At 69.9% G+C, this 54848-nt stretch carries 59 protein-coding genes and 1 riboswitch (2 of these 60 cut by a window edge); of the genes, 27 read left to right on the top strand and 32 right to left on the bottom strand.

Features of this window, described 5'->3' with window-relative positions:
- A protein-coding gene (locus ABZ880_RS20325) for a CGNR zinc finger domain-containing protein (RefSeq protein ID WP_361264568.1) crosses the window boundary here: on the top strand, positions 1-577 show its 3' portion. 53 nt of this gene lie to the left of the window's left edge; only the last 577 of its 630 coding nucleotides appear in the window; its start codon lies off the left edge, out of view; its stop codon occupies positions 575-577.
- Here the strand turns inward: ABZ880_RS20325 and sodX are convergent.
- Positions 481-915 (bottom strand): nickel-type superoxide dismutase maturation protease, encoded by a 435-nt coding sequence (gene sodX, locus ABZ880_RS20320; protein ID WP_361264986.1) that lies wholly within the window; start codon positions 913-915, stop codon positions 481-483. The genes ABZ880_RS20325 and sodX overlap by 97 nt on opposite strands.
- A gap of 145 nt (positions 916-1060) precedes the next feature.
- Between sodX and sodN the strand changes: the two genes are divergently transcribed.
- A complete protein-coding gene (gene sodN / locus ABZ880_RS20315; RefSeq protein ID WP_023546844.1) occupies positions 1061-1456 on the top strand; it encodes a superoxide dismutase, Ni in 396 nt (131 codons plus the stop codon).
- Positions 1457-1718: 262 nt separating this feature from the next.
- A complete protein-coding gene (locus ABZ880_RS20310; RefSeq protein ID WP_361264565.1) occupies positions 1719-2456 on the top strand; it encodes a patatin-like phospholipase family protein in 738 nt (245 codons plus the stop codon).
- Here ABZ880_RS20310 and ppk2 read toward each other — a convergent pair.
- The 3 genes from ppk2 to ABZ880_RS20295 are packed head-to-tail and all read right to left on the bottom strand — an operon-like array spanning position 2453 to position 4782.
- Entirely contained in the window at positions 2453-3355 is a 903-nt protein-coding gene (gene ppk2, locus ABZ880_RS20305; RefSeq protein ID WP_361264562.1) for a polyphosphate kinase 2, read from the bottom strand. The two genes, ABZ880_RS20310 and ppk2, sit on opposite strands and share 4 nt — an antisense overlap.
- A gap of 19 nt (positions 3356-3374) precedes the next feature.
- A complete protein-coding gene (locus tag ABZ880_RS20300) occupies positions 3375-3608 on the bottom strand; it encodes a hypothetical protein (RefSeq protein ID WP_361264559.1) in 234 nt (77 codons plus the stop codon).
- A gap of 19 nt (positions 3609-3627) precedes the next feature.
- Positions 3628-4782: an inorganic phosphate transporter gene (locus ABZ880_RS20295; protein WP_361264557.1), complete on the bottom strand. Its 1155-nt coding sequence runs from the start codon at positions 4780-4782 to the stop codon at positions 3628-3630.
- 102 nt (positions 4783-4884) lie between these two features.
- Between ABZ880_RS20295 and ABZ880_RS20290 the strand changes: the two genes are divergently transcribed.
- Genes ABZ880_RS20290 through ABZ880_RS20280 form a run of 3 tightly spaced genes read left to right on the top strand, consistent with a single transcriptional unit; the run spans position 4885 to position 6461 of the window.
- Positions 4885-5277, top strand: a complete 393-nt coding sequence (locus ABZ880_RS20290; RefSeq protein WP_361264983.1) for a helix-turn-helix transcriptional regulator — start codon at positions 4885-4887, stop codon at positions 5275-5277.
- Positions 5278-5304: 27 nt separating this feature from the next.
- Positions 5305-5718, top strand: a complete 414-nt coding sequence (locus ABZ880_RS20285) for a VOC family protein (protein ID WP_361264554.1) — start codon at positions 5305-5307, stop codon at positions 5716-5718.
- Entirely contained in the window at positions 5715-6461 is a 747-nt protein-coding gene (locus ABZ880_RS20280; protein WP_361264553.1) for a VOC family protein, read from the top strand. Before ABZ880_RS20285 ends, ABZ880_RS20280 begins: the two co-directional genes overlap by 4 nt.
- Here ABZ880_RS20280 and ABZ880_RS20275 read toward each other — a convergent pair.
- The 8 genes from ABZ880_RS20275 to ABZ880_RS20240 form a co-directional block, all read right to left on the bottom strand.
- Positions 6448-6699: a hypothetical protein gene (locus ABZ880_RS20275; protein ID WP_361264550.1), complete on the bottom strand. Its 252-nt coding sequence runs from the start codon at positions 6697-6699 to the stop codon at positions 6448-6450. The two genes, ABZ880_RS20280 and ABZ880_RS20275, sit on opposite strands and share 14 nt — an antisense overlap.
- On the bottom strand, positions 6696-7016 hold the full coding sequence (locus ABZ880_RS20270; protein WP_361264547.1) for a DUF952 domain-containing protein: 321 nt from the start codon (positions 7014-7016) through the stop codon (positions 6696-6698). Before ABZ880_RS20270 ends, ABZ880_RS20275 begins: the two co-directional genes overlap by 4 nt.
- Before the next feature lie 9 nt (positions 7017-7025).
- Positions 7026-8231: a sigma-70 family RNA polymerase sigma factor gene (locus ABZ880_RS20265; RefSeq protein ID WP_361264545.1), complete on the bottom strand. Its 1206-nt coding sequence runs from the start codon at positions 8229-8231 to the stop codon at positions 7026-7028.
- A gap of 7 nt (positions 8232-8238) precedes the next feature.
- On the bottom strand, positions 8239-8652 hold the full coding sequence (locus ABZ880_RS20260) for a YciI family protein (RefSeq protein WP_361264541.1): 414 nt from the start codon (positions 8650-8652) through the stop codon (positions 8239-8241).
- Between the two features lie 132 nt (positions 8653-8784).
- On the bottom strand, positions 8785-8994 hold the full coding sequence (locus tag ABZ880_RS20255) for a hypothetical protein (protein ID WP_361264538.1): 210 nt from the start codon (positions 8992-8994) through the stop codon (positions 8785-8787).
- A gap of 308 nt (positions 8995-9302) precedes the next feature.
- On the bottom strand, positions 9303-9899 hold the full coding sequence (locus tag ABZ880_RS20250; protein ID WP_361264535.1) for a GNAT family N-acetyltransferase: 597 nt from the start codon (positions 9897-9899) through the stop codon (positions 9303-9305).
- A gap of 202 nt (positions 9900-10101) precedes the next feature.
- Entirely contained in the window at positions 10102-11187 is a 1086-nt protein-coding gene (locus ABZ880_RS20245; protein ID WP_361264533.1) for a family 2 encapsulin nanocompartment cargo protein polyprenyl transferase, read from the bottom strand.
- Between the two features lie 110 nt (positions 11188-11297).
- Positions 11298-12704, bottom strand: coding sequence for a family 2B encapsulin nanocompartment shell protein (locus ABZ880_RS20240; RefSeq protein ID WP_361264530.1), 1407 nt, complete (start codon positions 12702-12704; stop codon positions 11298-11300).
- 285 nt (positions 12705-12989) lie between these two features.
- Between ABZ880_RS20240 and ABZ880_RS20235 the strand changes: the two genes are divergently transcribed.
- Positions 12990-13580, top strand: a complete 591-nt coding sequence (locus ABZ880_RS20235; protein ID WP_361264527.1) for an N-acetylmuramoyl-L-alanine amidase — start codon at positions 12990-12992, stop codon at positions 13578-13580.
- A gap of 22 nt (positions 13581-13602) precedes the next feature.
- Positions 13603-14520 carry a pyridoxal-phosphate dependent enzyme gene (locus ABZ880_RS20230; protein WP_361264524.1) on the top strand — a complete coding sequence of 306 codons (918 nt, stop codon included), beginning with the start codon at positions 13603-13605 and terminating at the stop codon, positions 14518-14520.
- Here the strand turns inward: ABZ880_RS20230 and ABZ880_RS20225 are convergent.
- Positions 14493-16097: a Na+/H+ antiporter gene (locus tag ABZ880_RS20225; protein WP_361264521.1), complete on the bottom strand. Its 1605-nt coding sequence runs from the start codon at positions 16095-16097 to the stop codon at positions 14493-14495. The two genes, ABZ880_RS20230 and ABZ880_RS20225, sit on opposite strands and share 28 nt — an antisense overlap.
- Before the next feature lie 62 nt (positions 16098-16159).
- Here ABZ880_RS20225 and ABZ880_RS20220 point away from each other — a divergent pair, with 62 nt between their 5' ends.
- The 3 genes from ABZ880_RS20220 (at position 16160) to ABZ880_RS20210 (ending at position 18228) form a co-directional block, all read left to right on the top strand.
- On the top strand, positions 16160-16420 hold the full coding sequence (locus ABZ880_RS20220) for a UBP-type zinc finger domain-containing protein (RefSeq protein ID WP_361264518.1): 261 nt from the start codon (positions 16160-16162) through the stop codon (positions 16418-16420).
- Positions 16421-16690: 270 nt separating this feature from the next.
- Positions 16691-17104, top strand: coding sequence for a hypothetical protein (locus ABZ880_RS20215; protein ID WP_003992877.1), 414 nt, complete (start codon positions 16691-16693; stop codon positions 17102-17104).
- Positions 17101-18228 (top strand): RNA polymerase sigma factor SigF, encoded by a 1128-nt coding sequence (locus tag ABZ880_RS20210; RefSeq protein WP_361264515.1) that lies wholly within the window; start codon positions 17101-17103, stop codon positions 18226-18228. Before ABZ880_RS20215 ends, ABZ880_RS20210 begins: the two co-directional genes overlap by 4 nt.
- A 35-nt stretch (positions 18229-18263) precedes the next feature.
- Here ABZ880_RS20210 and ABZ880_RS20205 read toward each other — a convergent pair whose 3' ends face one another.
- Positions 18264-18713: a hypothetical protein gene (locus ABZ880_RS20205; RefSeq protein ID WP_361264512.1), complete on the bottom strand. Its 450-nt coding sequence runs from the start codon at positions 18711-18713 to the stop codon at positions 18264-18266.
- A gap of 158 nt (positions 18714-18871) precedes the next feature.
- Here ABZ880_RS20205 and ABZ880_RS20200 point away from each other — a divergent pair, with 158 nt between their 5' ends.
- Positions 18872-19840 carry a diacylglycerol kinase family protein gene (locus ABZ880_RS20200; RefSeq protein WP_361264510.1) on the top strand — a complete coding sequence of 323 codons (969 nt, stop codon included), beginning with the start codon at positions 18872-18874 and terminating at the stop codon, positions 19838-19840.
- 320 nt (positions 19841-20160) lie between these two features.
- Positions 20161-20418 carry a WhiB family transcriptional regulator gene (locus ABZ880_RS20195; RefSeq protein ID WP_006142322.1) on the top strand — a complete coding sequence of 86 codons (258 nt, stop codon included), beginning with the start codon at positions 20161-20163 and terminating at the stop codon, positions 20416-20418.
- 209 nt (positions 20419-20627) lie between these two features.
- Here ABZ880_RS20195 and ABZ880_RS20190 read toward each other — a convergent pair whose 3' ends face one another.
- On the bottom strand, positions 20628-22094 hold the full coding sequence (locus ABZ880_RS20190; RefSeq protein ID WP_361264980.1) for a PAS domain-containing sensor histidine kinase: 1467 nt from the start codon (positions 22092-22094) through the stop codon (positions 20628-20630).
- 397 nt (positions 22095-22491) lie between these two features.
- Positions 22492-23124: a TetR/AcrR family transcriptional regulator gene (locus tag ABZ880_RS20185; RefSeq protein ID WP_361264507.1), complete on the bottom strand. Its 633-nt coding sequence runs from the start codon at positions 23122-23124 to the stop codon at positions 22492-22494.
- 96 nt (positions 23125-23220) lie between these two features.
- On the opposite strand from ABZ880_RS20185, the gene ABZ880_RS20180 reads away from it, so the two are divergent.
- Positions 23221-23973: an SDR family oxidoreductase gene (locus ABZ880_RS20180; RefSeq protein ID WP_361264504.1), complete on the top strand. Its 753-nt coding sequence runs from the start codon at positions 23221-23223 to the stop codon at positions 23971-23973.
- 39 nt (positions 23974-24012) lie between these two features.
- Here the strand turns inward: ABZ880_RS20180 and ABZ880_RS20175 are convergent, their stop codons facing one another.
- On the bottom strand, positions 24013-25083 hold the full coding sequence (locus tag ABZ880_RS20175; RefSeq protein WP_361264502.1) for an SIS domain-containing protein: 1071 nt from the start codon (positions 25081-25083) through the stop codon (positions 24013-24015).
- 226 nt (positions 25084-25309) lie between these two features.
- On the opposite strand from ABZ880_RS20175, the gene nagB reads away from it, so the two are divergent.
- Positions 25310-26095, top strand: coding sequence for a glucosamine-6-phosphate deaminase (nagB, locus tag ABZ880_RS20170; RefSeq protein WP_361264977.1), 786 nt, complete (start codon positions 25310-25312; stop codon positions 26093-26095).
- A gap of 135 nt (positions 26096-26230) precedes the next feature.
- Here the strand turns inward: nagB and ABZ880_RS20165 are convergent, their stop codons facing one another.
- The 4 genes from ABZ880_RS20165 to ABZ880_RS20150 all read right to left on the bottom strand — a co-directional run bounded on the left by ABZ880_RS20165 (position 26231) and on the right by ABZ880_RS20150 (position 30985).
- Entirely contained in the window at positions 26231-27718 is a 1488-nt protein-coding gene (locus tag ABZ880_RS20165; RefSeq protein ID WP_361264500.1) for a glycoside hydrolase family 3 protein, read from the bottom strand.
- A 9-nt stretch (positions 27719-27727) separates the two neighbouring features.
- A complete protein-coding gene (locus ABZ880_RS20160) occupies positions 27728-28591 on the bottom strand; it encodes a carbohydrate ABC transporter permease (protein WP_361264497.1) in 864 nt (287 codons plus the stop codon).
- Positions 28588-29577, bottom strand: coding sequence for a sugar ABC transporter permease (locus ABZ880_RS20155; RefSeq protein ID WP_361264495.1), 990 nt, complete (start codon positions 29575-29577; stop codon positions 28588-28590). Before ABZ880_RS20155 ends, ABZ880_RS20160 begins: the two co-directional genes overlap by 4 nt.
- Positions 29578-29701: 124 nt before the next feature.
- Positions 29702-30985, bottom strand: a complete 1284-nt coding sequence (locus ABZ880_RS20150) for an extracellular solute-binding protein (RefSeq protein WP_361264492.1) — start codon at positions 30983-30985, stop codon at positions 29702-29704.
- A 309-nt stretch (positions 30986-31294) separates the two neighbouring features.
- Between ABZ880_RS20150 and ABZ880_RS20145 the strand changes: the two genes are divergently transcribed.
- From ABZ880_RS20145 to ABZ880_RS20095, 11 genes are all read left to right on the top strand, one after another.
- Positions 31295-32059 carry a GntR family transcriptional regulator gene (locus ABZ880_RS20145; RefSeq protein WP_361264490.1) on the top strand — a complete coding sequence of 255 codons (765 nt, stop codon included), beginning with the start codon at positions 31295-31297 and terminating at the stop codon, positions 32057-32059.
- 101 nt (positions 32060-32160) lie between these two features.
- Positions 32161-34299, top strand: coding sequence for a carbon starvation CstA family protein (locus tag ABZ880_RS20140; RefSeq protein ID WP_361264487.1), 2139 nt, complete (start codon positions 32161-32163; stop codon positions 34297-34299).
- Entirely contained in the window at positions 34271-34471 is a 201-nt protein-coding gene (locus ABZ880_RS20135; protein WP_361264484.1) for a YbdD/YjiX family protein, read from the top strand. The genes ABZ880_RS20140 and ABZ880_RS20135 overlap by 29 nt, the downstream gene beginning before the upstream one ends.
- A gap of 148 nt (positions 34472-34619) precedes the next feature.
- Positions 34620-34871: a DUF3311 domain-containing protein gene (locus tag ABZ880_RS20130; protein ID WP_361264481.1), complete on the top strand. Its 252-nt coding sequence runs from the start codon at positions 34620-34622 to the stop codon at positions 34869-34871.
- Positions 34868-36505 (top strand): monocarboxylate uptake permease MctP, encoded by a 1638-nt coding sequence (mctP, locus tag ABZ880_RS20125; RefSeq protein ID WP_361264478.1) that lies wholly within the window; start codon positions 34868-34870, stop codon positions 36503-36505. The genes ABZ880_RS20130 and mctP overlap by 4 nt, the downstream gene beginning before the upstream one ends.
- A gap of 74 nt (positions 36506-36579) precedes the next feature.
- The gene (locus ABZ880_RS20120; RefSeq protein WP_361264476.1) at positions 36580-37083 is read left to right on the top strand and encodes a GNAT family N-acetyltransferase; all 504 of its coding nucleotides are present in this window, start codon (positions 36580-36582) and stop codon (positions 37081-37083) included.
- A 56-nt stretch (positions 37084-37139) separates the two neighbouring features.
- Positions 37140-37276, top strand: a riboswitch (cobalamin riboswitch).
- Positions 37277-37399: 123 nt separating this feature from the next.
- On the top strand, positions 37400-39778 hold the full coding sequence (locus ABZ880_RS20115) for a ribonucleoside-diphosphate reductase subunit alpha (RefSeq protein WP_361264473.1): 2379 nt from the start codon (positions 37400-37402) through the stop codon (positions 39776-39778).
- Entirely contained in the window at positions 39778-40791 is a 1014-nt protein-coding gene (locus tag ABZ880_RS20110) for a ribonucleotide-diphosphate reductase subunit beta (protein ID WP_361264470.1), read from the top strand. The genes ABZ880_RS20115 and ABZ880_RS20110 overlap by 1 nt, the downstream gene beginning before the upstream one ends.
- A 27-nt stretch (positions 40792-40818) precedes the next feature.
- Positions 40819-41436, top strand: a complete 618-nt coding sequence (locus ABZ880_RS20105; protein ID WP_361264467.1) for a nucleotidyltransferase family protein — start codon at positions 40819-40821, stop codon at positions 41434-41436.
- 237 nt (positions 41437-41673) lie between these two features.
- Complete coding sequence (locus ABZ880_RS20100; protein ID WP_361264465.1) at positions 41674-43722, top strand: putative Ig domain-containing protein; 2049 nt, start codon at positions 41674-41676, stop codon at positions 43720-43722.
- A gap of 149 nt (positions 43723-43871) precedes the next feature.
- Positions 43872-44342 (top strand): hypothetical protein, encoded by a 471-nt coding sequence (locus tag ABZ880_RS20095; protein WP_361264463.1) that lies wholly within the window; start codon positions 43872-43874, stop codon positions 44340-44342.
- Here the strand turns inward: ABZ880_RS20095 and ABZ880_RS20090 are convergent.
- Positions 44309-44500 carry a hypothetical protein gene (locus tag ABZ880_RS20090; protein WP_361264460.1) on the bottom strand — a complete coding sequence of 64 codons (192 nt, stop codon included), beginning with the start codon at positions 44498-44500 and terminating at the stop codon, positions 44309-44311. The two genes, ABZ880_RS20095 and ABZ880_RS20090, sit on opposite strands and share 34 nt — an antisense overlap.
- Positions 44501-44626: 126 nt before the next feature.
- Between ABZ880_RS20090 and ABZ880_RS20085 the strand changes: the two genes are divergently transcribed.
- A complete protein-coding gene (locus ABZ880_RS20085) occupies positions 44627-45592 on the top strand; it encodes a helix-turn-helix domain-containing protein (protein WP_361264457.1) in 966 nt (321 codons plus the stop codon).
- Positions 45593-45595: 3 nt separating this feature from the next.
- On the opposite strand, the gene ABZ880_RS20080 is transcribed toward ABZ880_RS20085, so the two are convergent.
- The 10 genes from ABZ880_RS20080 to ABZ880_RS20035 all read right to left on the bottom strand — a co-directional run.
- Positions 45596-46975, bottom strand: coding sequence for a cytochrome P450 (locus ABZ880_RS20080; protein WP_361264454.1), 1380 nt, complete (start codon positions 46973-46975; stop codon positions 45596-45598).
- A complete protein-coding gene (cyc1, locus tag ABZ880_RS20075; protein ID WP_361264452.1) occupies positions 46972-48051 on the bottom strand; it encodes an epi-isozizaene synthase in 1080 nt (359 codons plus the stop codon). Before cyc1 ends, ABZ880_RS20080 begins: the two co-directional genes overlap by 4 nt.
- Positions 48052-48350: 299 nt before the next feature.
- Entirely contained in the window at positions 48351-49001 is a 651-nt protein-coding gene (gene def / locus ABZ880_RS20070; protein ID WP_361264449.1) for a peptide deformylase, read from the bottom strand.
- Between the two features lie 59 nt (positions 49002-49060).
- Entirely contained in the window at positions 49061-50041 is a 981-nt protein-coding gene (locus ABZ880_RS20065) for a hypothetical protein (RefSeq protein WP_361264446.1), read from the bottom strand.
- Between the two features lie 107 nt (positions 50042-50148).
- Positions 50149-51390 carry an HD domain-containing protein gene (locus ABZ880_RS20060; RefSeq protein WP_361264443.1) on the bottom strand — a complete coding sequence of 414 codons (1242 nt, stop codon included), beginning with the start codon at positions 51388-51390 and terminating at the stop codon, positions 50149-50151.
- The gene (locus ABZ880_RS20055) at positions 51387-52733 is read right to left on the bottom strand and encodes an HD-GYP domain-containing protein (RefSeq protein ID WP_361264440.1); all 1347 of its coding nucleotides are present in this window, start codon (positions 52731-52733) and stop codon (positions 51387-51389) included. Before ABZ880_RS20055 ends, ABZ880_RS20060 begins: the two co-directional genes overlap by 4 nt.
- Before the next feature lie 132 nt (positions 52734-52865).
- Positions 52866-53177 (bottom strand): mycothiol system anti-sigma-R factor, encoded by a 312-nt coding sequence (gene rsrA / locus ABZ880_RS20050; protein ID WP_361264437.1) that lies wholly within the window; start codon positions 53175-53177, stop codon positions 52866-52868.
- Positions 53174-53857, bottom strand: a complete 684-nt coding sequence (gene sigR, locus ABZ880_RS20045) for an RNA polymerase sigma factor SigR (RefSeq protein WP_344405380.1) — start codon at positions 53855-53857, stop codon at positions 53174-53176. Before sigR ends, rsrA begins: the two co-directional genes overlap by 4 nt.
- Positions 53858-54115: 258 nt before the next feature.
- On the bottom strand, positions 54116-54745 hold the full coding sequence (locus ABZ880_RS20040; protein WP_361264974.1) for an alpha/beta family hydrolase: 630 nt from the start codon (positions 54743-54745) through the stop codon (positions 54116-54118).
- A 19-nt stretch (positions 54746-54764) separates the two neighbouring features.
- Positions 54765-54848: the 3' portion of an SOS response-associated peptidase gene (locus ABZ880_RS20035; RefSeq protein WP_361264435.1), read on the bottom strand. 732 nt of this gene lie beyond the right edge of the window; only the last 84 of its 816 coding nucleotides appear in the window; the start codon falls outside the window, past its right edge — the gene reads right to left on this strand; the stop codon is at positions 54765-54767.

Raw genomic sequence — 54848 nt, 5'->3', positions numbered from 1 at the left:
ACCGGCCCGGGGCAAGGACTCCCTGACCTCGGTCGAGGCCGTCCGCGACCTGTTCGGCGGCAACCAGTCGGCGGCCCGGCGTGCGACCGACGCCGATGTCACGCGGTTCCGCTCGGTCCGGGCCCGGCTGCGGGCCGTCTTCGAGGCGGCGGACAAGGGCGACGAGACGCTCGCGGTGGACCTGCTGAACTCGCTGCTGCTGGAGTTCCCGGTGAGCCCGCAGATCTCCGGGCACGACTTCCGGGACGACGACGGCCGCCCGCTGTGGCACATGCACCTGGCGGACCACCCGTCGAACGCGACCGCCGGCTACGCGGCCATCGCGGCGATGGGCCTGGCCTTCCACCTGACGGAGTACGGCGTCGACCGGCTGGGCCTGTGCGAGGCGCCCCCGTGCCGCAACGCCTACCTGGACACCTCGACCAACCGCTCCCGGCGCTACTGCTCCGACCGCTGCGCGACCCGCGCCAACGTGGCCGCCTACCGTGCCCGCAAGCGCCTGGAGGCCGACCGGGCGGACAGAACGGGCCTGGCGGCCGACAGCGCCCAGCGCGCGACCGCGAACGGCGAGCGCTGATCGGTCCTCAGCGGCCGGTAGCGGAAGCGCACCTTGCCGAGGACCAGGTCCTCCGGGACGGTCCCGTAGTCGGTGCTGTCGCCGCCCGCGTAGGCGTTGTCACCGAGCACCCACCAGCCGCCCTCGCGGCGCTCCGTCGCGCGCTTGACGACCAGCAGGTCCTGCTGGAAGGGATGCCGCAGGACGACGACGTCACCCGGGCGGATCCGGGCGCCGTACTGGACCACGAGACGGTCCCCGTGGTTGAGCGTGGGCACCATGGACGGCCCGGTCACCTCGGCCACCCCGAAGGGCAGCAGAGCCCTCCCGCGCTCGATGTCCTGCGACAGCTCCGGCATCCCCGGCACCTCCCCGGTCCGTTCCTCCACCAGTCTCAGTCTGACCCTGGACTTTTGTCCTAAGCCCATGGGGGCACTCGCGAAATCGCCTCTCCCAGGGAGTAATGTCGCACCTGAGAAGACGATCACGAGGAAGGAATGCTCCATGCTTTCCCGCCTGTTTGCCCCCAAGGTCAAGGTCAGCGCACACTGCGACCTGCCCTGCGGTGTGTACGACCCGGCCCAGGCCCGCATCGAGGCGGAGTCGGTGAAGGCCGTCCAGGAAAAGATGGCCGGCAACGACGACCCGCACTTCCAGGCTCGCGCCACCGTCATCAAGGAGCAGCGCGCCGAGCTCGCGAAGCACCACGTCTCCGTGCTCTGGAGCGACTACTTCAAGCCCCCGCACTTCGAGAAGTACCCGGAGCTGCACCAGCTGGTCAACGACGCCCTGAAGGCCCTCTCGGCCGCCAAGGCGTCCACCGACCCGGCCACGGGCCAGAAGGCTCTGGACTACATCGCCCAGATCGACAAGATCTTCTGGGAGACCAAGAAGGCCTGACGAACGCCCCGTTCGCGAGAAGGTTCGCGGGGACCGGCGATCGGTGCACCATCGCGGGTCCGAGGGTTCCCTGAAGGGGTCCGACCGGGTTGCCGGGCGGGCCCCTTCGGCGTTCCCGCAGCGGGGACGGGCGGGCCCTCGTCATCGACGGGGGCGGGGTGGCGGGTATCGCCTGGGCGACGGGCGTGCCGGCCGGGCTCGCCGACCGCGGGGTCGACGTCAGCGACGCGGACTTCCTTTCGGCACCTCGGCCGGGTCCGTCGTGGCCGCGCAGATCGGCAGCGGTACGGCGCTGTCCGCGCTGCTGCGGGCCCAGGTGGACCCCGCGCTGCAGAAGGAGGAGCTGAAGCCGCGGGAGGGTGCGCTCACCGCCGTCTTCGAGTTCGCCGAGAAGCTGGACGCCGAGGTCACCGACCCGGTGGAACGGCTGCGCCGGACGGGCGAGATGGCGCTCGCCGCCGAGACCGTGACAGGGGCCGAGCGGCGTTCCGTCATCGAGGGGCGGCTGCCGTCCCACAGCCGGCCGGAGCGCGCGCTGGCCGTGGTCGCGGTGAACGCCGCCACCGGGAAGACCCGGCTCTTCGACCGCGTGGCGGGCGCAGGCCTGGTGGACGCCGTGTCCGCGAGCTGCGCCATCCCGGGCGTCCGGCCCGCCACGACGATCGGCGCCGGCCGTTGCATCGACGGCGGCATCCGTTCCTTCACCAACCTCGATCTCGCGGCGGACCATGCCCGTACGCTCGTGGTCGCCCCGATGCCCGACCCGGTGCTGGAGGCCGACGCGGCCGCGATCGCCGGGCGCGGGGGGGGGCTCGTCGAGGTCGTCGTCCGCGACGAGGACTCCCTCGCCGCCGTCGGGCCGGACCCGCTCCCCGGCGAGCAGGACACCGGCCGGCAACGCCGGTTTCGCCCAGGGGCGGGCGGCGGCACAGACGGTGGCCGCCCTGTGGAACAAGCCCTGGTCCTCCACAGAGCGGCCCACCTCGCACGACGTGCCTAGTGGCCGCCGTGATCGTCCTCCCCGGCCTCCAGCAGCCCCGCCGCCGCACCCACGATCCGTGGGTCCGGGCTGCCGACGACCTCCTCGTCCTTGTCGGCGTAGTCGAAGCGGGCCAGCACACTGCGCATGGCCTCGACGCGGGCCCGCTTCTTGTCGTTGCTCTTCACCACCGTCCACGGCGCGTGCTCGGTGTCCGTCTCGCGGAACATGGCGACCTTGGCCCTGGTGTAGTCGTCCCAGCGGTCGAGGGAGGCCAGGTCCATCGGGCTGAGCTTCCACTGCCGTACGGGATCGACCTGACGGATGGTGAAGCGGGTGCGCTGCTCGCCCTGGGAGACCGAGAACCAGAACTTGATCAGGTCGACGCCGTCGTCCGCGAGCATCCGCTCGAACAGCGGGGCCTGGCGCATGAAGCGCCGGTACTCGTCGTCCGAGCAGAAGCCCATCACGCGCTCCACGCCGGCCCGGTTGTACCAGGAGCGGTCGAACAGCACGATCTCACCCGCGGTCGGCAGGTGTTCGACGTAGCGCTGGAAGTACCACTGGCCGCCCTCGCGCTCCGTCGGCTTCTCCAGCGCCACCACCCGGGCGCCGCGCGGGTTGAGGTGCTCGGTGAAGCGCTTGATGGTGCCGCCCTTGCCGGCCGCGTCCCGTCCCTCGAAGACGACGACGAGCCGGCGCCCCGTCTCCTTGATCCAGCTCTGCAGCTTCAGCAGCTCGATCTGCTGGAGCCGCTTGTGCCAGTCGTACTCCTTGCGCTCCATGCGGTGCGCGTACGGGTAGTTCTCCCGCCAGGTGTCGATCGGGGAGCCGTCCGGGCGGATGAGGACCGGGTCGTCGGGGTCGGTGTAGTCGACCTTCAGCGCGGCCAGTTCGGCCAGCAGGGGCGGCGTCGTCATTCCGTTGTCCTTCCGGTGCTCAGTGGAACTGCGGAACGATCAGATAGATCCCGTACGCCACCACGGCCGCGCACGCGAGGAAGCACAGCGCGGCCTGCGCCATGCCCAGGGAAGAGGTGCCGTCGCCGCCCTCCTTCGCCCCCTCGAAGCGGGCGAGGCCGAGGACCCCGAGGGCGAAGACGACGACCACGGCCACGGTGACGCCGATGCTCACCGCGGTGACCTCGCCGAGTGCGTTCCAGTCGAGACTCATGCTACGAAACTCCCTGAATTCAGGCGGCCGTGCCGACGCTGGCCGGCGGTGCGGTGCGGACGGTGACCTCGTGGCCGTCGTTGACGTTGTGCGCGTGCACCGGGTTGCGGCGCGAGACGACGACGATGCCCGCGGCGACCGCGGCACCCACCAGCGCGACGACGACCGTGCCGAGGTTGCCGCCGTGCTTGACCACGCTCGCGGAGACACCGCCGACCAGCGCGGCCGCCGGCAGCGTGATCAGCCAGGCGGCGACCATGCGGCCCGCGACGCCCCAGCGGACCTCCGCGAGGCGCCGGCCGAGGCCCGCGCCGAGGATGGAGCCGGAGGCGACCTGCGTGGTGGACAGGGCGAAGCCCAGGTGCGCGGACGTGAGGATCACCGTCGTGGAGGCCGTCTCCGCGGCGAAGCCCTGCGGGGACTGGATCTCGGTCAGGCCCTTGCCCATGGTGCGGATGATCCGCCAGCCGCCGAGGTAGGTGCCGAGGCCGATGGCGAGACCGGCCGAGGCGATCACCCACACCGGCGGGCCGGCGTCATGGCCGAGGGCGCCCGCGGAGATCAGGGTCAGCGTGATGATGCCCATGGTCTTCTGCGCGTCGTTGGTGCCGTGCGCGAGCGAGACCAGCGAGGCCGAGGCGATCTGGCCGAGCCGGAAGCCCTTGGTGACGGACTTCTTGCGGCCGCGGGCGGTGAGCTTGTACGCGAGGTAGGTGGCGATCAGGGCCGCGACGCCGGCCACGACCGGCGAGGCCACCGCCGGGATCAGTACCTTCTCGACAACCTTGTCGAAGTGCACCCCGTCGGAACCCGCGCCGACCCAGACGGCGCCGATCAGCCCGCCGAACAGGGCGTGCGAGGAGCTCGAGGGCAGTCCGACCAGCCAGGTCAGCAGATTCCACAGAATCGCCCCGACCAGTCCGGCGAAGATCATTCCCGGACTGACGAGTGTGTCGTCGACGATGCCGCCCGAGATCGTCTTGGCGACTTCCGTCGACAGGAAGGCCCCGACGATGTTGAGGACTCCGCTGATGAGCACCGCCGTTCTGGGCTTGAGTGCGCCGGTGGCGATGGAGGTGGCCATCGCATTCGCGGTGTCGTGGAATCCGTTGGTGAAGTCGAAGGCCAGGGCCGTGACGATGACGACCGCCACGAGGAACGTGATGTGGTCCATCGCCCCATGGGAACAAGCGCTTTCATACGCCAGGCGAACTCAAGGCAAAGGCCACTCCAGGTTCACGCGCCCGGCCGGTGAGGATCGTGCGATCCTGACATGGTGAATCGTGAGGATCTGGTACGCCTGCGACAGGCACGCGACCGTATGGACCGCGAGTACGCCGAACCCCTGGATGTTGCCGCCCTCGCGAGCACGGCCCTGATGTCGCCGGGCCACTTCCAGCGCAGCTTCCGCGCCGCCTACGGCGAGACCCCGTACGGCTACCTCATGACCCGCCGGATCGAGCGCGCCAAGACACTGCTGCGCCGCGGCGACCTCACGGTCACCGAAGTCTGCATGGCGGTCGGCTGTACCTCTCTCGGCTCCTTCAGCGCCCGCTTCACCGAGCTGGTGGGCGAGACGCCGAGCTCCTACCGGGCCCGCTCGCACGAGGAGAGCGCCGAGATCCCGCCCTGCGTGGCGCGGGCGTACACACGCCCGAGACGGACGTAACGCCGGTACTGACCTTAGGTTGGACCCATGGACCTGAAACTGCACAACTGTTTCATCGCCGTCGACGACCACGACAAGGCTGTCACCTTCTACTGCGACGTCCTGGGCCTGGAGATCCGCAACGACGTCAAGTACGAGGGGATGCGGTGGGTGACCGTCGGGTCGCCGCTGCAACCGGACGTGTCGATCGTCCTGGAGCCGCCCGCGGCCAACCCCGACCTCTCCCCGGCCGACCGCGAGGCAATGGAGCAACTGCTGGCCAAGGGCATGCTGCGCGGGGTCAACTTCACCACCGAGGACTGCGACGCCCTCTTCGCCCGCGTCCGGGAATCCGGCGCCGAGGTGATCCAGGAACCGACGGACATGCCGTACGGAGTGCGTGACTGCGCGTTCCGGGACCCGGCGGGGAACATGTTGCGGTTCATGGAGCGGAAGGGATGAGCCGACAGGTCCTGTGGACCTACGCGTTCATGGACCGGCCGTACGAACTCTTCGGGCCCGCCTGCGAGTTCTGGACGGCCGTCACGGACACGCGGCTCTCCGAACTCCGGGGCGACAACAAGGAGTTCACGACCCTCCTGCACGACGGCGCCGACGCCTGCGTCAAGGTGCAGGGGGTCTCCTCGGGTCCGGGCGGTGCGCATCTCGACTTCCCCGTGGACGACGTACGGGAATTCGTGCGGTCGGCGCTGCGGCTCGGCGCGGAGGTGGTCGCCGATCACGGGACTTGGGCCGTACTGCGGTCGCCCGCAGGGCAGTTGTTCTGCACCATGCCGTGGCGCGGGGAGGCGACGCGCCCGGCCGTCGTGCACGGCAGCCGCCTCGACCAGGTGTGCGTCGACGCCGCGCCTTCCGCCTTCGAGGCCGAAGTCGCCTTCTGGGGCGGCCTGTTGCCGGAGTGGCACTCCCGGCCGGGCTCGCTCCCCGAGTTCCACGTGGTGGAGCCGCCGCCCGGCCTCCCGGTCCGCATCCTCCTCCAACGGCTCGGCGAGGAACGGGAGACGACCGCCCACCTGGACGTCGCCTGCGCCGACATCGAGGCGACCAGGGCCCGACACGAGCTGCTGGGCGCCGAGTTCGTGGCCCGGCACTCCGGCTGGACGGTGATGCGCGACCCGGCGGGCGGCACGTACTGCCTGACGGGGCGCGATCCGGAGACGGGCGGACGGATCAGCCGTCCTTGATCACGCAGGCGAAGGAGAACGGACCGTCGGTGGGGGTGGGCGTCGGGACCGGGCACTCCGTGCTCTCGTACCGCCCGGCCGACGGGGACGGGCTCGGGTCCGCGTTCTCCCAGCGGGCCGGCGGCCGCGGCTCCGTGGAGTCCTGCAGCCACAGCGTGAGCAGCCCCCCGACGGCCACCGCGACCACCCACACCGCCACGGCCCATCGCCACACCCGGCGGCGCGGTAAGCCGCTCACGCCGTCCACGGTTCCACGTCGACCACGGCCGCCACCGGGATCGGCCCGTACACGTGCGGGAACTCCTCCCCGCCGGGCTTGTTGGACTCGTACTTCAGCGGGGCGTTCAGGCGGTCCGGGTCGATGACCAGGACCACCAGGTCGTCCAGGCCGGCGAAGAAACGGTCGGCGGTCCCCGGGAGCTGGGTGCGGGTCGAGCAGTGGATGAAGCCCTCCTCCTGGAGGGTGCGGCCGCGGGTCGAGATCTCGTACGTGCCCTTCGCGCGGGCGGCGTCCCAGAGGGCGCGTTCGGTGATGTGCAGGATGTGATCGGCCATGAGGGCAGGTTACGGCCTCAGCCGTGCCGCCCGCCCCTGCAGATAGCGCTGCTCGGGGAGGCTCAGGGTCTTCGCGGCCGCCGCCTCGTAGGCGGTCCGGGCCTCGTCGTGGGCGCCGGCGCGCTCCAGGAGGTGGCCGCGCACCGCGTCAAGGCGGTGGCCCAACTCCGGCTCCAGCAGGGCGAGTTCCGCAAGGCCCGCCTCCGGTCCGTCGACCATGGCGAGGGCCACGGCACGGTTGAGGCGCTCGACGGGGCCGGGGACCTGGCGGACCAGCACCTCGTACAGGCCGAGGATCTCCTGCCAGTCGGTCGCCTCCGCGGACGGCGCCTCGTCGTGCACGGCGGCGATGGCGGCCCGCAGCTGGTAGGGGCCCGCACGGCCCCGCGCCAGCGCCCGGGTGACCAGCGCGACCCCCTCCTCGATCGCGGCCTTGTCCCAGCGGTCGCGGTCCTGTTCGTCGAGCGGCACTAGCTCGCCGTGCGGACCGGTGCGCGCGTCGCGGCGGGCGTCGGTGAGCAGCATCAGGGCCAGCAGCCCGGCCACCTCGCCGTCGTCGGGGAGGAGGCGCCGGACGGTACGGGTCAGCCGGATCGCCTCTCCGGCCAGGTCGCGGCGCTGCAGGCTGGTGCCGGACGTGGCCGTGTAGCCCTCGTTGAAGATCAGGTAGAGCGTGTGCAGGACGGCGGGCAGGCGTTGCTCCCAGTTGTCCGGGCGCCCGAAGCGCACGCCCCGCACCTTCTGCTTGGCCCGGCTGATGCGCTGCGCCATCGTCGCCTCGGGGACCAGGTACGCGCGGGCGATCTCGGCCGTCGTCAGACCGCCGACCGCGCGCAGGGTCAGCGCGATCTGCCCGGGCGGGGTGAGGTCGGGGTGGCAGCACAGGAAGAGGAGCGTGAGCGTGTCGTCCTCGCGGGGCGCGCGATCGGGCCCGGACGCGAGACGCGAGGTGAGCGCCGCGGCCTTCTCCTCCCGCGCCCGCCGCGCCTCCTCGGACCGCAGCGCGTCGGTCAGCCGCCGCGAGGCCACCCTGATCAGCCAGCCGCGCGGGTTGTCCGGAACCCCGGCCGAGGGCCACTGCCCGGCCGCGGCCAGCAGCGCCTCCTGTACGGCGTCCTCGGCGGCGTCGAAGTGGCCGTACCGCCTGACCAGCGCACCGAGGACCTGCGGCGCGTGCAGGCGCAGCAGGTCCTCGGTCTCGGCGGTGGGGCCCACGGAGTGCTCAGACGTCCGCGGAAGGGTCACCGATGGGCCGGATCACCACGGGGTAGTTGGTGGCCCCGGCGGGCTGGGGGCACTCGAGGATGCGCTCGGCGATCTCCGTGACACGCTCCAGGCTCGCGCAGTCCAGGACCCAGTAGCCGGCCAGCAGCTCCTTGGTCTCGCTGTACGGGCCGTCGGTGATCACGGGCTTTCCGTCGTCGCCGAGGCCGACCAGCCGGGCCTTCGCCGGTTCGGTCAGGCCCTGTCCGTCTAGCATCTCGCCGGTCTCCGCGAGGTCGTCGTTGAGAGCGCCCATGAAGGCGTACATGGCCTGGACGTCCTCCTGGCTCCAGGCCGGGGAGGTCGCGTTGGCCCTGCCCTGCATGCCCTCGTAGTCCGCCTGCGTGCACTGCACCATGACCAGGTACTTCATGACTTGGCTCCTTCGGCTCTCACCGCCCTCGGTGGGCGGCTCTCACGGGGGACGTCGGAGCCGGGCCGAGATTCTCGACACCGGATTCGGGGAAATTTCGATGCGGTCTTCAGGATCTTCTCGGCGCGGGGTTCAGGATGTCTGCGCGGGCGTCTCGCCGGGCTCCTCGTCGGGCGCGGTCACCTCGGGCGCGGCGCCCTCGGAGACGTACGCCTCGCACTGGGGGTTGCGGCAGGGGCCCGCCACCCACAGCGGGACCCACGCGCCCAGGGTCTTGTGGCGCTTGACGACCGTTTCCACGGGCTGTCCGCAGGCCGGACAGACGTGTTCTGAGCTGTCCATGCCCTCAGCGTAGGCCGGTCACCGCTTGCGCGCGTACGTACGGACGAGTACGCCGTTGCCGAAGGCGCGCGGGGCCACGTATGCCTGACTGCTTGCGGACGTGGGGCGCGATGGTCTCCGGGTACGTCGAGGTCACACAGCCGGAACGCCTCGTCCAGGTCGGCCCGCCCAAGGCGGCCCCTTTCGGCAGCGCCCTGAAGGGGCGCGGGGCTGTGTTCGATATGCGGCTACCGCCACGTGCGTGCGACCAGCCGCGATGGCGCCGCAGACGATCGGCGGCACATCGCGGCGCTGACCGGGCGGAACGCCTAGTGCGTGCGGGGTTCGCGCCACATCGGCCAGATCCGCGGGCCGTCGGGGAGGTCGAGGGGCGTGCCGGTGAGTTCGAAGCCGAGCCGCTCGTACAGCGCGCGGCTGCGGGCGTTGCTGGCCTCCAGATAGGTGGACACGTTCTCGCGGTCGCAGCGGTCGAGGACGTGCTGGACGAGCGCGGTGCCGAGCCCCTCGCCCTGGCGGTCGGGCGTGACGGCGATCATCCACAGGTACTCGTGCGCGCGCCCGACGGGATGGATGCCCGCGGTCAGCCGGCCGATCAGCTCGACGCGCTCGTTCTCCGGATCCACGGCGGCACGGAGCTGAGCGGGGCCGTCGTCCTCGGGCTCGTGCTCTTCGGCCGGTACCGGCAACCACAGCGCGCACGCCGTCCCGTCCTCGGTGACATCGATACGGCCCTCGGCGAGCACGATCTCCGTGAAGGCGGCCATCAGCCTGTGGTGGGTCGTGCGGCGGTACTCGTCACCGGGAAAGACCCAGCCGCTGACCGGATCGTCCTGGAAGGCCTCGTCCAGCAGCCGCACGACCAGCTCCCGGTCACTCTCGCCCGCCGTCCGGATCGCCACACCCATCTGCCGCCCTCTCGTCCCAAACGACCTCGGCTGTACGGCTGTTGAGCCTATACGGGACTGTCCGGTGAACCGAGCCACAAAAAGGGGCGGGCCCCGCACACCGTGGGGATGTGCGGGACCCACCGGGCCGGAGCCAGGGCGGCCGTGCGGGGTCAGGAGCCGCGGCCGCCCCGGTGGCTCCGGGGTCTGTTGAGTACAGCGGTCAACTGGCGCGACGCGTCACGAACTCCGCCAGCGCGAGCAGCCCGCCCGCCGCCTCCGGGTCCGGAACCGCGCGGGCCAGCTCCTGCATCGCGCGGGCCATCCGGTCGGCGGCCTGGACCTGAGCCCAGTCCCGCCCACCGGCCTGCTCCACGGCGAGAGCGGTGCGCGCGATCGACTCCGCGTCCTCCTTGTCGTACGGCATTTCGTACAGGGCGGCCAGTTCGCCGGCCGCCGGTGTGCCCGAGGTAAGCGCGGCGACCACCGGCAGGGACTTCTTGCGGGCCGCCAGATCGGCGCCGGCCGGTTTGCCGGTGCGGCTCGGGTCGCCCCATATGCCGATCACGTCGTCGATGAGCTGGAAGGCGAGCCCGGCCTCGCGGCCGAAGGCGTCCAGCGCCTCGACGTCCTCGGCGGGCGCCCCCGCGTACAGCGCGCCCAGCGCGCAGGCGCACCCCAGCAGCGCACCCGTCTTCGCCTCGGCCATGGCCAGCACCTCGTCGAGGGTGACCTCGCCGGGGCCGAGCCGCTCCATCGCGGTGTCCGCGTGCTGCCCCGCGCACAGCTCGACGATGCAGGCCGCGAGCCGGGCACCGGCCGCCGCGGACGCCGGGTGCGGGTCCTCGGCGAGCATCCCCAGGGCCAGCGCCTGCAGGGCGTCCCCGGCGAGGATCGCGTCGGCGTCGCCGAACACGGTCCACGCGGTGGGCCGGTGCCGCCGGGTGGTGTCCCGGTCCATCACGTCGTCGTGCAGCAGTGTGAAGTTGTGGACCAGCTCCACCGCCGCGGCCGCCCGCACCGCCGCCTCGCGCGCTCCCGGTCCGCCGAGCGCGGCGGCCGCGGTGAGGACCAGCGCGGGGCGGATCGCCTTGCCGGCGTTGCCCGCCGCCGGAGTGCCGTCCGCGTGCTCCCAGCCGAAGTGGTACAGCGCGATCCGGCGCATGGAACCGGGCAACGAGTCGACCGCGGCGCGCAGTTCGGGGTCGACACACGCCCGGGTGCGGTCCAGGATCGCCGCCGCCTCGTGCCCGTCCAGCGGCCCCGCCCCGGTGGAACGTTGCTTCGTGTCCGTCATGAACTCGGCCATGGGATCCCCCTCGGTCAGTCCGCGGACGGTGGCGCTTCCGCTGCTGGGCGCATATGACCGGGGTGTACCCGCCCCGGTGGGCGGGGACACGGCTCCGAGGTGCAGAAACGTCACCTCCAACGACCGATCTCGACGTTCTCCAGGACGCCGAGGGCGTCCGGCACGAGCACAGCGGCCGAGTAGTACGCCGTCACGAGGTACTTGATGATCGCCTGTTCGTTGATGCCCATGAAGCGCACGGACAGGCTCGGCTCGATCTCGTCCGGGATGCCTGCCTGCTGCAGTCCGACGACACCCTGCTCGGCCTCCCCGGTGCGCATCGCGATGATCGAGCTCGTACGGGACTCGCTCACCGGGATCTTGTTGCACGGGTAGATCGGCACACCGCGCCAGGTCGGGATGCGGTTGCCCGCCACCTCGATGGTCTCGGGGACCAGACCGCGCTTGTTGAGCTCGCGGCCGATCGCGGAGATCGCGCGCGGGTGGGCGAGCAGCAGCTTGGTGCCGCGGCGCCGGCTGAGCAGCTCGTCCAGGTCGTCGGGGCTGGGCACGCCGTCGTGCGGCTGGAGCCGCTGGTCGTACTCGCAGTTGTGGAGCAGCCCGAACTCGCGGTTGTTGACCAGCTCGTGCTCCTGGCGCTCCTTCAACGCCTCGACGGTGAGCCTGAGTTGCTGCTCGGTCTGGTTCATCGGCTGGTTGTAGAGGTCGGCCACGCGCGAGTGGATGCGCAGCACGGTCTGGGCGATGCTCAGTTCGTACTCGCGGGGCCTGGCCTCGTAGTCGACGAAGGTGTGCGGAATGTCGGGCTCGCCGCTGTGCCCCGCGGCGAGGTCGACCTCCTTCTCGCCGAACTTGTTGGTGCGCTGCTGCGGAATCGAGCGCAGCTGCTGGAGGTGCTCGCGCAGGGAGTCGGAGCGCTCCGCGACCTGGTCGACGTCCTGACGGGACAGCACGAGCACCGTACACGCGGTGTCCGCGCGGGCCGTGTACTCCCAGATGGCGTCCGGGTCAAGCAGGGCCGCATCGCCGAAGTAGGCGCCGTCGGCGAGCACCCCGAGGACCGCGTCGTCGCCGTACGGGCCCGTGCCGACCTTCTCGACCCTGCCGTGCGCCAGCAGGTGCACCTCGTCGGTCCGGCTGCCGAACGAGGCGATCACGGACCCCGGCGCGAACTCCTGCTGCCGGCAGCGCTGGGCGAGCTCCGAGAGCACCTCCTCGTCCTCGTACGAGCGCAGGGCGGGAAGCTCGCCGAGCTCGGCGGGGATGACCTCGACCCGGTCGCCGGTCTTCACGAACGTGATGCGGCCGTCCCCGACGGCGTAGGTCAGGCGCCGGTTCACCCGGTACGTGCCGCCCTGGACGTTCACCCACGGCAGCATGCGCAGCAGCCAGCGCGAGCTGATCTCCTGCATCTGGGGTGCGGACTTGGTCGTGGTGGCCAGGTTCCGTGCGGCAGCGGTGCCGAGACTCTGCTGCGGCTTGCCCTGCTCCGTACGGACCTCTTCGCCTACCGACATATGAGAACTGCCCTCCCGGTCATACAGCCGGCGCCCGACTGCGCGGCTGCGTCGATCTCCACGAGTAAGCCTCCCATCACGGAGCGTGTCGGTGCTATTACACGAAAGAGGGGGAATGGATCACTCCCGGCTGGGCAGATACGCGAATTCTGTCCAGCCGACGGGGTGTCCGGATCGAGCCACCCACCACCCGAACCATGTGTAATCGGCCATGCACTGTCGGTAAGACCTACGACACGAGGGGCCGCGCACGGCGGCCGCCGGCACGGCACGAAGGAGGCGGTCATGGCCTCACCCATGTCCGCGGACAGTTTCCTGGAGGGGCTCAGGGCGGAGGGCCTGACGGTCGTCGAGGTGGGCGACTGGGAGCACCACAACCGCAACCACAAGGGGCCGTGGGGCCCGGTCCACGGCGTGATGATCCACCACACGGTGACGAGCGGCAGCGAACGCACCGTCCAGATCTGCCGGGACGGCTACACGGGCCTGCCCGGCCCCCTCTGCCACGGCGTCATCACCAAGGACGGCACGGTCCACCTGGTCGGCTACGGCCGCGCCAACCACGCGGGCCTCGGCGACGACGACGTGCTGCGCGCGGTGATCGCCGAGAAGGCGCTTCCGCCGGACAACGAGGCGAACACCGACGGCAACCGGCACTTCTACGGCTTCGAGTGCGAGAACCTCGGCGACGGCGAGGACCCCTGGCCGGCCGCCCAGCTGGAGGCCATCGAGAAGGCCGCCGCGGCGGTGTGCCGGCACCACGGCTGGACGGAGCGGTCGGTCATCGGCCACCTGGAGTGGCAGCCGGGCAAGGTGGACCCGCGTGGGTTCACGATGGCGTCGATGCGGGAGCGGATCCGGGAGCGCCTGAAGTGAGGCCCCCGGTCACAATGGCCGGGTGACCGGCCTCGACACCCTGCACCCCCGGCTGCCCTCCCCCTTGCAGGAACTGCCGGACGACCGCTTCGCACGCCACGGCATCCGTCTCCTCCTCAAGCGCGACGACCTGATCCACCCGGAGCTGATCGGCAACAAGTGGCGCAAGCTGGCGCCGAACCTCACCGCCGCGACCGGCCGTACCGTCGTCACCTTCGGCGGCGCGTACTCCAACCATCTGCGCGCCACGGCCGCCGCGGGCCGCCTCCTCGGGCTGCCCACGGTGGGCGTGGTGCGCGGCCAGGAGCTGGCCGACCGTCCGCTCAACCCCTCGCTGGCCCGGTGCGCGGCCGACGGCATGCGGCTGCACTTCGTCGACAGGTCGACGTACCGCCGCAAGGCCGAAGCCGACACCCTCGCGCGCGTGCTGCGCGACGTCGGCACCGAGCACGCGTACGTCGTCCCCGAGGGCGGCAGCAACGCCGAGGCCGTACGCGGCTGCCGGGCCCTGGGCGAGGAGCTGCGCGGCGAGGCCGACGTCGTCGCCCTGGCCTGCGGTACCGGCGGCACGCTCGCCGGGCTGGCCGCCGGGCTCGCCCCCGACCAGCGCGCCCTGGGCGTACCGGTCCTCAAGGGCGGCTTCCTGACCGCCGACATAGAGGGCCTCCAGAAGGAGGCGTTCGGCGGCCGTATCGGCGACTGGAGCCTCGACGACCGCTTCCATTTCGGCGGCTATGCGCGCGTGCCCTACGAACTCGACGCCTTCGCCGAGGACTTCGAGCAGCGTCATGGGGTGCCGGTCGAGCGTCTGTATGTCGCCAAGTTGCTGTACGGACTTGTCGCCCTGGCCGAAGAGGGAGCTCTTGCGCGCGGGACGACGGTGGCGGCCGTCGTCACCGGGCGCCCGTTTCCTCAGGAGCCGTCCGCCGTCTCCCGGTAGGCCGCCGCCTCCTCCAGGTCCAGCCTGCGCAGCAGCGTCCGCAGCATCTCGTCGTCGATGTAGCGGCCGTCCCGCAGCCTGACGAACATCGCGCGCTCGGCGCCGATCATCTCCCGGGACAGACGGCGGTAGGTGTCGTCGACGGATTCACCGGTGACCGGGTTGGTCTGGCCGAGGCGTTCCCAGACGGCGTTGCGGCGGCGCTCCAGGACCTGGCGCAGACGGTCGGCGAGGGGCGGCGGAAGGGCGTTGCGCTCGTCGTCGAGGAGTTCGTCCAGGCGCTGCTCGGCGACCCGGGAGGCCTGCGCCTGGGCGTTGGCCTCCGCGAGCGTCTCGGCCTGCGCGTCCCGGGCGGGGAAGTTCAGCAGACGGATCACCGGTGCCAGGGTGAGCCCCTGCACCACCAGCGTCCCGATGACCGTCGTGAAGGTCAAGAACAGGATGAGGTTGCGCTGCGGAAAGGGCTCGCCGCCGTGCACGGTGAGCGGGATCGAGAAGGCGATGGCCAGCGAGACGACGCCCCGCATGGCCGCCCAGGACGTCACGATCGGCCCTCTCCAGGTGGGGTTGGCCTCGCGTTCCCTGATCCGCGCGGACAGTATGCGGGGCAAGAACGTCCCCGGGTACACCCACACGAACCGGGTCACCACGACCACCAGGAAGACGGCGACCGCGTACCAGGCGGCGTCCACGCCCTCGTAGTCCCCGAGGCCCTTGAGGACGACCTGCAGCTGCAGTCCGATGAGGGCGAACACCGCCGACTCGAGGACGAAGGCGACCACCTTCCACACCGCGTCCTCCTGGAGGCGGGTGGCGAAATCGACCTCCCACGCGCGGTGTCCGAGATAGAGGGCCACGACCACGACCGCGAGGACTCCGGAGGCGTGCACCTGCTCGGCGACGGCGTAGGCGACGAACGGGATCAGCAGCGACATGGTGTTCTGCAGCAGCGCCTCCTTCACGTGCGTGCGCAGCCAGTGGATCGGCAGCATCAGCACCAGCCCGACCGCGACGCCGCCGAACGCCGCCAGCAGGAACTCGCCGATCCCGCCGATCCAGGAGGCGCCCTCGCCGACCGCGGCCGCGACGGCGACCCGGTACGCGGTGATCGCGGTCGCGTCGTTCAGCAGCGACTCGCCCTGCAGGATCGTGGTGATCCGCGAGGGCAGCCCCACCCGCCGGGCGACCGCCGCCGCCGCGACCGCGTCCGTGGGCGCCACCACCGCGCCCAGTGCCAGCGCCGCGGGCAGCGGCAGCCCCGGCACGATCAGATAGGCGGCCCAGCCGACCACGAAGGTCGCGAAGAGCACGTAGCCCACCGACAGCAGCGCCACCGGCCGCATCGAGGCCCGCAGATCGAGGTACGAGCTCTCGACGGCCTCCTTGTGCAGCAGCGGGGGCAGCACGAGCGGCAGCACGATGTCCGGGTCGAGGGTGTAGTCCGGCACCCCGGGGACGTACGAGGCGGCGAGTCCCACCGCGACGAGCAGCAGCGGGGCCGGCACCGGGGTGCGCCGGGCGGCCGCCGCGATCGCGGTGCTGGCCGCCACCAGCAACAGCAGTGGCATCACGTCCATGACCCTCGCCCACCCTCGTTTTTCCGCGCGGCCATCCGCACACCCGTCGTAATCTGGCAATCATGAAACAGTGCACGCATGCCGACGCGCTGCCGCTCCCGGAACCCGGTCCGCTGACCGAGACATGTCCGGAGTGCCTGGCGCAGGGAACGCACCCGGTACAACTGCGGCTGTGCCTCGCCTGCGGCCACGTCGGCTGCTGCGACTCCTCGCCGGGACGGCACGCCACAGAGCACCACAAGGACTCAGGACACCCGATCATGCGCACGTTCGAGCCCGGCGAGAACTGGCGATGGTGCTTCGTGGACCACGTTCTCGTGTGACCCTGGACGACCGGGGGACGACCCACGATCCGGACGGTTCGACCGTCTGACGTCTGGGTACGTCAACCCGGCGCGCGTTCTTCCCAATTGGAGCCGCAGACCCCTAGACACGGAGCGTATCCACAGGTTTACTGTGAGTGACGGCAAGGGGTTGGGGTCCTGGGGACAGGAAAGTTGAGAGCGCGATAGCGTCACCGCTGAACCACACATCGCGTTACCCCGGGGGGCAACCCTCGGCCCCGAAAAGCTTGTACCACCTTGGAGGTGAGGGTGTCCCAGATCGCAGGCGAGCCCGCGACCCAGGACTTCGTGGAAGTCCGGCTGCCGGCCGCGGGTGCCTACCTGTCGGTGCTGCGTACGGCGACTGCCGGCCTCGCGGCCCGTTTGGACTTCACCCTCGACGAGATCGAGGACCTGCGCATCGCGGTGGACGAGGCCTGCGCGATCCTGCTCCAGCAGGCCGTGCCCGGCTCGGTGCTCAGCTGTGTCTTCCGGCTCGTCGACGACTCTCTCGAGGTCACCGTCTCGGCGCCGACCACCGACGGCCATGCCCCCTCGCGGGACACCTTCGCCTGGACCGTCCTGTCCGCTCTCGCGGGCAAGGTCTCCTCCGCCGTGGACAAGGACAAAACCGTTTCGATCAGCCTCTACAAACAGCGCGGCGCGGGACCCGGGCCGGCGTGAGGACAGGGGACGGGCCGGTGCGTGACGAAGAGCGCGGCACACGGGAGCTGCCGGCCGAGGGCACAGGCGGGTCCCGACGCACGGAGGATGCCGTCGGCACCGACGGCATGGCGGGCATCCCCGAGCAGGCCCGGCCGCACCCGGAGGACGACTCCACGGAGGCCGGCCTCCTGGACGACGGGCAGTGGGAACGGGAAGGCGCCGTGCAGAGCACCCCTCTGGACGGACGGAACGGGGTCACCCCGGTCCGAGCGGAGGCTAGGGCTCGGAGAAGGGCGACGGGCGGGACGATGAGCGAGCACGAGCGAAACGCCGAGGGCGACGGCCAGGACGCGCCGAGCGTGCAGCAGGCCACTCAGCACGACGCGGCACAGGACCGCAGCGGGGCGCGCGCCATGTTCGTCGAGCTGCGGGAGCTGAAGGACGGCAGCGCGGAGTACGCGGAGCTGCGCAACAAGCTGGTCCGTATGCACCTGCCGCTCGTCGAGCACCTCGCGCGCCGCTTCCGCAACCGCGGCGAGCCGCTGGACGACCTCACCCAGGTCGCCACCATCGGCCTGATCAAGTCGGTCGACCGCTTCGACCCGGACCGCGGCGTCGAGTTCTCGACGTACGCGACCCCGACGGTCGTCGGCGAGATCAAGCGGCACTTCCGCGACAAGGGCTGGGCGGTCCGCGTGCCCCGGCGCCTGCAGGAGCTGCGCCTCGCGCTCACCACGGCGACCGCGGAGCTCTCCCAGCAGCACGGCCGCTCCCCCACGGTCCACGAGCTCGCCGAGAAGCTGGCGATCTCGGAGGAGGAGGTCCTGGAGGGCCTGGAGTCGGCCAACGCGTACTCCACGCTGTCCCTGGACGTCCCCGACACTGACGACGAGTCCCCGGCCGTCGCCGACACCCTGGGCGCCGAGGACGAGGCCCTGGAGGGCGTCGAGTACCGCGAGTCCCTCAAGCCGCTCCTGGAGGATCTCCCGCCGCGCGAGAAGCGGATCCTGCTGCTGCGTTTCTTCGGCAACATGACCCAGTCGCAGATCGCGCAGGAGGTCGGCATCTCCCAGATGCACGTCTCCCGCCTGCTGGCCCGCACCCTGGCCCAGCTGCGCGAGAAGCTCCTGGTCGAGGAGTAGACCGCAGCTCTACGGCCACTGCGGCGCCGTACGAACTAGTGCTTGCCGTCCTGTGCGCGACCCGGTCCCTTGATCCCGAGGGCCTGGGTCGTCGCCGGATTGACCAGCAGCACCAGGGACGCGACGGCCACGACCGCCAGCGCGATCCCCGCCGGAATCGCCACACTGTCGGCCTGCAGCAGGTTGTAGGCCACCGGCAGCGCCATGATCTGCGTGATGACGGCCGGGCCGCGGCTCCAGCTCTTCTGCCCCAGCAGCCCGCGCGCGGCCAGCAGCGGCAGCAGGGCGAGGACGATCAGCGTGATGCCGCCGGTGACGGCGGACCCGCGGTCGTCCGGGTCTCCTCCGAGGCCCTCCACGAGCATCCAGACTCCGCCGGCGAGCAGCGCGATCCCTTCCAGCGCGGCGAGCGCGGCGGCGTACGTCAGACGGCGCGGGCGGGCGCCGGTGTCTTCCTCGGTGGCGGGGGTCTGCTCACTGGTCACCCCTGAAGGGTAGCCCTGGGCAGCTGACGGCCGGCCGGGGACGCAGGCCCCCGCGGCGGGGTTGAGCCGGGTCCCCGTGGTGAGACTCACGCCCCGCCTCTTACCTGATCCCTACCTCGGCCTGTGCCCGGTACCACCCAGTAGGTACGCTGCAACCCATGCGTGCACTTCTCGTGGCCAACCCGGCAGCTACCACCACAAGCGCACGTACGCGCGACGTCCTGATCCACGCCCTCGCGAGCGAGATGAAACTCGAGGCGGTCACCACCGAGTACCGCGGCCACGCACGCGACCTGGGCCGGCAGGCGGCGGAGAGCGAGGACATCGACCTGGTCGTGGCCCTCGGCGGCGACGGCACGGTCAACGAGGTGGTCAACGGCCTGCTGCACGCAGGCCCGAATCCGGAGGGCCTCCCCCGCCTCGCCGTGGTCCCAGGCGGCTCCACCAACGTCTTCGCCCGCGCCCTGGGCCTGCCGAACGACGCCGTGGAGGCGACCGGCGCACTTCTGGACGCCCTGCGCGAGGGCAGTGAGCGCACGGTCGGCATGGGCATAGCCGCGGGCACCCCGGGCACCGAGGACGAGGCGGTGCCGGCGCGCTGGTTCACCTTCTGCGCGGGGCTCGGCTTCGACGCGGGCGTGGTCGGCCGGGTCGAACAGCAGCGTGAGCAGGGCAAGAAATCCACACACGCCCTTTACCTGCGCCAGGTCGCACGGCAGTTCCTGCAGGAGCCCAACCGGCGGCACGGCACGATCACCCTGGAGCGGCCCGGCGAGGAGCCGGTGACCGACCTGGTGATGTCCATAATCTGCAACACGTCCCCCTGGACGTATCTGGGCAATCGCCCGGTGTACGCGGCACCTAAGGCCTCGTTCGATACCGGGCTCGACGTACTCGGTCTCAGCCGTATGTCCACGGTCGCAGCCGTCCGGTATTCCACACAATTGCTCACTTCGTCCCCCGAGCGCGGACCCCACGGCAAGCACGCCCTGTCTCTGCACGACCTGGACCAGTTCACCTTGCATTCGAAGGCGCCCCTACCCCTTCAGATGGACGGCGACCACCTGGGGCTGCGTACGAGCGTGACGTTCACAGGCGTACGCCGTGCACTGCGTGTGATTGTGTGAGCAGAAAGGGCTGAAGTCCTTTCACTCGAACGTTTAGGCCAGGATCCACCCCATGGAAGTACGGCTGTGACCTAGTCGACACCGAGGAATCAAAAAAAACTTTCCGGAAGGGGTTGTATCCGCCGCTGAGGTTTGCGAGTCTCTACGTGGCGGTCGGGACAGCCCGCAACACCAGCGTCCACAGGCCACCGGAACCCCTCTTCAAACCCCAGGACCACGACAGGGAAACCTGTCGGGCGGCCCTTCACTTGTTGAGGGATTCGTGAAAGCGTTCACATTCACAAGCAACTTGCATGTAATACCAAGGAGAGGTAGCAGCCATGGACTGGCGTCACAACGCCGTTTGCCGCGAGGAAGACCCCGAGCTCTTCTTCCCCATCGGCAACACCGGTCCTGCGCTGCTGCAGATCGAGGAAGCCAAGGCCGTCTGCCGTCGCTGCCCCGTTATGGATCAGTGTCTGCAGTGGGCGCTCGAGTCCGGCCAGGACTCCGGCGTCTGGGGTGGCCTCAGCGAGGACGAGCGCCGCGCCATGAAGCGCCGTGCCGCCCGCAACCGGGCCCGTCAGGCCTCCGCCTGACACACCCGCCCCACAAAGCCTGAGCTTGGCGGCGCGTACAGCGAGTACGCATCTCCCGCCCCCGAGCCGCAGCGCGCAGTACCCCCGATGCGCAGCACAAGCTGGCAACGAGCATTCGAGCCCCGGACCTGGGAACGGTCCGGGGCTTCTTGCTGTCCACCGGCCTTGCGTACGGCGCCAGTTGGGTACGGCAGCGCCGGCGTGCTGCGTTACTTGTTCGCCCGCACCGGCACGTCGAGGATCACCCGGGTGCCGCGCTCCGGCGCCGGCACCATGTCGAACGTGCCGCCCAACTCCCCTTCCACCAGGGTCCGTACGATCTGCAGCCCCAGGTTGCCCGCGGTGTGCGGGTCGAAGCCCTCGGGCAGGCCGACGCCGTCGTCCTGGACGGTGACCAAAAGGCGGGCCTCCTTGGTGGTACCTCCGCGGACCGCGGAGACCTCGACCGTGCCGGTGTCGCCCTCGCGGAAGCCGTGTTCGAGGGCGTTCTGGAGGATCTCGGTCAGCACCATCGACAGCGGGGTGGCCACCTCGGCGTCCAGGATGCCGAAGCGGCCGGAGCGCCGGCCGGTGACCTTGCCCGGCGAGATCTCCGCGACCATGGCCAGCACGCGGTCGGCGATCTCGTCGAACTCCACGCGCTCGTCCAGGTTCTGGGAGAGCGTCTCGTGCACGATCGCGATCGATCCGACGCGGCGGACGGCCTCTTCGAGTGCTTCGCGTCCGCGGTCGGAATCAATGCGCCGGGCCTGCAGGCGAAGCAGGGCGGCGACCGTCTGGAGGTTGTTCTTCACCCGGTGGTGGATCTCCCGGATGGTCGCGTCCTTGGTGATCAACTCACGCTCGCGACGGCGCAGTTCGGTGACATCCCGGAGCAGGACCAGCGAACCGATGCGCGTGCCCTTGGGTTTGAGCGGGATGGCCCGGAACTGGATGACCCCGTCGTTGGCCTCGATCTCGAACTCGCGCGGCGCCCAGCCGCTGGCGACCTTGCTCAGCGCCTCGTCCACCGGCCCACGGGTCGGGGCGAGTTCGGCGGTGGTCTTGCCGAGGTGCTGGCCGACGAGGTCGGAGGCGAGGCCCATGCGGTGGTAGGCGGAGAGTGCGTTCGGGGAGGCGTACTGGACGATCCCGTCGGCGTCGAGGCGGATCAGACCGTCGCCGACCCGCGGCGCGGCGTCCATGTCCATCTGCTGGTTCGCGAACGGGAAGGCGCCGGCCGCGATCATCTGCGCGAGGTCCGAGGCGCTCTGGAGGTACGTCAACTCCAGGCGGCTGGGCGTGCGTACGGTCAGGAGGTTGGTGTTGCGCGCGATGACACCGAGGACGCGCCCCTCGCGCCGTACCGGAATCGACTCGACCCGGACCGGGACCTCCTCGCGCCACTCGGGGTCGCCCTCGCGCACGATCCGGCCCTCGTCGAGCGCCGCGTCCAGCATGGGGCGGCGGCCGCGCGGGACGAGGTGGCCCACCATGTCGTCCTGGTACGAGGTCGGGCCGGTGTTGGGGCGCATCTGGGCGACCGAGACATACCGGGTGCCGTCGCTGGTGGGGACCCACAGGACGAGGTCGGCGAAGGAGAGGTCGGAGAGCAGCTGCCACTCCGAGACCAGCAGATGGAGCCACTCGAGGTCGGAGTCGTCGAGGGCGGTGTGCTGGCGGACCAGTTCGTTCATGGAGGGCACGTGTGCGAGCGTACCTGGCGGTTTGTACGGCTCCGAAATGAGCGGCCCTGCGCAGCAGGCGCCGTACGGGCCCGGAAAACACCCGCGGGCCGCGGCGCCTGAGAGGGACCCTCAACCCTCTCGGCACCGCAGCCCGGAGCAATATCGGCCGCGGGGTGTGCGGTCCCGGTGTCGGCCGAAGGTTGAGGAGCCGGGGCAGTCAGGGCAGAGAGCTCCGGTTCCTCGGTCCGCCTTCCTGTGCGGGGAAGACGGAAGTCTCTGGTTCAATTGTGGACTAGACCACTATGCGTGTCCATGCGTTGGAGCCTGTTCGTTGTTGTGATTTCTCGGACGGTCTCCAACTGTTCGGACGCCCTAGCATCCACCACGCAGCCTAACCCGTGTGGGTTCATGTGCGGGGCCAGATGGCCATGGCAATTTCCGCGAGCGCCTCCAACTCCGCGCGGCTCGCCCCGTCGCGTGCCTGTTGGGACATGCCCTGGATGATCGCTCCGGTGTGCCGGGCGAGCGCGGCGGCGTCGGTCCCGGCCGGCAGCTCCCCCGATGCGATGTCTGCCCTGATACGGCTCTCGAAGGCGGCGATGTTGGCGTTGCGGCGCTCGCGCAGGGACTTCTCGACCTCGGGGCTCGTGCAGTTCGTGGCCGCATGGATGACGAGGCAGCCGTGCGGGCGGCCGGGGGCCGTGTACTCGGCGGCGGCCTCCCGCAGCATCCGCGCCACGGCCGCCCGGGCGGTGGGCTCCTCGGCGAGGGCGCGGTCGCCGAAGGAGCCGTAGCGCGCGCCGTACACGGTCACGACCTCATCGAACAGCGCCCGCTTGTCACCGAAGGCCGCGTACAGGCTCGGCGCCCCGATGCCCATGACCCGCGTGAGGTCGGAGACGGAGGTCGCCTCGTACCCGTGCTCCCAGAACGCCATGACCGCCTTCTCGAGCGCGGTCTCGCGGTCGAAGGAACGGGGGCGGCCGCGCGGCCTGGAGGCCGGTGCGGCCTTGGTCTTCGTGTCCTCGCTGCCCACCATGGAGTGAATTGTATAGGGGGCGCTAGAGAAATGTCGGCGGGCTGCTGTACGGTCTTTTTGTAGCGACCGCTAGGGAATTACGAAGGGGGCACCGGCATGGGCGTGCTTGCGGGCAGGACGGCACTCGTCACGGGGGCGAGCAGGGGCATCGGGCGGGGGATCGCCGAGCGGCTGGGGCGCGACGGGGCGCGAGTCGCGGTGCACTACGGCGTCAACGAGGCGGCGGCGAAGGAGACGGTGGCCGCGATCGAGTCGGCGGGCGGTTCGGCGTTCGCGATCGGGGCGGAGCTGGGGCGGCCGGGGGACGCGGAAGCGCTGTGGGCGGAGTTCGACCGGTACGCGGACGGGCTGGACATCCTGGTGAACAACGCCGCGGTCGGGAAAACGCGACGGATCGACGAGATCGGGGAGCAGGAGTACGACAGGGCCTTCGCCGTGAATGTGAAGGCACCGTTCTTCATCGTCCGGCAGGGCATCGCGCGGCTGCGCGACGGGGGCCGGGTCGTCAACATCTCGTCGGGCCTGGCCCGGACGGCCGCGATGCCGGACAACGTGGCGTACGCGATGACCAAGGGCGCGCTCGACGTCTTCTCCCGCGACCTGTCCAAGGTGCTGGGCCCCCGGGGCATCACGGTGAACTCGGTCGCGCCGGGAATCATCGACACGGACAACACGTACGAACTGCTGCACGGCACTGCGGGCGGGTGGGAGCAGGCAGCCGCGATATCGGCGCTGGGCAGGGTGGGCGAGACGGCCGATGTCGCGGATGTGGTGGCGTTCCTGGCCTCCGACGCGGGGCGGTGGGTCACGGGGAGCTGGGTGGATGTGACGGGGGGTTCGCTGACGTGAGCGCCGAGGAAGCAGGTGCCGAGTCCGCGCCTGCTGCGCTCAGCGCGTCTCCGTCACCTTCGCCAACGCCCGCGGGGCGTCCGGGTCCTGGCCTCGGGCGATGGTGATCTCGTGAGCCAGGAGCTGCAGCGGAATGATCTCCAGGATGGGCTGGACCTCCTCGGCCACTCCCTCGGTGGGCAGGACGAAGCCGGCCGAGGCCTGTTCGACCTGGTGCGCGGGGCCGACGACGAACAGGTCGGCGCCGCGGCCGCGCAGCCGGTCGAGGACGGGCTGGAGGGCCTCGCCGCCCTTGCCGTCGGTGACGACCGCGATGACCGGGGAGACGTTGTCGACCATGGCGAGCGGGCCGTGCAGGAGGTCGGCGCCGGAGTAGGAGAGGGCGGGGATGTAGCTGGTCTCCATCAGCTTGAGGGCGGCCTCCTTGGCCGTGGGGTAGCCGTAGCCGCGGGAGGTGATGACCATGCGTTCGGCGAAGCGGTAGCGGGCGGCGAGGGCGCGGATCTCGTCCTGCCGGCCGAGGAGTTGCTCGGCGAGATGAGGGAGCACCTTCGCGGGGGTGCCGTCGCCGCCGTGCAGACCTTCGACGAAGAGGTACAGCGCGAGGAGGGAGGCCGTGTAGGTCTTGGTCGCGGGGAGGGCCTTCTCGGGTCCGGCCATGATGTCGACGTGGTACTCGGAGACGCCGGCCAGCGGTGAGCCGGGGTTGTTCGTGACGGCGAGGGTGATCGCGCCGGCCTCGCGGGCGGCCCGGGTCGAGGCCACCAGGTCCGGGGAGCCGCCGGACTGGCTGACGGTGACGACGAGGACGTCGGCGAGGTCGGGGCGGGCACCGTACGCCGTGGTCGTGGACATCGAGGTCAGGCCGCAGGGCAGGCCGAGGCGGATCTCCAGGAGGTACTTGGCGTAGAGGGCGGCGTTGTCGGAGGTGCCGCGGGCGGTCAGGAGGACGAAACGGGGCCTGCGGGCGGCGATCTCCTGGGCCACCTGCCGGATGCCGGGGGCGCCCTCCTCCAGGATGCGGCGCAGTACGGCGGGCTGCTCGGCCATCTCGCGGGCCATGATCCGGCCCGGGACGTCGGTGCGGGGGTCCGGTGTCGCGGCGGTCATGGCGGGGTCCTTCCGGGTTCGGCTGCGGGGTGCTGCATGCGGCGGCGTCGCACCCATTCCACTCCCCCTTGGCGAATGGCGCCTGTCCTCCGCATGGAAAGACGATGACCCCGCTTCACCTGGGCCACAAGGGGCGACTCTGTTAGATTGGTCTAAACCACATAGCCCGTTCCGGGTGCCGGTTGACTCCCCTCTTCAGACCGTTTCTTCAGATCGGCAGGCCAGCGTGGAAGTTGTCATCGTTCCGGACGCCAAGTCGGGCGGCGAGCTCATCGCCGAGGCCATGGCGCAGCTCCTGCGGCGCAAGCCCGAGGCGCTGCTCGGTGTGGCCACCGGTTCCACCCCGCTGCCGATCTACCAGGCGCTGGCGGCGCAGGTGCACTCCGGTGCCGTGGACGCCTCGCGGGCGCGGATCGCGCAGCTCGACGAGTATGTGGGACTGCCGGCCGAGCATCCGGAGTCGTACCGTTCGGTGCTGCGGCGGGAGGTGCTGGAGCCGCTCGGGATCGGGATGGACGCGTTCATGGGGCCGGACGGGACGGCCGAGGACGTGCAGTTGGCGTGCGCCGCGTACGACGGGGCGTTGGCCGAGGCCGGTGGGGTGGACCTGCAGTTGCTCGGGATCGGGACCGACGGGCACATCGGGTTCAACGAGCCGTGCTCGTCGCTCGCCTCGCGGACTCGGATCAAGACGTTGACCGAGCAGACTCGGGTGGACAACGCGCGGTTCTTCGACGGGGACATTGCGCAGGTGCCGCATCATGTGATCACTCAGGGGATCGGGACGATTCTCGAGGCTCGGCATCTGGTGCTTCTCGCGACGGGCGAGGGCAAGGCGGATGCGGTTGCGGCGACTGTGGAGGGGCCGGTGGCGGCGGTGTGTCCTGCCTCGGCGTTGCAGTTGCACCCCCATGCGACGGTTGTCGTCGACGAGGGAGCTGCGTCCAAGCTGAAGTTGGCGGACTACTTCCGGCACACGTTTGCCAACAAGCCGGACTGGCAGGGGATTTAGCCGTTCGTCTGCCGGGTGCGGTTCGTTGCGGGGTGCGGGCCGTCCTGGGCTGGTCGCCCAGTTCCCCGCACCCCTTGACAACGCGAATGGCGCCGGCCCCTTGAGAGGGGCCGGCGCCATTCGCGTCGTAGGGAGCTACTCCCCCGCGATGACCTCTGCCGCAGCTCTGCCGCACACTCGGGCCGCCCCGTGGGTCGCGATGTGGAGGGCGCCGCGAGGGGGTGCCTGGGGCAGGCCCATTTCGACGACGATGGTGTCGGGATGGGTTTTGAGCACCGTGTCGAGGGCCGTTGTCATCCAGGGGTGGCGGTGTTCGTCGCGGACCACGGCCACGATGCGGCGGGGGCCGGCCGCCGCCAGGGCTGCCAGGCCTGCGGAGTCGCCGGCGAAGCTGCCCGTTTCGGTGCCGGGGAGGCGGCGGAAGAGTTCCGCTGCGACCCCCCAGGGGGTCTCGTCGCCGACCGCGATGTTGGCGACCGGGGTGAAGGCGGCGACGTAGGGCGCTTCGGTGAGCGGGGTGAAGGGCTCGGCCGCGGTCACCTTCAGGGCGCGGCGGGCCGCGCGCAGGCCGACCTCGGGGTCGGCCGTGAGTTCCGCGCCGGCCGCTGCTGCGGTTGCCGTCCAGCGGGCCAGTGACCGTACCCGTTCCGCTGCGTCGGCCAGACGTTCCTCGGGAAGGTCGCCGGTGCGGACCGCCGTGACCAGGGCGTCGCGCAGGCGGCGTACCGTCTCGTCGTCGGCAAGGCCGCCGCCCACGCAGATCGCGTCGGCGCCGGCGGCGATCGCGAGGACGCTGCCCCGTTCGATGCCGTACGTTGCGGCGATGGCCTGCATCTCCATGCCGTCGGTGACGATCAGGCCGTCGTAGCCGAGTTCGCCGCGCAGCAGGTCGGTGAGGATCGGGCGGGAGAGGGTCGCCGGGTGGTCCGGGTCCAGGGGCGGCACCAGGATGTGTGCGCTCATGATCGCCCGGGTGCCGGCGGCAATGGCCGCGCGGAACGGGGTCAGTTCGCGGGAGTGCAGGACCGACGCGTCCACGTCGATGCGCGGGAGCGCGTGGTGGGAGTCGACGGCCGTGTCGCCGTGGCCCGGGAAGTGCTTGGTGCAGGCGGCGACTCCGGCGGACTGCAGGCCGGTGACATAGGCGGCCGTGTGCCGGGCGACCAGTTCGGTGTCGGCGCCGAAGGAGCGGACACCGATCACGGGGTTCTCGGGGTTGGAGTTCACGTCGGCCGACGGGGCCCAGTTGAGGTTGACGCCGCAGGCGGCGAGACGGCGGCCGAGTTCCGCGGCCACGTCCCTCGTGAGGTCCACGTCGTCGACCGCGCCCAGCGCGTTGTTGCCGGGGAAGGAGGAGCCGGTGCGGACCTCGAGGCGGGTGACGTCGCCGCCCTCCTCGTCGATCGCGACCAGGACGTCGTCCCGCTCGGCGCGCAACTGCGCGGTCAGGGCGGCCAGTTGTTCGGGGGAGGCGATGTTGCGGCCGAAGAGGCCTACGGAGGCGAGGCCTTCACCGAGGCGGCGCAGCAGCCAGTCGGGGGCCGTCGTGCCGGTGAAGCCCGGCTGAAGGACCGTCAGGGCGTCGCGGGTCAGGGTGTCTGTACCGCTGGCGAATGTCGTCATCGGGTGGCGTTATCCCTTCACTGCGCCGGCGGTCAGGCCCGCGGCCATCTTGCGCTGGACGAGGAGGAACAGGACGACGATCGGCACGGCCATCATCGTGGCTCCGGCCATCATCGGGGCGTATTCGGTGCCGTGCTTGGTGGTGAAGTTGCCGAGCCACACGGTCGCGGTCTGGTTCTTCTGGCTGAGCAGCATCAGGGCGTAGAGGTACTCGTTCCACGCCTGGATGAAGCCGTAGACCGAGGTCGCGACCATGCCGGGGGCGAGAAGGGGGAAGACCACGCGGATGAAGGCGCCCGTGCGGGAGCAGCCGTCGACCATGGCCGCCTCCTCCAGCTCCTTCGGGATGTTGACGATGAAGCCGCGCAGCGTCCACACCGTGAAGGGGAGGATGAAGGTCAGGTACGTGATGATCAGGCCCGAGAGCTTGTCGTACTGCTCCAGGTCGTTCAGGAGCAGGAACACCGGGATGATCATGGCGACCAGCGGGACCATCTGGACGGCCAGGATGCCGACGATCACGATCTTGCGGCCGCGGAAGGCGAACCGGGAGATGGCGAGCGCGGCCAGCATGCCGACGACGACGCCGATCGCCACGACCGACAGGGAGACGATCAGGCTGCGGCCGACCGGTCCCCAGAAGTCCGCGATCGCCAGCGCCCGGCGGAAGTTGTCGAGCGTGAAGCCGGTCGGGAACAGGCTCGGGTCCGGGTCGATGGTGTCCTTGGCCGGCTTGATGGCCGTGTTGAGCATCCAGTAGACGGGGAAGCCGGCGGTCAGGAAGACCAGGAGGCCGAGGAGGTTCCAGCCGAGCTTGGACCTGCGGGGCCGGCCGGTGGCGGTCGCGGGCCGCCCGGTGGTGATCGCGCTCATTCGACCTCTCCGATCTTCAGCATCTGGCGCATGTACACGGCGACCACGCCGAGCAGCAGCACCACGGTGATCAGGGCGATCGCCGAGCCCTGCGCATAGTCGTTGACCACGAAGGCACGGTCGTAGGAGTAGGTGGTCAGCAGCTGGAACTCCGCCTCCGGGTGGCCGTTTCGCATCACGAAGACCTGCGGGAAGACGCCCATGTCCCAGATGACCGACAGGGTCGTGAGCATCACGATGATCGGCTTGAGGATGGGCAGGGTGACGTAACGGAAGACACCCCAGGAGCCCGCGCCGTCCAGCCGTGCGGCTTCCTCGAGTTCGGCCGGGACCTGGGTGAGACCGGCGCTGAGCGTGATGACCACGAAGGGGACGGCTCCCCAGACCACCAGCAGCATGATGACGGCGAGGCCCTGCGGGCCGCTGGCGAACCAGTTGTGGCCGATCATCTCCACGCCCGGCAGCTTGCTGAGCAGCGCGTTGAGGATGCCGTAGTCGGCGTCGAACAGCCACTTGAAGACCGTGGTGGCGACGATGATGGGCATGCCCCAGCTGGCCACCAGCACGATGTTGACCATCGTCTTCACCCAGCCGGAGACCCGCTGCAGGAGCAGCGCGATCAGCATGCCCAGGACCATCGTGAAGATGACCGCACCGGCCGCGAAGAGGATCGTCCGGACCACGACCTGCCAGAACTCGCCGTCGCCCAGCACTCCGGTGAAGTTGTCCAGGCCGACCCACTCGGCCGGCTGGAAGCCCCACAGCTGGGACTGCCCGAACTTCTGGAAGGAGAGGGTGACCAGGCGGACCAGCGGATAGCCCATCACCAGTGCGAGGATCAGCAGACAGGGCGCGAGCAGCAGCCACGGCGTGGCTTCGCCGCCCGAAGTCCGGTCTCTGCGTGGGTGCTTGGCGACCGGCGGTGGTGGCGGCGCCTGCCGCGGCGGCGGCACCTTGGCAGGGGTGGTGGTGTCTGCGGCACTCATGGCGCGCTCCTCAGCGGTCCCTCAGGTCGTACGAAAGCGGAGCCCGTACCACCGCACGGGCCGAACCCCGCGCAGTCGTACGAGAAGCAGGGCCCTGTCGGTGCAACAGAGCCCTGCCCTCAGGTCACTTGGTGTTGATGACCTTGTCGATCGCGGCGTCCGCTTCCTTCGCGGCGGCCTCGACCGACTTCTTGCCGGTGCCGATGTCCTGCAGCATGGTCTGCAGGACCTGGGCCTTCTCGACCTGGCCCCAGCCGGGCGCCATCGGGACGAACCAGTTGGACTCGGCCGCGGTGGCCGGGACCGCCGTCGCGGGGTCGTTCTTCAGGGTCGCGAGGTCGGTCTTGTTGTTGGGCAGGTTGCCCTTGGCCATCAGGCCCTTCTGGCCGGAGGGGCCGGTGAACGCGTTGATCCACTCGGCGGCGACGGCCTGCGCCTTGGACTTGACCGGGATGGCGAGGTCCGAACCGCCCAGGAAGACGGGCATGTTCTTGCCGGACGGACCCGGCATCACGAAGTTCTCGAGGTTGTTCTTGAGCTTGCCGGTCTTGTCGTTCTTCGGGTCGGCGGAGGTCGCGCCCTCCCAGGCGGCACCGAAGATCATGCCGGACTTGCCCTGGCCGTAGACGATGTAACGGTCGGACTCGTCCTTGGTCTTGTCGCCGTGCATGTACTTGTCGATGACGTTCTTGAACTCGGTCAGGCCCTTGATGGACTCGGGCGAGGAGAGGTTCGCCTTCCACTGGCCGCCCGACTCCTTGGCGATGGAGCCGCCGGCGTCGTAGACGAAGGACATGGCCGCGTACCAGTCGCGGGTGGGCTGGTACCAGGCGGAGAACTTGTCGCCCTCCTTCTTCTGCACCTTGTCGAGGGCGGCGGTGAGTTCGGCGTACGTCTTCGGCGGGGTCTTCACGCCGACGGAGGCGAAGAGGTCCTTGCGCCAGTTGGCGACACGGCCGCCCGCGTAGTACGGGACGCCGTAGGTCTTGCCCTGGTAGCTCACGGAGGCCTTGAGGCCGTCGAGCCAGGCGGAGGAGCCCGTGAACTTCGAGGCGTCGACGGGTGCGAAGGCGCCCTTGACCATGTAGCTCAGCATCTCGGTGTTGCCCATCTCGACCACGTCGGGGGCCTTGTCGGTGGCGAGCACCGCGTCGAGCTTGGTGTTCTTGTCCGGCCAGCCGTAGTACTCGTGGTTGATCTTGATGCCGGGGTGCTTCTTCTGAACCGCCGCGTCGGCCGCCTTCACCAGGTTCGGCCAGTTGTTCTGAGCGTCGACGGTGAGCCAGACGGTCAGCTCCTTGGCGTCCGCGCCGCTGTTCGAAGAGCCGTTGTCGTCGTTGCCGCCACACGCCGCGATGGAGACCACCATGCCCGCGATACCGATCGCGGCTATCAGCTTGCGCTTCACGCCACCCTCCTCAGGGATGCCCACACCTCCCCGCCCATACGCCGGGACCTGAACCAATGGTGTAGACCAGTACCGGGAGCTTGGACCAGACCAGGAAGCCTGTCAAGAGTGCTCGAAAAGGCTCTGACCAGCCGTTATACGAGCTACATATGCAGGAACCTTTAAGTAAGAAGCCAGCGAAAACAGCGGCGCCGGAGTACTCTCGTCCGCTAGACCACTTGGCTCCCCGTGGACTAGACCAAAACAGCTGGCGACGGTATACAGAAGGGATCACGAAGTGACCCGCATCCGGAGCCGGGAAGGCAGAGCATGAGCACCGACGTCAGCAGTGCGGAGAACGAGGGTGGGGCGAGTGTCCGTACCGCGCGCGTGCCCAAGTACTACCGCCTGAAGAAGCACCTGCTCGACATGACGGAGACACAGTCGCCCGGCACACCGGTCCCGCCCGAGCGCACCCTCGCCGCCGAGTTCGACACCTCGCGCACGACCGTGCGACAGGCCCTTCAGGAGCTGGTCGTCGAGGGCCGTCTGGAACGCATCCAGGGCAAGGGCACCTTCGTCGCCAAGCCGAAGGTCTCGCAGGCGCTCCAACTCACCTCGTACACCGAGGACATGCGCGCCCAGGGCCTGGAGCCGACCTCGCAGCTGCTGGACATCGGCTACATCACCGCCGACGACCGCCTCGCCGAGCTCCTCGACATCACGGCCGGCGGCCGGGTGCTGCGCATCGAGCGCCTGCGCATGGCCAACGCCGAGCCGATGGCCATCGAGACCACGCACCTGAGCGCGAAGCGCTTCCCGGCGCTCAGGCGCAGCCTCGTGAAGTACACGTCCCTCTACACCGCCCTCGCCGAGGTCTACGACGTCCATCTCGCCGAGGCCGAGGAGACCATCGAGACCTCGCTGGCCACCCCGCGCGAGGCGGGCCTGCTCAGCACCGACGTGGGCCTGCCGATGCTGATGCTCTCCCGCCACTCGCTGGACCGGGAGGGGCAGCCGGTGGAGTGGGTGCGGTCCGTCTACCGCGGGGACCGCTACAAGTTCGTCGCGCGTCTGAAGCGCCCTCAGGAGTAGGGCACCACAAGGACCTCCCCGCAGTACTGCACGCGGTGTAGCGCAACTGCCGCTCCTGTTCTACGGTCCTCCCGTCGCCGCATGGACGGGAGGACATCCCAGTGCGTACCGCGAACGTCCGCTCCATCGCCATCTGGACCCTTGTCGCGCTGGTCGGTGCGGCAGGCTGGTCCGTGCTCGCACTCTCCCGGGGAGAGGACGTGTCGGCCGCCTGGATGGTCGCCGCCGCCCTCGGCTCGTACGCCATCGCCTATCGCTTCTACGCGAAGTTCATCGCGTACAAGGTGCTGAAGGTCGACAAGACCCGGGCCACTCCGGCCGAACGCCTCAACAACGGCATCGACTTCCACCCCACCGACCGCCGCGTGCTGCTCGGCCATCACTTCGCGGCGATCGCCGGCGCCGGGCCCCTGGTCGGGCCGGTGCTGGCCGCGCAGATGGGCTATCTGCCCGGCACCGTCTGGATCATCGCCGGCGTGGTGTTCGCGGGCGCGGTCCAGGACATGGTGGTGCTGTTCTTCTCCACGCGCAGGGACGGGCGTTCGCTCGGCCAGATGGCGCGCGAGGAGATCGGCCCCTTCGGCGGCGCGGCCGCGCTGATCGCCGCCTTCGCCATCATGATCATCCTGCTCGGGGTGCTGGCCCTGGTCATCGTCAACGCCCTGGCCGCCTCGCCCTGGGGCACCTTCTCCATCGCGATGACGATCCCGATCGCCCTGCTGATGGGCTTCTATCTGCGGGTACTTCGCCCCGGCCGGGTCGCCGAGGTCTCGCTGATCGGTGTGGCGCTGCTGCTGCTCGCGCTGGTCGCGGGGCGCTGGGTCGCCGAGTCCTCGTGGGCCGACGCCTTCACGCTCGCGCCCTCGACGCTGGTCGTCTGGCTGGTGGCGTACGGCTTCATCGCCTCGATCCTGCCGGTGTGGATGCTGCTCGCCCCCCGCGACTACCTCTCCACCTTCATGAAGATCGGCACGATCGTGCTGCTTGCGCTGGGCGTGGTCATCGCCCTGCCGACCCTGAAGATGGACGCGGTGACCGACTTCGCCTCGCGCGGCGACGGCCCGGTCTTCGCGGGCTCGCTCTTCCCCTTCGTCTTCATCACCATCGCCTGCGGGGCGCTGTCCGGCTTCCACTCGCTCATATCGAGCGGTACGACGCCGAAGATGATCCAGAAGGAGACGCAGGTCCGGATGATCGGCTACGGCTCCATGCTGATGGAGTCGTCGGTCGCGATCATGGCGCTGGTCGCGGCGAGCATCATCGACCCGGGGCTGTACTTCGCGATGAACGCACCGGCGGGCGTCATCGGCACCACGGTGCAGAACGCCTCGCAGGTGGTGACCGGTTGGGGCTACCAGATCTCCCCCGCCGACCTCGCCCGGGCCGCGCAGCGCGTCGAGGAGGCGACCCTGCTCTCCCGCACCGGCGGCGCGCCCACGCTCGCCATCGGTGTCTCGGAGATCTTCTCCAAGGTGACCGGCGGAGGGCTGCGGGCCTTCTGGTACCACTTCGCGATCATGTTCGAGGCGCTGTTCATCCTGACCGCGCTGGACGCCGGTACGCGGGTGGGCCGGTTCATGCTGCAGGACATGCTGGGCAACGTCATCAGGCCGTTCAAGAACATCAGTTGGAAGCCGGGCCTGGTCATCACCAGCGGGATCGTGTGCGCGCTGTGGGGGTACTTCCTCTGGGTGGGCGTGCACGAGCCCCTCGGCGGCATCAACCAGCTGTTCCCGATCTTCGGCATCTCCAACCAACTGCTGGCCGCGGTCGCCCTGGCCGTCTGCACGACGCTGCTGGTGAAGTCCGGGCGCCTCAAGTGGGCCTGGATCACCGGGATTCCGCTCGCCTGGGACGCGACGGTCACCCTCACGGCGAGCTGGCAGAAGGTGTTCTCCAGCGACCCGAAGGTCGGCTTCTTCAAGCAGCGGTCGGTCTTCCAGGACGCCATCGACGCCGGGAAGGTGCTGCCGCCCGCCAAGAACATGGGCGACATGCGCACCGTGGTCACCAACTCCACGGTGGACGGAGTCCTTTCGGCCGTGCTGGCCCTTCTGATCGTCGTGGTCATCGCGGACGCGTTGCGCGTCTGCGTCCGGCACATACGCCGGCCCGCGCTGTCCACGCTCAGCGAGTCGCCGTACGTCGAGTCGACGATCACCGCTCCGGCCGGGCTGATCCCGACCCGGGAGGAGAAGGAGGAGGCGCGCGATGCGGTCGGCGCTGGTACGGGCGGCTAGAAGTGTGCGCTGGTACGTCCGGGAGCTGACCGACGAGTCGGCGTACGACCGGTACGTGGCGCATGTGCGGAAGGACCACCCACAGGCCGAGGTGCCGTCCCGGCGCGATTTCGAGCGGATGCGGACGGACCGTCAGGAGGAGGACCCGAGGCAGGGTTTCCGCTGCTGCTGACGCGTGCCTTTGACACCGATGTCGGGCCTTCACGGAATCGACATGCCGATATGCGGACGAGCCCTTCCGCTCCCGTGACACGGTGACCTAGATTGCCTGCGCGTTACACAGGTGATCACAGGTGATCGTGAGGGGACGGAGCCGTCGTATGTCAGATGCGCCTGAAGTGAGACCTCCGGTGGTGACACCGGTCCGCGTGGTCATCGCCCTCTGCCTCGTGGCGCCGTTCGTGGCGATGCTGTGGGTCGGCTCCTACGCCAGGACGGACCCTGCGTTCATCGGCATCCCGTTCTTCTACTGGTACCAGATGCTGTGGGTGCTGATCTCCACGGCGCTGACGATGACGGCGTACCAGCTGTGGCAGCGTGACCAGCGGGCACGCCGGGGAGGCACCAAGTGAAGGACGGCGTGAACGGCGTCGCGCTCGGCGTCTTCATCTTCTTCTTCGTGGCCGTCACGGCCATGGGCTTCCTGGCCGCGCGCTGGCGCAGGGCCGAGAACGAGCAGAGCCTGGACGAATGGGGCCTGGGCGGACGGTCGTTCGGCACCTGGATCACCTGGTTCCTGCTCGGCGGCGACCTCTACACGGCGTACACCTTCGTCGCCGTGCCGGCGGCGATCTACGCGGCGGGCGCGGCCGGCTTCTTCGCGGTGCCGTACACCATCCTGGTGTACCCGCTGATCTTCACCTTCCTGCCGCGGCTGTGGTCGGTCTCGCACCGCCACGGATACGTGACGACGTCCGACTTCGTGCGCGGACGCTTCGGCTCGAAGGGGCTGTCGCTGGCGGTCGCGCTCACCGGCATCCTCGCGACGATGCCGTACATCGCGCTCCAACTCGTCGGCATCCAGGCCGTGCTGGACGTGATGGGCGTCGGCGGCAGTGCGAACTCCAACTGGTTCGTGAAGGACCTGCCGCTGCTGATCGCCTTCGGCGTGCTGGCGGCGTACACGTACTCGTCGGGTCTGCGCGCCCCCGCCCTGATCGCGTTCGTGAAGGACACGCTGATCTACATCGTCATCGCGGTGGCGATCATCTACATCCCGATCAAGCTCGGCGGCTTCGACGACATCTTCGCCAAGGCGGGCGAGGCGTTCAGCGCGACCAACCCGGTGACCGGCAAGCCGCGCGGGGCACTGGCCCCGGCCGAGGCGACCCAATGGACCTACGCCACGCTGGCGTTGGGCTCAGCGCTCGCGCTGTTCATGTACCCGCACTCGATCACCGCGACGCTGTCCTCGAAGAGCCGTGACGTGATCCGCCGCAACACCACGATCCTGCCGCTGTACTCGCTGATGCTGGGCCTGCTCGCCCTGCTGGGCTTCATGGCGATCGCGGCCGGAGTCAAGGTCACCAACGGGCAGTTGGCGATCCCGCAGCTGTTCGAGAACATGTTCCCGAGCTGGTTCGCGGGCGTGGCCTTCGCGGCGATCGGCATCGGGGCGCTCGTCCCGGCGGCGATCATGTCGATCGCGGCCGCGAACCTCTTCACCCGCAACATCTACAAGGACTTCATCAAGCCGGACGCGACGCCGGAGCAGGAGACCAAGGTCTCCAAGCTGGTCTCGCTGCTGGTGAAGGTGGGCGCGCTGGTCTTCGTCCTGACGATGGACAAGACGGTGGCGATCAACTTCCAGCTGCTGGGCGGCATCTGGATCCTGCAGACGTTCCCGGCCCTGGTCGGCGGCCTGTTCACCCGCTGGTTCCACCGCTGGGCCCTGCTCGCGGGCTGGGCGGTCGGCATGGTCTACGGCACCCTCGCCGCGTACGGCGTCGCCTCCCCGACCAACCCGAGCCAGAAGCACTTCGGCGGCTCCAACGCGAACATTCCGGGCCTCGGCGAGATGGGCTACATCGGCCTGACGGCGTTCGTCCTGAACGTTGTCGTGACGGTCGTCCTGACCTTCGTACTGAAGGCGCTGAAGGCACCGGAGGGCGTGGACGAGACGAAGCCGGAGGACTACACGGCGGACGCGGGAGACCCCGGGGTGCAGGCGGAACTGCCGCCGGCGACCGCTGGCGCCTCTCACTAGCAGTCGCGGTGATCAGCGGGCCGCCGGGGAAATCCGGCGGCCCGTTGTCGTACCCGTCCGGCAGACTCGAGCCCATGGACATCGTGATCCGTCGGGTGGCACCCGGCGAGTACGAGGCGCTCGGTGAGATCACCGCCCGGGCCTACCTCCAGGACGGCCTCCTCACCTTCGGCGAGAGCGACTGGTATCTGGCCGAGTTGAGGGACGTCGCCAAGCGGGCGGCCGCGGCCGACGTACTCGTGGCCACACAGGGCGGCCAACTCCTCGGCGGCGTCACCTACGTCCCCTCCGGCGGCCCCATGGCGGACCTCGCGCGCCCCGGGGAGGCCGAGATACGGATGCTCGCAGTCGACCGGGCAGCCCGCGGCAGGGGCGCCGGAGAGGCCCTCGTCCGCGCCTGTGTCGACCGGGCCAGGGCCACGGACGGCTGCACCGGCATCGTCCTGTCCACCCAGCCGATCATGCACGCCGCCCACCGCATCTACGAACGCGCCGGTTTCGTCCGCGCCCCCGGGCGCGACTGGAAGCCGATGCCGGGCGTCGACTTCACGCTGATCACCTATGAGTTGACGCTCTGACACGCTCCGAAGTCGGCGGCGACACAACATATGGGGGCGCCACCCCCACCCGACACAAGATGTATGCTCATGCTCGCTGTCGCCGCAGGGGAATCCGGTGCGAATCCGGAACTGTCCCGCAACGGTGTACTCATGCGTGTTCGCACACGTACGAGCGTCAGTCCGAGGACCTGCCGACAGTGCACCCGGCCGCCGTGGCCCGGGTGCTGAGACGTCCGGGCCTCGTGGAGTGGGCCGGTGGACGCGACGCCGTGCGCGCTCGTGTGCTGCCCCCTGCCCTCCCTCAGGCCCACTGCCGAGCGAGGGAGAGCCCCACGTGACCATCGCGCCAGCCGAACCGGCTTCAGCGACCACGACCGCCCCTGTGGACGAAGACGGTCCCGGTACCGCGCTGCTGCGGACCCTGACCGAGCTGACCGCCGACCTCCCCGACGCCGACCCCGGCCGGGTCGCCGCGGCAGCGCTGCGCGGCCGGTCCGCGCACGCCGACGAGGCGGAGTTGCGCGAACTGGCCACCGAAGCGGCCGCGGGCCTCATCTCCGAGGACCCCGCGTACAGCAGGCTGGCCGCCCGGCTCCTCACCATCGGCATCGCCGCCGAGGCCGCCTCCCAGGGCGTCACGTCGTTCACGGAGTCCATCGCCGTCGGCCTTCGCGAGGGCCTCATCGCCGACCGCACCGCGGAGTTCGTCCGCGTGCACGCCGACCGCCTCGACGCCCTCGTCGATCCCCGGGCCGACGACCGCTTCGGCTACTTCGGCCTGCGCACCCTCCACAGCCGCTACCTCCTGCGGCACCCGATCACCCGCAAGGTCATCGAGACGCCCCAGCACTTCATGCTCCGGGTCGCGAGCGGCCTCGCCGAGGACACTGCGCTCGATTCCGGGACGGGCACCCGCGCGGTGGACGAAGTCGCCGCGCTCTACGGCCTGATGAGCCGCCTCGACTACCTCCCCTCCTCCCCCACCCTCTTCAACTCCGGCACCCGGCACCCCCAGATGTCGTCCTGCTACCTCCTCGACTCCCCGCTGGACGAGTTGGACTCCATCTACGACCGCTACCACCAGGTCGCCCGTCTCTCGAAGCACGCCGGCGGCATCGGCATCGCCTACTCCCGTATCCGCAGCCGCGGTTCGCTGATCCGCGGCACCAACGGGCACTCCAACGGCATCGTCCCGTTCCTGAAGACGCTCGACGCCTCGGTGGCCGCCGTGAACCAGGGCGGCCGGCGCAAGGGTGCCGCCGCCGTCTACCTGGAGACCTGGCACTCCGACATCGAGGAGTTCCTCGAGCTGCGCGACAACACGGGTGAGGACGCCCGCCGTACGCACAACCTGAACCTCGCGCACTGGATCCCGGACGAGTTCATGCGCCGGGTGAACGCCGACGAGCTGTGGTCGCTCTTCTCCCCCGCCGACGTACCGGAGTTGGTTGACCTGTGGGGTGAGGAGTTCGACGCGGCCTACCGGAAGGCCGAGGCCGAGGGTCTCGCGCGCAAGGCCATCCCCGCCCGCGATCTCTACGGCCGCATGATGCGCACCCTCGCGCAGACCGGCAACGGCTGGATGACCTTCAAGGACGCGGCCAACCGCACCGCCAACCAGACCGCCGAGCCGGGCCATGTCGTCCACTCCTCCAACCTCTGCACGGAGATCCTGGAGGTCACGGACGACGGCGAGACGGCGGTCTGCAACCTGGGCTCGGTGAACCTGGGGGCGTTCGTCCACAACGGGGACCTGGACTGGGAGCGGCTGGACGAGACCGTCCGCACCGCCGTCACCTTCCTGGACCGTGTGGTGGACATCAACTTCTACCCGACCGAGCAGGCGGGCCGGTCGAACGCGCGCTGGCGCCCGGTCGGCCTGGGCGCGATGGGTCTGCAGGACGTCTTCTTCAAACTCCGCCTGCCCTTCGACTCCCCGGAGGCGGGGGCCCTCTCCACCCGTATCGCCGAGCGCATCATGCTCGCCGCCTACGAGGCCTCCGCCGACCTCGCCGAGCGCAACGGCCCGCTGCCGGCCTGGGAGAAGACGCGTGCCGCGCGGGGTGTGCTGCACCCCGACCACTACGGCGTGGAGCCGACCTGGCCGGAGCGCTGGGCGGCGCTCCGGGAACGTATCGCCGCGGTCGGCATGCGCAACTCACTGCTCCTGGCGATCGCTCCGACCGCCACCATCGCGTCGATCGCGGGTGTGTACGAGTGCATCGAGCCACAGGTGTCGAACCTGTTCAAGCGCGAGACGCTGTCCGGTGAATTCCTGCAGGTCAACTCGTACTTGGTGAAGGACCTCAAGGAACTCGGCGTCTGGGACGCCCGCACCCGCGAGGCGCTGCGCGAAGCGAGCGGCTCGGTGCAGGACTTCACCTGGATCCCGGCCGACGTACGGGCGCTGTACCGCACGGCGTGGGAGATCCCGCAGCGCGGCCTGATCGACATGGCGGCGGCCCGTACGCCGTACCTGGACCAGTCCCAGTCCCTCAATCTGTTCCTGGAGACGCCGACCATCGGCAAGCTCTCCTCGATGTACGCGTACGCCTGGAAGCAGGGCCTGAAGACGACGTACTACCTGCGTTCCCGCCCGGCGACGCGGATCGCCCGCGCGGCCCAGGCCACTGTCCCCGTGCAGCAAGCGGCCGAACCCGACGCCGTCGCCTGCTCCCTTGAAAACCCCGAGTCCTGCGAGGCCTGCCAGTAATGAGCTCCACCGAAAAGAACCTTCTCGACCCGGGCTTCGAGCTGACCCTCCGCCCCATGCGCTACCCCGACTTCTACGAGCGCTACCGGGACGCCATCAAGAACACCTGGACCGTGGAGGAGGTCGACCTCCATTCCGACGTCGCCGACCTCGCGAAGCTCACGCCCGCCGAGCAGCATCTGATCGGCCGTCTGGTGGCCTTCTTCGCGACGGGCGACTCGATCGTCGCGAACAACCTGGTCCTGACGCTGTACAAGCACATCAACTCCCCCGAGGCGCGGCTGTACTTGAGCCGCCAGCTGTTCGAGGAGGCAGTCCACGTCCAGTTCTACCTGACGCTCCTGGACACCTACCTCCCCGACCCGGAGGACCGCGCGGCGGCCTTCGCGGCGGTGGAGAACATCCCCTCCATCCGCGAGAAGGCCGGGTTCTGCTTCAAGTGGATGGACTCGGTGGAGAAGCTGGACCGCCTGGAGTCCAAGGCCGACCGCCGCCGCTTCCTGCTCAACCTGATCTGCTTCGCGGCCTGCATCGAGGGCCTGTTCTTCTACGGCGCCTTCGCATACGTCTACTGGTTCCGCAGCCGGGGTCTGCTGCACGGCCTGGCCACCGGCACCAACTGGGTGTTCCGGGACGAGACGATGCACATGTCCTTCGCCTTCGACGTGGTCGACACCGTCCGCAAGGAGGAGCCGGAGCTCTTCGACGACGCGCTGCAGCAGCAGGTGACGGACATGCTGCGCGAGGCCGTCGAGGCCGAGCTGCAGTTCGCCCGCGACCTGTGCGGTGACGGACTGCCCGGCATGAACACCGACTCGATGCGCCAGTACCTCGAGTGCGTCGCCGACCAGCGCCTCACCCGCCTCGGCTTCGCCCCGGTGTACGGCTCCGAAAACCCCTTCTCCTTCATGGAGTTGCAGGGCGTCCAGGAACTGACCAACTTCTTCGAGCGCCGCCCGTCGGCGTACCAGGTCGCGGTGGAGGGCACGGTCGACTTCGACGAGGACTTCTGACGGCCCCGGCTGTGATAAGCCAGGAGGGTGATCAGCCGTCTCCCTCTCGACGACCAACTCGAGTCCCTGCGCATGGTGTTGTCCCGCAACAGCGTCCTGACCGAGGTGCTGCGGCGGACCGCGACGATGGAGCTGCCCGGCTGGTATCTCACCGCCGGGTGCCTCTTCCAGACCGTCTGGAACGTCGTCACCGACCGGCCGCCCACCGAGGGCATCAAGGACTACGACGTCTTCTACTTCGACGCCGACGACCTGTCCTGGGAGGCCGAGGACGCCGTGATCAAGGCCGGCCGGGAGATCTTCGCCGATCTCCCGGCCGAGGTCGAGATCCGCAACGAGGCACGCGTGCACCTCTGGTACGAGGACAAGTTCGGGGTGCCGTGCCCGCCGTACGAGTCGAGCGAGGCTGCGATCGACAGCTTCGCCGCCACGACCTGCTGCCTGGGTGTACGGCTGGAAGCCGGCGGGTGGCGGGTGTACGCACCGCACGGTCTCTCCGACGTCTTCAACCTCGTCGTGCGGCCGAACCCCGTGCTCGCCCCGCGTTCCGTATACGAAGCCAAGTCCGCGCGCTGGCGGGAGCAGTGGCCGGAGTTGAGCGTGCTGGAGTGGCCCGGCCGGGGCTCGTCCATGGAGGGTCCATAGGGCCTCCATCGGTCGGCCATGGACCTCCCACGGAGCGGCAAAGTTCTTCCGGCCCATCTGTTCCGGACTCCTCGCCGCCCGCTACTTTCTGGCCGTCCTGTCATGCACACACAACCCCGACACAGGACGATCAAAGTGTCATGCCCATGACGGCATCGCGCACCGCCGCCGCTACGCGCGTCACAGGCCTGCCACCAGCGTCGAGAACCCCACTCCAACGACGGAGGCAGTACCCCCATGCGTGAGAAGCCCCGACGGAGTCTGCGAAGACTCCTGACCGCCGCCATACCCGCCCTCGCCCTCGGGCTCGCCGGACTCGTCGCCGCACCCGCGCACGCGGCACCCGCGGCGACCCACACCACCCGCGTCACCCAGAACGCCAAGGCCCTCACCTCCCCCGAGCGGCAGACGTTCCACTCGACCGGCAAGGCCGGCCAGAAGGTGCCGACCAAGCACCTGTGCGCCACCACGGCCCCCGGCAGCGCGTCCTGCTTCGCCCAGCGCAGAACCGACATCAAGCAGCGCCTGGCCTCCGCGGTCGCCGCCGCCGCGCCCTCCGGTCTCAGCCCGGCCAACCTGCACAGCGCCTACAACCTGCCCTCAACGGGCGGATCGGGCCTGACCGTTGCGGTCGTGGACGCCTACAACGACCCCAACGCCGAGTCGGACCTGGCGACTTACCGCTCGCAGTACGGCCTGTCCTCGTGCACCAAGGCCAACGGCTGCTTCAAGCAGGTCAGCCAGACCGGTTCCACGACCTCGCTGCCCACCAACGACACCGGTTGGGCCGGTGAAGAGGCGCTCGACATCGACATGGTCAGCGCCGTCTGCCCGAACTGCAACATCATCCTCGTCGAGGCCAACTCCGCCACCGACTCCGACCTCGGCACCGCCGAGAACGAGGCCGTCGCGCTCGGCGCCAAGTTCGTCTCCAACAGCTGGGGCGGCTCCGAGTCCTCCTCCCAGACCAGCGAGGACACCTCCTACTTCAAGCACCCGGGTGTCGCGATCACCGTCTCCTCCGGTGACTCGGCCTACGGCGCCGAGTACCCCGCGACCTCCCAGTACGTGACCGCCGTCGGCGGCACCGCGCTCTCCACGTCCTCCAACTCCCGCGGCTGGACCGAGTCCGTGTGGCACACCAGCTCCACGGAGGGCACCGGCTCCGGCTGCTCCGCGTACGACCCGAAGCCGAGCTGGCAGACCGACACCGGCTGCAGCAAGCGCATGGAGGCCGACGTCTCCGCAGTCGCCGACCCGGCCACCGGTGTGGCCGTGTACGACACCTACGGAGGCTCCGGCTGGGCGGTCTACGGCGGCACCAGCGCCTCCGCCCCGATCATCGCCGGCGTGTACGCGCTGGCCGGCACCCCCGGCTCCGGCGACTACCCGGCGAAGTACCCCTACAGCCACACCAGCAACCTGTACGACGTGACCAGCGGCAGCAACGGCTCCTGCTCGACCTCGTACTTCTGCACCGCGACCGCCGGCTACGACGGCCCGACCGGCTGGGGCACCCCCAACGGCACCACCGCCTTCACCTCGGGCACCAGCACCGGCAACACGGTGACCGTCACCAACCCGGGCAGCCAGTCGACGACGACCGGCAGCTCGGTGAGCCTCCAGATCAGCGCCACCGACAGCGCGGGGGCGACACTGACCTACAGCGCGAGCGGCCTGCCGACCGGGCTGTCGATCAGCAGCTCCACCGGCAAGATCACGGGTACGGCGTCCACCGCGGGCACCTACCAGGTCACCGTCACCGCCAGCGACTCCACCGGCGCCTCCGGCTCGGCCTCCTTCACCTGGACGGTCGGCTCCAGCAGCAGCACCTGCACCTCGTCCCAGCTGCTCGGCAACCCCGGCTTCGAGTCGGGCAGCACCACCTGGACCGCCTCCAGCGGCGTCATCACCAACTCCAGCAGTGAGTCGGCGCACGCCGGCTCCTACTACGCCTGGCTGGACGGGTACGGATCGACCCACACCGACACGCTGTCCCAGTCGGTGACCGTGCCCAGCGGCTGCAAGGCCACCTTCACCTTCTATCTGCACATCGACACCGCGGAGACCTCCAGCAGCACGGCCTACGACAAGCTGACGGTCACCGCCGGTTCGACCACCCTGGCCACCTACTCCAACCTCAACGCGGCTTCCGGCTACGCCCAGAAGTCCTTCGACCTGTCCTCGTACGCCGGCTCCACCGTCACCCTGAAGTTCAGCGGTGTCGAGGACTCCTCACTGCAGACCAGCTTCGTGCTCGACGACACCGCCGTGACGACCAGCTGATCACCGCCTGACACCGTTCGACCCCGGGCCCCGGTCGCCGCCTTCGCGGCCGGGGCTCCGGTGTGGATGTCCTGCGTGGATCTCCTGAGTGGATCGCCGGCGTGGATCCGGGAGCACCGGTGATACGTCCAAAGAGCGAGGAGGCCCCCATGCGCCGAACGATCCCCCACACGACCGTCGCACTCGCCGCACTGACCCTTGTTCTCGCAGGCTGCGGCAGCCAGACCGACAGCGGCAAGGGCGGCGACAGCAGCAGTGTGTCGCCGACTCCGTCGGATTCCGCATCCGCGTCCGCCTCGCAGGGCCGCTGCACGACGAGGACGGAGCTCCATGCCGCGGACAGCGGCAGCACGGTGTGTCTGGCGGTGGGCAGCACAGTCCGCATCAGCCTGGACGGCACCAAGAAGCGGCCGTGGAAGCCGGTCGCCGCGAGCGGGTCCGTCCTGGAGGCCGTCAACAGCGGCTTCGTGCTGCTGCCCGGGGATGCGAACGCCGCGTACAAGGCCGTGTCGCAGGGAAAGACCCGGCTGGAGTCCACGCGGCCGTTGTGCGCCGCCCAGACGGGCCGGGTCTCGTGCCTGGGGATTCAGGAGTGGTGGGTCACCGTGGAGGTGAAGTAGCGCTGCCGCACCGGGCTCTGCGCCGGAGGGCGGTGGCCCTCGGCCTCCCGGTGGGCCCGCTCGGCCTCACGGATCTGCCGGTCGATGCGACGGTCGTGCACGATACCGAGCACGGACGGCAGGACCAGCAGGACGAGGATTCCGAGAACGGTCAGCATTCCGATCAGTCCTTCGATGTGTGCCGTATCCATAGACACCACTGTCGCGCCGATAGCTCCTTACAAACAGTGGCAGGACTGCCGTAGACCCTCGAAATACTGCCAATCGTGGTGCACACTGGAGGCATGCTGAACAACGTCGCCGCCGTCGTGCTGGACGGCGTGAACCCCTTCGAACTGGCCGTCGTCTGCGAGGTGTTCGGCACCGACCGCAGCGACGACGGACTGCCCGTGTACGACTTCGCGGTCGCCTCGGCCGAGGGGCCGGTGCTGGGCACTCGCGCGGGCTTCTCCATGCAGGTCGAGCACGGCCTGGAGCGGCTGGAGGAGGCCGACCTCATCGCCGTGCCGGCGGGGGCCTGCTTCGAGACGCGGGAGTTCCCGCCCGAGCTGCTGGACGCCCTGCGGCGCGGGGTCGAGCGCGGGGCGCGGGTGCTCAGTGTGTGCTCCGGTGTCTTCGTGCTCGCGGCGGCCGGACTGCTCGACGGCCGGCGCTGCGCCGTGCACTGGTACCACGCGGACGATCTGGCGCGTGCGTACCCGCGGCTGAGCGTCGAGCCCGACGTCCTGTACATCGACGAGGGCCCGGTGGTCACCTCAGCGGGCACCGCCGCCGGCATCGACGCCTGTCTGCACATCGTGCGCAAGGAGCACGGCCCGGAGGTCGCCAACAAGATCGCCCGGCGCATGGTGGTACCGCCGCACCGGGACGGCGGGCAGGCCCAGTACATCGAGCGCCCGCTGCCCCGCTCGCACGGCGACACCGTCGCCGAGGTGCTGGTGTGGATGGAGCGGCACCTCGACGAGGAGGTCACGGTCGAGCAGCTCGCCGACCGCGCCCACATGTCGCCGCGCACCTTCGCCCGCCGCTTCCAGCAGGAGACGGGCACGACTCCCTACCGCTGGATCCTGCGCCAACGCGTGCTGCTGGCCCAGCGGTTGCTGGAGGCGACGGACGAGACGGTGGACGCGATCGCCGGCCGTACAGGGTTCGGCAACGCGGCCGCGCTGCGTCACCAGTTCGTCCAGGCGATCGGGACCACCCCGAACGCCTACCGCCATACGTTCAGGGGACCGGAAGCGGCCGCCTGACCGTCACCGGAGCACCGGCTTCAGCAGCAGCCTGTACGGCCGCAGCGTGATCCCGACCCGGGTCCTGTCGTTGGAGCCGGCCACCTGCTCGAAGCGGTACTTGGCCGACAGCGCCGCCGTGATCAGGCTCAGCTGCGCCATCGAGAAGTGGTCGCTGGGGCATTTGCGATTGCCGACGCTGAACGGCGCCATGGCGTGTTTCGGCACGTCCTTGACCCGGTCCGGAAGCCAGCGGTCCGGGTCGAACTCCAGGTTGCCCTTGTACGACTCCGCATCGCGTTGGATCGCGTACGGGCTGTACACGATGTCGGCCCCGGCCGGAATGCGATAGCCACCGAGTTCCGTGTCGGTCACCGCCCGCCGCGTCAATATCCACACGGCGGGGCGCAAACGCATGGCCTCGACGACGACATTGTTGGTGTGCCTGAGCTTGCGGACGTCCTCGAATGCAACCGGACGGACACCACCGGTGACCGATTCGACTTCGTCGCGCACCCGGTCCGCGTGTTCCGGGTGTTCCGCGAGGACCTGCAGCAGCCACATGATCGTGGACGCGACGGTTTCGCTGCCCGGGGTGACTATCGCGACGACCTGATCGTGGATCTCCTGTTCCCCGATCGGGTCGCCATTCTCGTCCTTCGCCTCCAGCAATGCCGTCAGCAAATCGTCCGGCTTTTGACCAGACGCCCGGCGCTCGGCGACGATCTCGTCGACCAGCAGATGCAAGTCGGCCAGGGCCCGGTTGAATTTGCGGTTGGGCGGCAGCGGCAGGTTGTACAGGGGGCCGAGGGGGACGACCATCCGCCGGTACATGCCGCGGAAGACGGTGGCGAGGGCCACGCACAGCCGCTCGGCGCGCTCGTCCATGTAGTCGCCGCGCAGCAGACAGCGGGCGGCGATGCGGACGGCCACGCGGAACGACTCGGAGGTGCAGTCGATCGTCTCGCCGGGCTGCCAGCGCTCGGTGAGGGCGTGCGCCTCCTCCTCCATGACCGGGCCGTAGGCGGGGATCGCGTCGAGCTTGAACGCGGGCTGGATGGTGCGGCGTTGGCGCCGGTGGCGGGGGCCGTTGGCGGTCGCGACGCCCTCCTTGCCGAGCAGTCCCTCCAGGGACTCCCACAGCGGGCCGGCGATGATGAAGTCAGGGTTCAGTGCGAGGGCTCCGGTGAGCGCGGGGGTGGTGGGCGCGTACACCGTCTTGGGGCCGAGCTTGAGGCGTACGACGTCGCCGTACTCGCGCAGCCGGGACATGAAGGCCAGCGGATCGCTCACCAGCTTCAGGCCGTGGCCGAGGACCGGTACGGCGCCGCCGGCGAGGGGCGGCTCACGCAGCTCGGATTCCGCATATATCTGCGGTTCGGGCCGCACGGACTCGACGGTCATTTCTCACCTGCCGCTTCGTTGTTGACGTACGGGGGCGTGGACCGGTCGTCCCAGCTGTCGACCATGTAACGGCCGGACTCGTGGTGGAACCAGTAGACGGTGCTGAACCAGTTCCGCATATTGCAGACACAGGCCCTTACGGCGGCACTCAGTTCTTTTCCCCGCACGGTGCCGTCGGCGAGTTCGTCGGCGAACCGTAATGCGCTGAGTTCGGCGACGAGGAATTCGGAGATGCATTTCTCGACGCGTCGCCTGACTTCGGCGACCGCCTCTTCCAGAGTCAGCCCCTCATATTTGATGAGACTGATTCCGAGATTGTGCACCTCGTCGCCCGCTATTTCCTTCGGGAGCGAGCAGAGGTCGTTGTACCAGGCGGCGAATTCCTGGCTCAGCAGCGCCGCCCGCCGATATGCCGGGTGTTTCCGTACGGTGTCCGGGAGTTCACATCCGGCGCTCGGCTCGAGCAGGTCGGTCCAGATCCAGTGCGCAAAGGTGAGCCTTCGGAGTCGGAGGTATTCCTCCACCGTCGGGATGATGCCCTCGGTGCGGTTGTGGAACTCCCGGTCGTACGCGTCGATCACCGTGTGGAAGTGCCGGGCGAAGCGGGCGTTCCACGTCCGCGGCAGGAACGAGTACAGGCGCACCATGGTGTCCGCGAACGCCGCGACCAGGGGATCGCCGTGGTGCAGGTGGTCCCGGGGGGAGTCGAGGGCCACATGCAGGCGGAGCCTGAGCCGGCGCCAGGCGGTCGGCCGCCGGTGGACGATGTCACGGTCGTGGCGGTCGTCCCAGACGAAGAACCATGCGCTGTAGTCCGCTATCGCCTGGAGCACCTCGTCGGGGGCGCCCAGGTAGTACCCGGCCATGAGGTCGGTGTAGCAAAGTCCGTCGGCATATTCCTCCACCTTGTCCGCCGGCATGAGCCGTTTCTCGAGCAGCCAGGTGCGCGTCTTCTCCTGCAATCGAGGCCAATACGGGTGCAGTTGTCGGGGAAACGCGGCCTCGATCACCGGAAGAGAGAGTGATGGTGGGACCGCGATCGCGGTCGCTGTGGTGCTGTGTGGGAAAACAGGCACGAACAAACCCCTCTCAGCCGCCAGTTGCACACACCCCTCCCGCTGTGCCGGGCGTGCGCCGTTGCGTATCCCCGCACTTCCCATTCAGCACCACAACTGACCGTTCTGGGAACGGATTTGCTTCACTCACTACCCCGAGGTGCCGAGAATCTCCCCTTGTGTGACTGATTATGGATCGCTACAAGCACACATCCGATCGAACGTGCGACGGACAGACGAACGGCGCCTGGTCGGGGAGTTAAGCCTGAACAGACGCCGTACGTATGGGAGTTGTGAGCACTGGGGATGACCCTGAGGTCTCAGTCGTTGGCGACGACGGGGTAGCGGGGCTCGTTCTCGGCCATCTGCCGCAGCGCGTCCTTGCGTTCGCGCTTGGACAGGCGGTCGATGTAGAGGTAGCCGTACAGGTGGTCGGTCTCGTGCTGCAAACACCGTGCGAAGTAGCCGGTGCCGCGGACCTTGATCGGGTTGCCCTTCTCGTCCTGCCCGGTCACCTCGGCGTAGTCCGGACGGGCGAGCGGCGCGTATGCGGTGGGCACGGACAGGCAACCCTCGTTGCTGTCGTCCAGGCGGCGCTTCTCCGCGGGCAGGTCGACGAGCTTGGGGTTGCAGACGACGCCCACGTGCCGGACGCCCTCGTCGTCGCCGCAGTCGTAGACGAAGACCTTCAGGTCGACGCCGATCTGGTTGGCGGCCAGGCCCACGCCCTCGGCGGTGCGCTGGCTGGCGAACATGTCCGCGACCAGCTGCTGCAGCTCCTCGCCGAAGTCGGTGACGTCCTTGCACTCCTTGTGCAGCACCGGGTTCCCGACGACCGTGATGGGTCTGGAGGTGCCGGCCTCGCGCCAGGCGTTCTCGCGCTCCTCGGTCTCCTCGGTGTCGATGACGAAGCCCTCGTCGTCCACGGGGAGCACGCCCGCGTGCTGCTGATCGGTGTCCTGCTGCGCCATGCCGACGTATGCCTTCCTGAAAACCTGGGGTCGCTGCTGATACAGGGTACGGGGACCGGTCAGCAGACCTCTTCCAGATCCCGCCAGTCCCGCGAGTCAGGACTGTCCGCGACCCACCCGTCCAGCAGCCCCCTCACCAGGGAGGCCGGCGCCGCGACGCCACACTCCCGCTCCGGCACCCACAACTGCCCGTCGGTCCTGTGTCCGAGCGGACCCGGGTGACCGGGTTCGCTGTGGTCATGGGGATCGAGGTGCTCCCCGTCGCCCTCGTCGGACGGCATCCGCGACTCGGAGCACATACGACAGAGCAGCCTCACGGAGGACGACCAGTCCTCGGCGGCGAAGCCGGCGTCCGCGGCGAGCTGCTCCAGGGCGTCCCGGTCGGCCTCGGTGGCCGCCTCCAGCAGCACCACCCACGTCGGCACCGGAGACGGCGCCCACAGCTCGATCTCGTCGAAGACGGGATAGGCGTGCCCGGCCGCCGTGGTCCGCTCACCGTGCGGGACCCCGTCATGGAGTACGACCTCACCCCACCGCCGACCGGAAGACGGCAGCGGAATCGACAGCACCTCGATCCGCGCCGGGTCCAGCCGCCGCCCCCACACCACCTCGGCCTCCCCCTCCGGGGACAGCCGTACGGCCGCGCTGCCGAGCTCCATCCCGAGCGGCTCGCCGTTCGCCGCGGCAGCGCCCGGCACCCGCAACCCGTAGGCCTGCCAGGCCCGCCGGGCCAGCGGCCAGTCCTGCAGGGCGGTGGCGGCGATGCCGACGTTCCACCAGTCGGGGGCGCCGGTCTCGCGGTCGAGCAGCGCGACGGCGCGCAGGCCGGCGGCGCGGGCCTGTTCCCAGTCGTGCCGGAACTTGTGCAGCAGGGCCAGGTTGAACCAGGACTCGGACAGCCACGGCTCCAGGTCGGCGGCACGTGTCAGCAGCGCGCCCGCGTCCTCGTACCGGCCGTCGCCGATCAGCGTGAAGGCGCGATCTGTGGCCTGCCGCCAGGAGGCGGAGGGCCGGTGCCGTCCCTTGCCGAAGATCCTCACGATTCCCGCCTGCCAGTTCCTTGGAGTGGGCTGGCTGTGCTGCCCCCGGACACCCTCTCATTCGCATCCAACCACGTGCGGCTGGAAGGGCGCTCATTACCCATGGGTTACCCAGCCGCAGGGACGGTCAGACAGTCCCTCGCCAGGACCCGGGCCAGTGCTTCCACGACCTCCGGAGCGTAGTCCCCGGCGGTCGCGAGGCGCAGCTCCTCCAGGGCCGTCAGGGGCCCGCCCGGCCCGGCGTCCCGCGCCTTCTCCTCGTAGGCGTTGACGGCCCTGACGATCCGGGCGGCGAGCGGCTGCTCCCGGTAGGGGTCGGCCTGCCGCTCCACGACCACGGCGACCGCGGCGTCGACCCCGGTCTGCCGTACGACGGCCCCGCCGAGCAGCGCGATCCGGCGCTGCTCGGCCGCGGGCAGTACGGCGGTGGCGCCCGCCGGCACCGGGTCGACCAGGCTGAGCTGCCCGATGTCGTGCATGAGGGCGGCGTACTCCAGCACGGTCAGCTCGGGCCGGGTGAGCCCGAGGTCCCGCCCGACGGCCCGGCTGAGGGTCGCCACCCGGCGGGCGTGCCCGGCGGGGGTGTACCCGGCGATCTCGGTGGCGCGGGCGAGGGAGGTGATGGTCTGGCGGTAGGTGGTGCGTACGGCGGCGTACCGCTTGAAGGACAGCTGGGTCAGCAGCAGTGGCAGCGAGAACACCGGCAGCGCCCACAGCCCGACCACGGCCACCGCGAGGGCCATCACCGCGCCCGTCGCACACACGGCCGACCCGATGCCGAGCAGGGCGTGCAGCTCGTCCCGCAGCAGCGGGCCGAAGGGCCACCCGGTCCGGGAGCGCGCGAGTGCGGCCGCGAGCACGGCGTCGCACAGGGCGGTCAGCGCGAGGAGGGCCAGGAGCAGCAGTGCGTACGCGGGCCCTCGCCACTGCTCGAACGCCCCACGGTTGTACAGGGGTTGGAAGCACACGGCGGCGAACCCGACGGTGAGCACGCGCCGCGCGAGATGGTCGAGCACCGGGCCCTGCCCGCGCGCGATGTGCGGCACGCTGCCGAGCAGTGCGGCGGCGAGCACGACGGCGACGACCTGTGTGACCCCGTGGTGGGTGGGCTGCCCGGCGTCCTCCCCGAGCAGCGCGTACGACAGCGCCCCGGCGGCGCCGAGCGGCGCGGCCTCCCTGACCCGGGCGCCGGTCCAGCGGTCGAGCTCGCCGACGGTGATGAGCACCCCGAAGGCGAGGGCGGTGGAGCGTTCCTCCAGACCGGTCCAGAGCGTGACGGCGAGGGAGCCGGCGGCGAGGAGGCCCGCACAGGTGTGGATGAGGACCAGCAGCGGCGGGCGCGAGGTCATCGGGGGGCTCCCGGCCGACTGGACGAGACGGACTGGGCCGGAACCATGTCGACCCGCTCCTCGTCGGCCGTCACCGCCGGACGCCACCCCTCCCGTCCGAGCGCCCGCACCAGCGCGGCGACCATCCTCGGGTCGAACTGCGCGCCCGCACACCGCTCCAGCTCCTCCAGGGCGACCGGGACGGGCCGGGCCCGCCGGTAGCAGCGCGTGGAGGTCATCGCGTCGAAGGCGTCCGCGACGGCCACCACCCTCGCGGATTCCGGGATTTGACTCCCGATCAGCCCGTACGGGTATCCGCTCCCGTCGAGCCGCTCGTGATGGTGCAGTACGGCGGCCCGGGCCTCGCCCAGAAAACCGATTCCGCGCACCATCTCGTGCCCGTACTCGGGATGCAGCTCGATCACCCGCCGCTCCTCGGGAGTCAGCGGGCCGTTCTTCCTCAACAGCCTTGTGGGGACGCCGAGTTTGCCCACGTCGTGCAGGATCCCGGCGAACCGCAGCACCTCGACCCGCGCGTCGTCCATGCCGAGTTCACGCGCGATCATCATCGACGCCTGCCCGACCCGCTCGCTGTGCCCGCGTGTGTAGCCGTCCTTGATGTCGACGGCCTGCACCAGCGCCCGGATCGTCGCCTGGTGGGCGGCGCGCTCCCGGTGGTACTGCGCGAACACCCACCAGGACACGCACATCGGCAGCAGCACGAGCAGCGCGGCGACGGGCCCGTACGGGCTGCGCCACAGGACGGCCATCATCAACCCGGCGAGCCCGTGCACGGCGACCGGCGCGAGGGTCCGCAGGAACAGCCCCCGCCAGGCCCGCCGCACCGGCGCGCTCCCCCGCCGCCCCGAAGGCGCGGGCGCTGCCCCCGTGGCCAGCGCGCGGATCCCGCCGTCCAGCGCGGTGAGCACCAGGCAGAAGGCGAGGACCGCGGCCCCGGCGGGCACCAGCGCGTACGGGAAGTCGCAGGCCACGACCGCGTCCCGGCCGCCCAGTGCCCAGTGCGTCTGCCCGGCCGCCCAGACCCCGAGCGTCAGCTGGGCGGCGCGCCAGATCCGCCGTAGCGCATACGGGCGTTGCTCGACCGGGGAGAGCAGCGCACCCGGCAGCGCGACGAGCGCGGCGGCCGGCGGCGGCAGCAGAAAGGCCCCGGCGAGCAGCACGGGGTAGAACGTTCCGGCGAAGCGCCAGCGGGCGGCGGCCTGCTCACAGCCGGCGTAGACCACGGCGAGCAGCACGACCGCCCACCAGGGGGTGTAGGTCCTGGGCAGCGGAAGCAGGCACCCGAGGGCGCCGAGGACCGTACAGGCGACGTACGCACGTGCCCGTGCCGGAACCGCCTCCATCACGCCCCTCCCCCGGCCGTGTCTGCTCAGGCGGATGAGCCTAGAGCGGCAGCGGGGGAGTCCGCGGGCTTATGAACCGCGGATTAGCACGTTCGAGTGACGGCAGCCCGTTCGTGGACCGCGCGCGGGAGTTCAGGACTCCTGCGGCGTCACGGGCGACGCGGTGATGTCGTGCTCGGGCACGGCCTGCCCGGAGCGGATCAGGTCGAGCCGCCCCAGGACCTTGGCGCGCAGGTCGCTCGGCACGTCGTCATGGCCGCAGCACCGCTTGACCAGCTTCTTCACGGCCTGCTCCAGGCCGTACTTCTCCAGGCACGGCGAGCACTCCGTGAAGTGCTGCTTGAACTTGTCGCGGTCGACGTCCGGCATCTCACTGTCGAGGAACTCGTAGAGATGGTCGAGTACCTCACTGCAGTCCGTCTCGTGCGGCTCTCCGCAGCTCATGAGCCCGAGCCTTTCGCTTCGTCCGACTCTCCGGCGCCGGCCGGGACCAGTCCGCGCTCGCGCGCGTAGTCCTCGAGCATGCCGCGCAGTTGACGGCGGCCCCGGTGCAGCCGGGACATCACCGTACCGATGGGTGTCCCCATGATGTCCGCGATCTCCTTGTACGCAAAGCCCTCAACGTCGGCGAGGTACACGGCGATGCGGAATTCCTCGGGGATCGCCTGGAGTGCTTCCTTCACGTCCGAGTCCGGCAGGTGGTCGAGCGCCTGCGACTCCGCGGAGCGCAGACCGGTCGACATGTGCGACTCGGCACGGGCGAGCTGCCAGTCCTCGATCTCCTCCGCCGCCGACCGCTGCGGCTCACGCTGCTTCTTGCGGTAGGAGTTGATGAAGGTGTTGGTGAGGATCCGGTACAGCCACGCCTTGAGGTTGGTGCCTTCGCGGAACTGGTGGAAGGACGCGTACGCCTTCGCGTACGTCTCCTGCACCAAGTCCTCCGCGTCGGCCGGGTTGCGCGTCATGCGCAGCGCGGCCGAGTACATCTGGTCGAGGAATTCGAGCGCGTCCCGCTCGAAGCGCGCGCTGCGCTGAGCGGTCGACTCCGCGCTGATGCCCTGGCCCTCGGGCAGCTCCGCCTGGCCGTTGTCGGTCCCTGCGTCGATCCCAGTGACCGGACCCACCTCCTCAAGATTCCGGGCAGCACCGAAACCGGTCCCACCAGAATCGGAGGATAGACGACTACCCGTCCCCGCCGCCCCTCGAATAGGGGTGGTCTTGGCCGCAGTCAGCACCGTCCAGTCCAGGTCAGTGCGGCTGCTGCGGCTCGGGCAGATGGTCGAACCCATGCGGCGGACTTCCTCTCCTACGACGATCGGTGCTGGTGGTTCAGCACTTCTGTCCGCCTCAACAGAGGTACGGTCCGCAACATTCCCGGGCCTTTACCCGAGTGACCCGGCCCACTTCACGACCGAGTCCGTGACGATCGCCACGGCGTCCTCCTGGGTGATCGCGGCCCGCTTCGGCACCGCGAACCCGTGATCGCCGTCGGGTACCTCGGCCAGCTCGTACGTCCCCTCGGGGAACTCCTCCGGCCTCCCGAAGGGGTCGTTGCCTCCCTGTACGACGAGCGTGGGCACCCCGGAGCCGAGCAGTTCCTCGGCGCGGGACTTCTCGGGCCTGCCCGGCGGGTGCAGCGGGAAGCTGAGCGCGAGCACGGCACGGGCGCCCAGCTCGACGGCCGTACGACAGGCGACACGGGCGCCGGCACTGCGGCCGCCGGAGATCACCGGCAGCCCTTGCCCGGTCAGCGCGGGCCAGATGCCCCGCCACCCGATGTCCAGCGTCTTCGGCGCGGGCGCGAGCTTCTTGCCGGCCACCCGCCAGGGCTGCTCGACGAGCGCCACGCTCACGCCGTGGCCGGGCAGCACCGCGGCCAGCGCCTGCAGGTCCCGCGCCTCGATGCCACCACCGGCGCCGTGGCTCACCGCGAGCACGAGCCGGGGCTTCTTCGCGTGGTGCCAGGTGATGCGGGCATCCCCGGCATCCGTACCAATGATCTCGGTCGTCACGTCGGACTCGTTCGTCACGTCAGAAAAGTGTGCCCTCTTCGGGGCCCTCGAGCTCCTTCAGCAGCTCCGGGCCGTTGTTGCGGACGTTGCTGACGGCCGTGGA

The organism is Streptomyces sp. NPDC047043 (assembly GCF_040644055.1).
Taxonomy (GTDB): domain Bacteria; phylum Actinomycetota; class Actinomycetes; order Streptomycetales; family Streptomycetaceae; genus Streptomyces.
Note: the sequence above shows the minus strand (reverse complement) of the source record. Positions and strands in the feature narration are given on the sequence as shown.

Excerpts from the sequence above, each read along its gene's own strand:
- ABZ880_RS20245 (WP_361264533.1), bottom strand. The coding sequence starts at position 11,187 with ATGGCCGAGTTCATGACGGACACGAAGCAACGTTCCACCGGGGCGGGG.
- ABZ880_RS20060 (WP_361264443.1), bottom strand. The coding sequence starts at position 51,390 with ATGACCTCGCGCCCGCCGCTGCTGGTCCTCATCCACACCTGTGCGGGC.
- ABZ880_RS20165 (WP_361264500.1), bottom strand. The coding sequence starts at position 27,718 with ATGACGACATTCGCCAGCGGTACAGACACCCTGACCCGCGACGCCCTG.
- ABZ880_RS20055 (WP_361264440.1), bottom strand. The coding sequence starts at position 52,733 with ATGGAGGCGGTTCCGGCACGGGCACGTGCGTACGTCGCCTGTACGGTC.
- ABZ880_RS20145 (WP_361264490.1), top strand. The coding sequence starts at position 31,295 with ATGAGCACCGACGTCAGCAGTGCGGAGAACGAGGGTGGGGCGAGTGTC.
- ABZ880_RS20085 (WP_361264457.1), top strand. The coding sequence starts at position 44,627 with ATGCTGAACAACGTCGCCGCCGTCGTGCTGGACGGCGTGAACCCCTTC.
- ABZ880_RS20285 (WP_361264554.1), top strand. The coding sequence starts at position 5,305 with ATGGACCTGAAACTGCACAACTGTTTCATCGCCGTCGACGACCACGAC.
- ABZ880_RS20195 (WP_006142322.1), top strand. The coding sequence starts at position 20,161 with ATGGACTGGCGTCACAACGCCGTTTGCCGCGAGGAAGACCCCGAGCTC.
- ABZ880_RS20175 (WP_361264502.1), bottom strand. The coding sequence starts at position 25,083 with ATGACCGCCGCGACACCGGACCCCCGCACCGACGTCCCGGGCCGGATC.
- def (WP_361264449.1), bottom strand. The coding sequence starts at position 49,001 with ATGGCGCAGCAGGACACCGATCAGCAGCACGCGGGCGTGCTCCCCGTG.
- ABZ880_RS20080 (WP_361264454.1), bottom strand. The coding sequence starts at position 46,975 with ATGACCGTCGAGTCCGTGCGGCCCGAACCGCAGATATATGCGGAATCC.
- ABZ880_RS20100 (WP_361264465.1), top strand. The coding sequence starts at position 41,674 with ATGCGTGAGAAGCCCCGACGGAGTCTGCGAAGACTCCTGACCGCCGCC.
- ABZ880_RS20180 (WP_361264504.1), top strand. The coding sequence starts at position 23,221 with ATGGGCGTGCTTGCGGGCAGGACGGCACTCGTCACGGGGGCGAGCAGG.
- ABZ880_RS20200 (WP_361264510.1), top strand. The coding sequence starts at position 18,872 with ATGCGTGCACTTCTCGTGGCCAACCCGGCAGCTACCACCACAAGCGCA.
- ABZ880_RS20280 (WP_361264553.1), top strand. The coding sequence starts at position 5,715 with ATGAGCCGACAGGTCCTGTGGACCTACGCGTTCATGGACCGGCCGTAC.
- ABZ880_RS20130 (WP_361264481.1), top strand. The coding sequence starts at position 34,620 with ATGTCAGATGCGCCTGAAGTGAGACCTCCGGTGGTGACACCGGTCCGC.
- ABZ880_RS20110 (WP_361264470.1), top strand. The coding sequence starts at position 39,778 with ATGAGCTCCACCGAAAAGAACCTTCTCGACCCGGGCTTCGAGCTGACC.
- ABZ880_RS20095 (WP_361264463.1), top strand. The coding sequence starts at position 43,872 with ATGCGCCGAACGATCCCCCACACGACCGTCGCACTCGCCGCACTGACC.
- ABZ880_RS20270 (WP_361264547.1), bottom strand. The coding sequence starts at position 7,016 with ATGGCCGATCACATCCTGCACATCACCGAACGCGCCCTCTGGGACGCC.
- ABZ880_RS20185 (WP_361264507.1), bottom strand. The coding sequence starts at position 23,124 with ATGGTGGGCAGCGAGGACACGAAGACCAAGGCCGCACCGGCCTCCAGG.
- rsrA (WP_361264437.1), bottom strand. The coding sequence starts at position 53,177 with ATGAGCTGCGGAGAGCCGCACGAGACGGACTGCAGTGAGGTACTCGAC.
- ABZ880_RS20220 (WP_361264518.1), top strand. The coding sequence starts at position 16,160 with ATGAAACAGTGCACGCATGCCGACGCGCTGCCGCTCCCGGAACCCGGT.
- ABZ880_RS20135 (WP_361264484.1), top strand. The coding sequence starts at position 34,271 with ATGCGGTCGGCGCTGGTACGGGCGGCTAGAAGTGTGCGCTGGTACGTC.
- ABZ880_RS20260 (WP_361264541.1), bottom strand. The coding sequence starts at position 8,652 with ATGAAGTACCTGGTCATGGTGCAGTGCACGCAGGCGGACTACGAGGGC.
- sodN (WP_023546844.1), top strand. The coding sequence starts at position 1,061 with ATGCTTTCCCGCCTGTTTGCCCCCAAGGTCAAGGTCAGCGCACACTGC.
- ABZ880_RS20190 (WP_361264980.1), bottom strand. The coding sequence starts at position 22,094 with ATGAACGAACTGGTCCGCCAGCACACCGCCCTCGACGACTCCGACCTC.
- ABZ880_RS20235 (WP_361264527.1), top strand. The coding sequence starts at position 12,990 with ATGGCCTCACCCATGTCCGCGGACAGTTTCCTGGAGGGGCTCAGGGCG.
- ABZ880_RS20120 (WP_361264476.1), top strand. The coding sequence starts at position 36,580 with ATGGACATCGTGATCCGTCGGGTGGCACCCGGCGAGTACGAGGCGCTC.
- ABZ880_RS20155 (WP_361264495.1), bottom strand. The coding sequence starts at position 29,577 with ATGAGTGCCGCAGACACCACCACCCCTGCCAAGGTGCCGCCGCCGCGG.
- sodX (WP_361264986.1), bottom strand. The coding sequence starts at position 915 with ATGCCGGAGCTGTCGCAGGACATCGAGCGCGGGAGGGCTCTGCTGCCC.
- ABZ880_RS20240 (WP_361264530.1), bottom strand. The coding sequence starts at position 12,704 with ATGTCGGTAGGCGAAGAGGTCCGTACGGAGCAGGGCAAGCCGCAGCAG.
- ABZ880_RS20295 (WP_361264557.1), bottom strand. The coding sequence starts at position 4,782 with ATGGACCACATCACGTTCCTCGTGGCGGTCGTCATCGTCACGGCCCTG.
- ppk2 (WP_361264562.1), bottom strand. The coding sequence starts at position 3,355 with ATGACGACGCCGCCCCTGCTGGCCGAACTGGCCGCGCTGAAGGTCGAC.
- ABZ880_RS20250 (WP_361264535.1), bottom strand. The coding sequence starts at position 9,899 with ATGGGTGTGGCGATCCGGACGGCGGGCGAGAGTGACCGGGAGCTGGTC.
- ABZ880_RS20300 (WP_361264559.1), bottom strand. The coding sequence starts at position 3,608 with ATGAGTCTCGACTGGAACGCACTCGGCGAGGTCACCGCGGTGAGCATC.
- ABZ880_RS20255 (WP_361264538.1), bottom strand. The coding sequence starts at position 8,994 with ATGGACAGCTCAGAACACGTCTGTCCGGCCTGCGGACAGCCCGTGGAA.
- ABZ880_RS20160 (WP_361264497.1), bottom strand. The coding sequence starts at position 28,591 with ATGAGCGCGATCACCACCGGGCGGCCCGCGACCGCCACCGGCCGGCCC.
- ABZ880_RS20225 (WP_361264521.1), bottom strand. The coding sequence starts at position 16,097 with ATGGACGTGATGCCACTGCTGTTGCTGGTGGCGGCCAGCACCGCGATC.
- ABZ880_RS20090 (WP_361264460.1), bottom strand. The coding sequence starts at position 44,500 with ATGCTGACCGTTCTCGGAATCCTCGTCCTGCTGGTCCTGCCGTCCGTG.